General features: G+C 55.3%; 57 protein-coding genes and 2 tRNA genes (2 of these 59 only partly in view). 43 read left to right on the plus strand and 16 right to left on the minus strand.

All coding sequences use genetic code 11. From position 1 onward, the window contains the following. The 5 genes in view from HMPREF0201_RS06605 to HMPREF0201_RS06625 are tightly spaced (at most 32 nt apart) and all read left to right on the plus strand, a layout consistent with a single transcriptional unit that may run on beyond the window. Positions 1-736 carry the 3' portion of a sugar ABC transporter substrate-binding protein gene (locus tag HMPREF0201_RS06605; RefSeq protein ID WP_039898063.1) on the plus strand. The gene continues 245 nt to the left of window position 1, outside the view, so the window shows 736 of its 981 coding nt (coding positions 246-981); the start codon falls outside the window, past its left edge; it ends in the stop codon at positions 734-736. Between the two features lie 32 nt (positions 737-768). After that, positions 769-2274, plus strand: coding sequence for a sugar ABC transporter ATP-binding protein (locus HMPREF0201_RS06610; RefSeq protein ID WP_055696388.1), 1506 nt, complete (start codon positions 769-771; stop codon positions 2272-2274). Next, positions 2271-3257 (plus strand): ABC transporter permease, encoded by a 987-nt coding sequence (locus HMPREF0201_RS06615; RefSeq protein ID WP_016535748.1) that lies wholly within the window; start codon positions 2271-2273, stop codon positions 3255-3257. The genes HMPREF0201_RS06610 and HMPREF0201_RS06615 overlap by 4 nt, the downstream gene beginning before the upstream one ends. Next, positions 3257-4261: an ABC transporter permease gene (locus tag HMPREF0201_RS06620; RefSeq protein WP_016535749.1), complete on the plus strand. Its 1005-nt coding sequence runs from the start codon at positions 3257-3259 to the stop codon at positions 4259-4261. The genes HMPREF0201_RS06615 and HMPREF0201_RS06620 overlap by 1 nt, the downstream gene beginning before the upstream one ends. Before the next feature lie 7 nt (positions 4262-4268). Further along, positions 4269-5213 carry a carbohydrate kinase family protein gene (locus HMPREF0201_RS06625; protein ID WP_039898064.1) on the plus strand — a complete coding sequence of 315 codons (945 nt, stop codon included), beginning with the start codon at positions 4269-4271 and terminating at the stop codon, positions 5211-5213. 35 nt (positions 5214-5248) lie between these two features. Here the strand turns inward: HMPREF0201_RS06625 and HMPREF0201_RS06630 are convergent, their stop codons facing one another. From HMPREF0201_RS06630 to HMPREF0201_RS06640, 3 genes are read right to left on the minus strand one after another with little or no spacing between them, the layout of a single operon-like run. After that, a complete protein-coding gene (locus HMPREF0201_RS06630) occupies positions 5249-6277 on the minus strand; it encodes an NAD(P)-dependent oxidoreductase (protein WP_016535751.1) in 1029 nt (342 codons plus the stop codon). Beyond that, complete coding sequence (locus tag HMPREF0201_RS06635; RefSeq protein WP_016535752.1) at positions 6274-7770, minus strand: FGGY-family carbohydrate kinase; 1497 nt, start codon at positions 7768-7770, stop codon at positions 6274-6276. The genes HMPREF0201_RS06630 and HMPREF0201_RS06635 overlap by 4 nt, the downstream gene beginning before the upstream one ends. A gap of 46 nt (positions 7771-7816) precedes the next feature. Continuing rightward, on the minus strand, positions 7817-8428 hold the full coding sequence (locus HMPREF0201_RS06640; protein ID WP_016535753.1) for a methylthioribulose 1-phosphate dehydratase: 612 nt from the start codon (positions 8426-8428) through the stop codon (positions 7817-7819). A 190-nt stretch (positions 8429-8618) separates the two neighbouring features. Between HMPREF0201_RS06640 and folE2 the strand changes: the two genes are divergently transcribed. The 5 genes from folE2 to HMPREF0201_RS06665 are packed head-to-tail and all read left to right on the plus strand — an operon-like array spanning position 8619 to position 12870. Beyond that, a complete protein-coding gene (folE2, locus tag HMPREF0201_RS06645; protein ID WP_016535754.1) occupies positions 8619-9548 on the plus strand; it encodes a GTP cyclohydrolase FolE2 in 930 nt (309 codons plus the stop codon). Next, positions 9538-10098 (plus strand): LbetaH domain-containing protein, encoded by a 561-nt coding sequence (locus HMPREF0201_RS06650; RefSeq protein ID WP_016535755.1) that lies wholly within the window; start codon positions 9538-9540, stop codon positions 10096-10098. Before folE2 ends, HMPREF0201_RS06650 begins: the two co-directional genes overlap by 11 nt. A 3-nt stretch (positions 10099-10101) precedes the next feature. Beyond that, a complete protein-coding gene (locus tag HMPREF0201_RS06655) occupies positions 10102-10899 on the plus strand; it encodes an ABC transporter ATP-binding protein (protein ID WP_016535756.1) in 798 nt (265 codons plus the stop codon). Between the two features lie 19 nt (positions 10900-10918). Continuing rightward, the gene (locus HMPREF0201_RS06660) at positions 10919-11872 is read left to right on the plus strand and encodes an ABC transporter substrate-binding protein (RefSeq protein ID WP_016535757.1); all 954 of its coding nucleotides are present in this window, start codon (positions 10919-10921) and stop codon (positions 11870-11872) included. Next, the gene (locus HMPREF0201_RS06665) at positions 11872-12870 is read left to right on the plus strand and encodes a FecCD family ABC transporter permease (RefSeq protein ID WP_016535758.1); all 999 of its coding nucleotides are present in this window, start codon (positions 11872-11874) and stop codon (positions 12868-12870) included. The genes HMPREF0201_RS06660 and HMPREF0201_RS06665 overlap by 1 nt, the downstream gene beginning before the upstream one ends. A gap of 32 nt (positions 12871-12902) precedes the next feature. On the opposite strand, the gene HMPREF0201_RS06670 is transcribed toward HMPREF0201_RS06665, so the two are convergent. The 3 genes from HMPREF0201_RS06670 to HMPREF0201_RS06680 form a co-directional block, all read right to left on the minus strand. Then, positions 12903-13694 (minus strand): SDR family NAD(P)-dependent oxidoreductase, encoded by a 792-nt coding sequence (locus tag HMPREF0201_RS06670; RefSeq protein WP_016535759.1) that lies wholly within the window; start codon positions 13692-13694, stop codon positions 12903-12905. A 175-nt stretch (positions 13695-13869) separates the two neighbouring features. Then, positions 13870-14310, minus strand: a complete 441-nt coding sequence (locus tag HMPREF0201_RS06675) for a winged helix-turn-helix transcriptional regulator (RefSeq protein WP_016535760.1) — start codon at positions 14308-14310, stop codon at positions 13870-13872. 69 nt (positions 14311-14379) lie between these two features. Next, positions 14380-15282: a LysR family transcriptional regulator gene (locus HMPREF0201_RS06680; protein WP_039898065.1), complete on the minus strand. Its 903-nt coding sequence runs from the start codon at positions 15280-15282 to the stop codon at positions 14380-14382. 73 nt (positions 15283-15355) lie between these two features. On the opposite strand from HMPREF0201_RS06680, the gene HMPREF0201_RS06685 reads away from it, so the two are divergent. Together HMPREF0201_RS06685 and agp are read left to right on the plus strand one after the other, a co-directional pair. Further along, positions 15356-16240: an HARLDQ motif MBL-fold protein gene (locus HMPREF0201_RS06685; RefSeq protein ID WP_016535762.1), complete on the plus strand. Its 885-nt coding sequence runs from the start codon at positions 15356-15358 to the stop codon at positions 16238-16240. A gap of 92 nt (positions 16241-16332) precedes the next feature. Further along, positions 16333-17577: a bifunctional glucose-1-phosphatase/inositol phosphatase gene (gene agp / locus HMPREF0201_RS06690; RefSeq protein WP_016535763.1), complete on the plus strand. Its 1245-nt coding sequence runs from the start codon at positions 16333-16335 to the stop codon at positions 17575-17577. Positions 17578-17617: 40 nt separating this feature from the next. On the opposite strand, the gene HMPREF0201_RS06695 is transcribed toward agp, so the two are convergent. Continuing rightward, positions 17618-17845 carry a YccJ family protein gene (locus HMPREF0201_RS06695; protein ID WP_016535764.1) on the minus strand — a complete coding sequence of 76 codons (228 nt, stop codon included), beginning with the start codon at positions 17843-17845 and terminating at the stop codon, positions 17618-17620. 15 nt (positions 17846-17860) lie between these two features. Then, positions 17861-18457: an NAD(P)H:quinone oxidoreductase gene (wrbA, locus tag HMPREF0201_RS06700; RefSeq protein ID WP_016535765.1), complete on the minus strand. Its 597-nt coding sequence runs from the start codon at positions 18455-18457 to the stop codon at positions 17861-17863. A 248-nt stretch (positions 18458-18705) separates the two neighbouring features. On the opposite strand from wrbA, the gene HMPREF0201_RS23175 reads away from it, so the two are divergent. The 5 genes from HMPREF0201_RS23175 (at position 18706) to rutR (ending at position 21756) form a co-directional block, all read left to right on the plus strand. Next, the gene (locus HMPREF0201_RS23175) at positions 18706-18864 is read left to right on the plus strand and encodes a hypothetical protein (protein WP_016535766.1); all 159 of its coding nucleotides are present in this window, start codon (positions 18706-18708) and stop codon (positions 18862-18864) included. A 26-nt stretch (positions 18865-18890) separates the two neighbouring features. Beyond that, the gene (locus tag HMPREF0201_RS06705) at positions 18891-19463 is read left to right on the plus strand and encodes a GNAT family protein (RefSeq protein WP_016535767.1); all 573 of its coding nucleotides are present in this window, start codon (positions 18891-18893) and stop codon (positions 19461-19463) included. 341 nt (positions 19464-19804) lie between these two features. Then, positions 19805-19981 (plus strand): con-10 family general stress protein, encoded by a 177-nt coding sequence (locus HMPREF0201_RS06710; RefSeq protein WP_016535769.1) that lies wholly within the window; start codon positions 19805-19807, stop codon positions 19979-19981. A 156-nt stretch (positions 19982-20137) separates the two neighbouring features. After that, positions 20138-21073 (plus strand): DMT family transporter, encoded by a 936-nt coding sequence (locus HMPREF0201_RS06715; protein WP_039898066.1) that lies wholly within the window; start codon positions 20138-20140, stop codon positions 21071-21073. A 38-nt stretch (positions 21074-21111) separates the two neighbouring features. Next, entirely contained in the window at positions 21112-21756 is a 645-nt protein-coding gene (gene rutR, locus HMPREF0201_RS06720; protein ID WP_016535771.1) for an HTH-type transcriptional regulator RutR, read from the plus strand. A gap of 6 nt (positions 21757-21762) precedes the next feature. Here the strand turns inward: rutR and HMPREF0201_RS06725 are convergent, their stop codons facing one another. Together HMPREF0201_RS06725 and putA are read right to left on the minus strand one after the other, a co-directional pair. Beyond that, positions 21763-22155 carry a lysozyme inhibitor LprI family protein gene (locus HMPREF0201_RS06725; protein ID WP_016535772.1) on the minus strand — a complete coding sequence of 131 codons (393 nt, stop codon included), beginning with the start codon at positions 22153-22155 and terminating at the stop codon, positions 21763-21765. Between the two features lie 61 nt (positions 22156-22216). Then, positions 22217-26179, minus strand: coding sequence for a trifunctional transcriptional regulator/proline dehydrogenase/L-glutamate gamma-semialdehyde dehydrogenase (gene putA / locus HMPREF0201_RS06730; protein ID WP_016535773.1), 3963 nt, complete (start codon positions 26177-26179; stop codon positions 22217-22219). Between the two features lie 430 nt (positions 26180-26609). Between putA and putP the strand changes: the two genes are divergently transcribed. The 12 genes from putP (at position 26610) to HMPREF0201_RS06790 (ending at position 39087) form a co-directional block, all read left to right on the plus strand. Next, positions 26610-28118 carry a sodium/proline symporter PutP gene (gene putP / locus HMPREF0201_RS06735; RefSeq protein ID WP_039898067.1) on the plus strand — a complete coding sequence of 503 codons (1509 nt, stop codon included), beginning with the start codon at positions 26610-26612 and terminating at the stop codon, positions 28116-28118. A gap of 331 nt (positions 28119-28449) precedes the next feature. Further along, complete coding sequence (gene efeU, locus HMPREF0201_RS06740; RefSeq protein ID WP_016535776.1) at positions 28450-29283, plus strand: iron uptake transporter permease EfeU; 834 nt, start codon at positions 28450-28452, stop codon at positions 29281-29283. A gap of 60 nt (positions 29284-29343) precedes the next feature. After that, complete coding sequence (efeO, locus tag HMPREF0201_RS06745; protein ID WP_016535777.1) at positions 29344-30468, plus strand: iron uptake system protein EfeO; 1125 nt, start codon at positions 29344-29346, stop codon at positions 30466-30468. A 5-nt stretch (positions 30469-30473) separates the two neighbouring features. Further along, the gene (gene efeB, locus HMPREF0201_RS06750) at positions 30474-31757 is read left to right on the plus strand and encodes an iron uptake transporter deferrochelatase/peroxidase subunit (RefSeq protein WP_016535778.1); all 1284 of its coding nucleotides are present in this window, start codon (positions 30474-30476) and stop codon (positions 31755-31757) included. Positions 31758-32321: 564 nt separating this feature from the next. After that, entirely contained in the window at positions 32322-33110 is a 789-nt protein-coding gene (gene phoH / locus HMPREF0201_RS06755) for a phosphate starvation-inducible protein PhoH (protein ID WP_016535779.1), read from the plus strand. A gap of 265 nt (positions 33111-33375) precedes the next feature. Further along, the gene (locus tag HMPREF0201_RS06760) at positions 33376-33699 is read left to right on the plus strand and encodes a PTS sugar transporter subunit IIB (protein ID WP_039898068.1); all 324 of its coding nucleotides are present in this window, start codon (positions 33376-33378) and stop codon (positions 33697-33699) included. A 92-nt stretch (positions 33700-33791) separates the two neighbouring features. Beyond that, positions 33792-35150, plus strand: coding sequence for a PTS N,N'-diacetylchitobiose transporter subunit IIC (chbC, locus tag HMPREF0201_RS06765; RefSeq protein ID WP_016535781.1), 1359 nt, complete (start codon positions 33792-33794; stop codon positions 35148-35150). A gap of 59 nt (positions 35151-35209) precedes the next feature. Next, entirely contained in the window at positions 35210-35560 is a 351-nt protein-coding gene (gene chbA / locus HMPREF0201_RS06770) for a PTS N,N'-diacetylchitobiose transporter subunit IIA (protein WP_016535782.1), read from the plus strand. An 11-nt stretch (positions 35561-35571) separates the two neighbouring features. Then, complete coding sequence (gene chbR / locus HMPREF0201_RS06775) at positions 35572-36408, plus strand: transcriptional regulator ChbR (protein WP_016535783.1); 837 nt, start codon at positions 35572-35574, stop codon at positions 36406-36408. Positions 36409-36497: 89 nt separating this feature from the next. After that, positions 36498-37841 (plus strand): 6-phospho-beta-glucosidase, encoded by a 1344-nt coding sequence (locus tag HMPREF0201_RS06780; protein WP_016535784.1) that lies wholly within the window; start codon positions 36498-36500, stop codon positions 37839-37841. Between the two features lie 45 nt (positions 37842-37886). Continuing rightward, on the plus strand, positions 37887-38648 hold the full coding sequence (gene chbG / locus HMPREF0201_RS06785; RefSeq protein ID WP_016535785.1) for a chitin disaccharide deacetylase: 762 nt from the start codon (positions 37887-37889) through the stop codon (positions 38646-38648). A 94-nt stretch (positions 38649-38742) separates the two neighbouring features. After that, complete coding sequence (locus HMPREF0201_RS06790) at positions 38743-39087, plus strand: nitrous oxide-stimulated promoter family protein (protein ID WP_039898069.1); 345 nt, start codon at positions 38743-38745, stop codon at positions 39085-39087. A gap of 251 nt (positions 39088-39338) precedes the next feature. On the opposite strand, the gene HMPREF0201_RS06795 is transcribed toward HMPREF0201_RS06790, so the two are convergent. Continuing rightward, positions 39339-39426 (minus strand) — tRNA-Ser (locus tag HMPREF0201_RS06795). A 441-nt stretch (positions 39427-39867) separates the two neighbouring features. After that, positions 39868-39955: transfer RNA gene (locus HMPREF0201_RS06800), tRNA-Ser, on the minus strand. Positions 39956-40158: 203 nt separating this feature from the next. On the opposite strand from HMPREF0201_RS06800, the gene ghrA reads away from it, so the two are divergent. The 4 genes from ghrA (at position 40159) to HMPREF0201_RS06820 (ending at position 43108) form a co-directional block, all read left to right on the plus strand. Then, entirely contained in the window at positions 40159-41100 is a 942-nt protein-coding gene (gene ghrA, locus HMPREF0201_RS06805) for a glyoxylate/hydroxypyruvate reductase GhrA (protein ID WP_016535788.1), read from the plus strand. 101 nt (positions 41101-41201) lie between these two features. Beyond that, positions 41202-41939 carry a phosphatase gene (locus tag HMPREF0201_RS06810; protein WP_039898071.1) on the plus strand — a complete coding sequence of 246 codons (738 nt, stop codon included), beginning with the start codon at positions 41202-41204 and terminating at the stop codon, positions 41937-41939. Positions 41940-41967: 28 nt separating this feature from the next. Beyond that, positions 41968-42522 (plus strand): TorD/DmsD family molecular chaperone, encoded by a 555-nt coding sequence (locus tag HMPREF0201_RS06815; RefSeq protein ID WP_016535790.1) that lies wholly within the window; start codon positions 41968-41970, stop codon positions 42520-42522. A 103-nt stretch (positions 42523-42625) separates the two neighbouring features. Beyond that, positions 42626-43108 (plus strand): DUF1097 domain-containing protein, encoded by a 483-nt coding sequence (locus tag HMPREF0201_RS06820; RefSeq protein WP_039899218.1) that lies wholly within the window; start codon positions 42626-42628, stop codon positions 43106-43108. 52 nt (positions 43109-43160) lie between these two features. Here HMPREF0201_RS06820 and csgG read toward each other — a convergent pair whose 3' ends face one another. From csgG to csgD, 4 genes are read right to left on the minus strand one after another with little or no spacing between them, the layout of a single operon-like run. Then, positions 43161-43994 carry a curli production assembly/transport protein CsgG gene (gene csgG, locus HMPREF0201_RS06825; RefSeq protein ID WP_016535792.1) on the minus strand — a complete coding sequence of 278 codons (834 nt, stop codon included), beginning with the start codon at positions 43992-43994 and terminating at the stop codon, positions 43161-43163. A 37-nt stretch (positions 43995-44031) separates the two neighbouring features. Beyond that, a complete protein-coding gene (gene csgF, locus HMPREF0201_RS06830; protein ID WP_039898072.1) occupies positions 44032-44448 on the minus strand; it encodes a curli production assembly/transport protein CsgF in 417 nt (138 codons plus the stop codon). Between the two features lie 9 nt (positions 44449-44457). After that, positions 44458-44841, minus strand: a complete 384-nt coding sequence (gene csgE / locus HMPREF0201_RS06835) for a curli production assembly/transport protein CsgE (RefSeq protein ID WP_016535794.1) — start codon at positions 44839-44841, stop codon at positions 44458-44460. Between the two features lie 4 nt (positions 44842-44845). Further along, positions 44846-45496 carry a biofilm master transcriptional regulator CsgD gene (gene csgD, locus HMPREF0201_RS06840; RefSeq protein ID WP_016535795.1) on the minus strand — a complete coding sequence of 217 codons (651 nt, stop codon included), beginning with the start codon at positions 45494-45496 and terminating at the stop codon, positions 44846-44848. Between the two features lie 776 nt (positions 45497-46272). Here csgD and csgB point away from each other — a divergent pair. The 10 genes from csgB to ymdB all read left to right on the plus strand — a co-directional run. Beyond that, positions 46273-46728, plus strand: coding sequence for a curli minor subunit CsgB (gene csgB, locus HMPREF0201_RS06845; protein ID WP_016535796.1), 456 nt, complete (start codon positions 46273-46275; stop codon positions 46726-46728). A gap of 45 nt (positions 46729-46773) precedes the next feature. Then, positions 46774-47187, plus strand: a complete 414-nt coding sequence (gene csgA / locus HMPREF0201_RS06850; protein ID WP_016535797.1) for a curli major subunit CsgA — start codon at positions 46774-46776, stop codon at positions 47185-47187. Positions 47188-47252: 65 nt separating this feature from the next. Then, positions 47253-47582 (plus strand): curli assembly chaperone CsgC, encoded by a 330-nt coding sequence (gene csgC, locus HMPREF0201_RS06855; RefSeq protein WP_016535798.1) that lies wholly within the window; start codon positions 47253-47255, stop codon positions 47580-47582. A gap of 119 nt (positions 47583-47701) precedes the next feature. Continuing rightward, positions 47702-48010 carry a fimbrial protein gene (locus HMPREF0201_RS06860; protein WP_115586262.1) on the plus strand — a complete coding sequence of 103 codons (309 nt, stop codon included), beginning with the start codon at positions 47702-47704 and terminating at the stop codon, positions 48008-48010. 85 nt (positions 48011-48095) lie between these two features. Next, positions 48096-48719, plus strand: coding sequence for an outer membrane lipoprotein carrier protein LolA (locus HMPREF0201_RS06865; protein ID WP_016535801.1), 624 nt, complete (start codon positions 48096-48098; stop codon positions 48717-48719). Beyond that, positions 48691-49332 carry a 4'-phosphopantetheinyl transferase superfamily protein gene (locus HMPREF0201_RS06870; RefSeq protein WP_148374894.1) on the plus strand — a complete coding sequence of 214 codons (642 nt, stop codon included), beginning with the start codon at positions 48691-48693 and terminating at the stop codon, positions 49330-49332. The genes HMPREF0201_RS06865 and HMPREF0201_RS06870 overlap by 29 nt, the downstream gene beginning before the upstream one ends. A 75-nt stretch (positions 49333-49407) precedes the next feature. Next, positions 49408-50289, plus strand: coding sequence for a Fe(3+)-hydroxamate ABC transporter substrate-binding protein FhuD (fhuD, locus tag HMPREF0201_RS06875; protein ID WP_016535803.1), 882 nt, complete (start codon positions 49408-49410; stop codon positions 50287-50289). Then, on the plus strand, positions 50280-52217 hold the full coding sequence (fhuB, locus tag HMPREF0201_RS06880) for a Fe(3+)-hydroxamate ABC transporter permease FhuB (RefSeq protein ID WP_016535804.1): 1938 nt from the start codon (positions 50280-50282) through the stop codon (positions 52215-52217). The genes fhuD and fhuB overlap by 10 nt, the downstream gene beginning before the upstream one ends. A 111-nt stretch (positions 52218-52328) precedes the next feature. After that, positions 52329-54545 (plus strand): TonB-dependent receptor, encoded by a 2217-nt coding sequence (locus tag HMPREF0201_RS06885; RefSeq protein ID WP_016535805.1) that lies wholly within the window; start codon positions 52329-52331, stop codon positions 54543-54545. Positions 54546-54697: 152 nt separating this feature from the next. After that, a protein-coding gene (gene ymdB, locus HMPREF0201_RS06890; protein WP_016535806.1) for an O-acetyl-ADP-ribose deacetylase crosses the window boundary here: on the plus strand, positions 54698-54782 show its 5' end (the start). 446 nt of this gene lie beyond the right edge of the window; the window shows 85 of its 531 coding nt (coding positions 1-85); its start codon is at positions 54698-54700; its stop codon lies beyond the right edge, outside the window.

A 54782-nucleotide genomic window follows, 5' to 3' on the forward strand; every position in this document is an offset into this window, starting at 1 on the left:
TATTCTGCTGTCGCGCAAGGTTGATGCGGTCATTAGTATTTTAGGCGACAGCGCGGTTGAGCCTAAATTCAAAGCGCTGCGCGATGCCGGTATTCCGGTATTTACCGTTGACCATGTTTCGCAGTATTCCGTAAATAACACCACGTCCGATAACTACACTCTGGGTTCAACCATTGGCCGCTATATGGCAGATGCGCTGGGTGGGAAAGGCAACGTGGCGGTATTTAACGCATTTTCTAACTCATTGCGCATTTGCGGTATTCGTTATGACCAGTGGAAATATGTGTTGAAGGATTATCCTGGCATTAAAATTATTCAGCCGGAGCTGGCAGAGCAATTTGCTAACTCGCCGGAAGACGCCCGCAAGAAAACCCTCGAACTGCTGAGCCAGTACCCGAAAGGCAAGCTGGATGCTATCCACGTAGCCTGCTGGGACCAGCCCGCAATCGGTATTGTTCAGGCTCTGGAAGAGACCGGGCGTGATAAAGACGTGAAGGTAACCGCTATTGACGCTGGCCCGGAAACGCTGGAGATCATGGCAGAAAAAGACAGCCCGCTGGTGGCAAACGTCGCCCAGCAGCCGCACCTTATCGGCCAGACCTCCGCCGAGAACGTGGCACGCTACTTCGCAGGCCAGAAGCTGCCAATCCAGACCTTTATTCCGGTTATCCCGGTTAAAGGCCCGGATGAAGCCAAAGCCGTATATAAAAAACTGGGTTACGGTGAACTGAAGTAGTGAACGCAGCAACGACGCAGCGCGGTCTGGTGATGGACCGCATTAGTAAGCGCTTTGCCAATGTGGCCGCGTTAAACGCGGTCACGCTGACCATCGGGCCGGGTGAAATTCACGGCCTGATCGGTGAGAACGGGGCGGGCAAGTCCACATTAATCAAGATTCTTGCCGGGGTTTATCAGGCCGATGGCGGGACGGCAACGCTTGACGGCGTTCCGCTTCCGCTTGGTAAGCCTGCGACTATAGAGGCTCAGGGGATCCGGGTTATTCACCAGGAGCTGAACCTGATCCCACATTTTACCGTGGCGGAGTCGGTATTTCTCGGCCAGGAGTATCACCGCGCGGGCGGTATGTTGGACTCCCGGCGCATGCGCCAGGCCACGCGGGACTTTTTCCTTTCTACCTGGCAGTTGACTATCGACCCGGACAGGCTCATTCGCCAGCTCAGCCTTGCCGAGCGCAAACTGGTGCAAATTGCCAGAGCGCTGATAGATGGCGCGGCAAAACTGGTGGTGTTCGACGAGCCTACCGCGCCGCTTGAAGCCCACGAAGCAAGCCTGGTTTCCGATGCCATACTGCGGTTGCGGGATCAGGGCATCGCCATCCTTTATATCTCCCATTACCTGAACGAAATCGCCTCTTTGTGCGACCGGGGAACCGTGCTGCGTAATGGGGAAGTTGTGGGTTATCCCGACCGCGAAGTATTACAGAATACCGACGCGGTGATTCATATGATGGTGGGCCGCGAAATCGACCGGCTCTATACCCCTCGCCAGCACGAAGCCGATGCTTCAGCCGACGAGGTGCCGCTGCTCTGCGTACGTTCACTTTCCGACGGTCAGCAGCTCCAGGACATCAGCTTTGACATTCATAAAGGTGAAATCGTCGGCGTGGCGGGCCTGCTTGGCGCGGGGCGTGACGTACTGGTGGATACCCTTTACGGGCTTACCGTTGCTAAACGGGGCGAAATAGCGATAAACGGGCGTGTGCGCCGCATTCGCTCTCCACGACAGGCTATTCGGGTCGGTATGGCCCTGGTCCCCCGCGATCGCCGCCATCAGGGTCTGATCCTGCCGTTTTCAGCCGCCGACAATATCAACCTTGCCTCGCTGCACGAGACGGCCACTTTGGGCTGGGAGCACCGCTCGCGTGCGTTGCAAAAAGCCCGTGACTGGATAGAGCGGCTTAGCATTCGCCCCGCTAAACCGGAATTGCCGGTGCGCTATATGAGCGGCGGCAACCAGCAGAAAGTTATCCTTGCCCGCTGGCTGGGCACCGACGCACGCCTCTTTATCCTTGATGAGCCAACGCTCGGCGTGGATATCGGCGCCAGAAGCGACATCTACCAGCGCACGCGCCAGCTGGCCGACCAGGGGCGCTCTGTGCTGGTTTCTTCGAGCGATGCCACCGAGCTGCTTGGCCTGTGTGACCGCATTCTGGTGATGTGGCGCGGTTCGCTGGTGGCGAATTTGCCGACCCGGGGGCTAACGCTTGATGCGCTGCTGGCAACGATCAACGGTGGGCAGGAACAATCTTTATGAGCACTGAAATTCGCAGCTTCGTGGCTCGTCGCTCCGTTGCGCTGTTTGAAAAATTCCCTTTGCTGCTGTTTGTGGCGCTGCTGGTCTGGCTGAGTATTCAGTCCCCGTGGTTCCTGAGCTGGCAAAACATCAGCCTGATGCTGGTGCAAAGCGTGCCGCTGGCCATCCTGAGCTTTGGCCTGGTCTGCGTGATTGCCGCAGGCGGGGATGATGTTGTCTCCGGAGGCATCGATCTCTCCCTCCCGGCCATTGCGGTGTTTGGCGTAGCGTTGCTGAGCCTCGGAATGACCGACTGGCTGACGCCGTGGCCTCTGCTATTGCTGCTGGTTGCCGCCCTCAGCCTGCTTTGCGGCGGGATTAACGCTCTGCTGGTGCTGGTAGCCGGGCTGCCGCCGTTGCTTGCCACGCTCTCTACCTCTGTGGCTTTTACCGGCCTGACCGACCTGCTTACCGGCCAGCGCCGCATCAGCGTAAGCGATCCGCTTATGGTGGCATTCCGCGACGGCAGCCTGCTCGGCGTGCCTTACGCGCTGATTTATCTGCTGCTGGTTTTTGCTGGCTTCCAGTTTCTGCTGCATTACACCCGCTTCGGCCAGCACCTGCAGGCTACCGGCGGCAGCAAAGATATGGCTCAGATGTCCGGGCTTAATGTGCGCCTCCTGACGCTGGCCTCCTGGCTGATTGCCGCCGTTGCCGCCGGGCTTGCCGTATTCCCGCTGCTGGCTCAGGGCTCCGGCAGCTCCAGCGGAACGGCAACGCCGCTGCTGATGGAAACGGTGCTGGCAACCTTCCTCGGCGCGGCATTTTCCCGCCGCCGCGTGGTGACCATTTGGGGCGCTTTGCTGGGCGCCATTCTGGTTAACGCCTTGTCTAACGGCCTCGGGCTGCTGGGCGTGAATATTTTCTGGGTCGGCGCGATTAAAGGCGTGCTGATTCTGGTGGTGCTGGCGGCTTCCGCCTTGCAGCAGAAGGGGAGCAAATAATGAAAGTCATTTCTGCCGCGGCGGCCATACCGGCAGGCGAGTCCGGCAAGAAACCACTCGCCTGGCTCTCCCGCGCCGGGTTTGCGCTGGTCACGCTATTCTTTATCGTGCTGTTTAGCCTGTCTAACCCGGTATTTCTGACGCTGGATAACTGGAGCAATCTGCTACAGGGCAGCGCCATTCTGCTGATTGTGGCGCTGGCGATGACGCTTATCGTTAGCGCGGGTGCTATCGATCTTTCGGTCGGCGTCGCTATCGACTTCGGCGCGATGATGGCGCTGATTGCGCTGAAAACCTGGCAGCTTCCGTGGCAGGTGGCGGTGCTGTGCGCCCTGCTGGGCGGGGTGATGATTGGCCTGGTTAATGCTTTCCTGATTCTGGCCTGCCGTATCAAACCGTTCCTCGCCACGCTTGGCACCTGGTTTATCGCCAGCAGCGCGGAGCGTATTTACACCGACGGCGGCGGGGCGATTTCGATGCGCCGCATGGCGCCGGAATATCATGACCTTGCGGTCGGCAATCTGTGGGGCATTCCGATGCCGGTGCTGATTGTGCTGGTGGTCTGGCTTGCGGCCTGGCTTCTGACCGAGCGAACCCTGTTTGGCAAGCGCGTGCGCGCCGTAGGGCAAAACAGCGAAGCCGCGCGTATTGCCGGGATCGCCGATAAACGCACTCTCTTCTGGGTGCTGATTGCCGCCTCGGCGATGTGCGCCGTCGGCGGCATTATTCTGTCGGCTAACCTGCGGCAGTTTACTCCGCTTGCCGGGCAGTCCTACCTGATGGACGCGATTGCCGCGGTCTTTATCGGCACTGCGTTCCAGCGCCAGGGCCGGGTAAGCATGGGCGGCACGCTCGGCGGAGTGCTGTTCCTGGCGATTATTGATAACGGCCTGAATCTGATGGGGCTTAACTACCTGGTAAAAGATGCACTGGTCGGCGTGATTCTGGTGGTGGCGCTGGCCGTATCGTTCTGGCAGGCGCGCCTGCGTCAGCGGAATGAGTGAGGAAGCCATGAGCAAATTTGATGCAGTGTTCGTCGGCCTGACTATTCTCGATATCGCTGGCCGCCCGGTGGTCAGTATTCCGCAGGGTGGCGGGGTGCAGTTTATTGAACAAATCAGGCTTAATCCGGCGGGTACGGCGGCCGGTGCGCTGGTGAATGCGGCAAAACTGGGTATCCGCACCGCCACGGCGGCCTGTCTTGGTGAAGATGAAAAGGCGGAGTTTATTCTTGGCAGCTATCGCCGTCTCGGTATCGACTGCTCGCTAATAAGCCGTACTGCGCGCAAAGAAACCTCGGCGACAATCTTACCGATTCGCCCCAACGGTGAACGTCCGGCGCTGCATTGCCGCGGCGCGTCTGACGAGCTTTTTGTCGATGAGGCTCAGTTTGACGACGTGCTCGACTGCCGCTTTCTGCACCACGGCGGCACCGGTTTGCTGGCGGCGATGGACGGCGGGCAAAGCACGATGTTGCTGGCTGCGGCTAAAGCGCGCGGGGTCATTACCAGCTTTGATTTGATCGCGCCGAATGAAAATACGCTTGAGCTGTTACGCCCGCTGCTGCCGCATGTGGATTACTTTATGCCCGCGCTCGAAGAAGCGCAGTTCATCTCCGGGCTGTCCGAGCCTGCCGAAGTAGCGGATTTCTTCCTGAGTCTCGGCGTTGGCTGCTGTATTTTCAAAGACGGAGCCAGCGGCTCGTGGCTGTTCAGTCCTGAGGGCACGCTGCATTTTCCGGCCTATAAAGTGACGGTCAGCGACACTACCGGCTGCGGCGATAGCTACTGCGGCGGGTTTATTGCTGCTCTTGCGCGGGGGCTATCCGTGGAAGAGGCCTGCCGGATTGCGTCGGCAACGGCGGCGCTGGTGGCAACAGGATTAGGATCGGATGCAGGCGTGGTGGACTGGGAACACTTGCAGGATTTTATGGCGACAACGCCGCTGATTGCATAACCGTAAAAACAGGCCCGAAGGCCTGTTTTTTTGTCTTAGCGCCAGGCGTATAGCAGCGGTTCTCCCGCCACAAAACGCTGAAGATCGGCGGCAATCATCGCGGTATGTTTCTGAATGCTTTCGCGTGTGGCCCCGGCAATGTGCGGGGTAATAATGACGTTATTCAGCTCGCTGATGAATGGGTGGTCACGCCACAGCGGCTCCTGGTGATAAACGTCCAGCGCTGCGCCGCCGAGCGGGCCGTGCCGCAGGGCTGCTATCAGGTCGGCTTCTACCACGACCGAGGCGCGGGAAGTGTTAATCAGCTTCGCGCCGGGCTTCATTGTTTGCAGCAGTTTCGCGTTGACCAGCCCATCGCTGTGCGGCCCGCTGCTTAAATGCAGGCTGACAATATCGGCCTCACGGAATAGCGCGTCCAGTGTGGTTTTATGCAGTCCCGGCTCGTCGATATCTTCGGCGGCAACAAAGGGATCAACCACCAGGATGTTCATCCCAAATGCGCGGGCGATGCGTGCTACTCGGCGGCCAATATTGCCGTAGCCAATCAGCCCCAAAGTCTTGTTTCGCAGCTCGCCGCCTTTAAATATTTCGTACGGGCTTTCCGGGCTAACATCCCAGACCACATCTTTGCGCAGGCCTTCCTGAGTATGCTGTTCGGCCTGAGCCTCACGGGTAAACTCCCCGCGTTTCAGGGCGGCATGCGACTGCGGGATATGGCGCATTAAGCCCAGCATCAGGCCCAGGGTCAGCTCTGCGGCGGCGTCCGCGTTGCGGCCCGGCGTATAGAGCACTTTAATATTGCGCTCGCGAGCGGCCTGAATATCAACGTTGACCGGGTTAGCGCGGGTACAGGCGATAACCTGTAGCTTCGGGCAGCTGTTAATCACTTCGGCGGTGATGTCGTCATAGCTGGTGACAATCACTTCGGCATCGTGGGCAAGATCGATAATCTGCGGGGCCTGGAGTTTTGGCTTGCCGATGGCCCAGCCCTCGACGATCAGCTCTCCGAGCTGGCTGAAGGGGTCAAGACTTCCTGCGTATTCGGCGGTAAAGACGATTTTCATTGTTCGTTATCCTGAGAAACACTCTGTAAAGCCTGGTGTCTGGCCTGCCAGACCGGCTGGAGCTGCTCGCGCAGCAGGCGGAAGACCGGGAACAGCGCCCTGTAGGCGGCATGCGCCTGCGGGTGCGGCTGATAGCGGGTTTGCTCGATGGCCGGGTAATCATTCAGGGCGTGAACGCTACGTGCAGCCAGCAGCGCTGCGCCTCTGGCGCTAAGTTCATTAAAGTGGCTGGCGATTACGGTTCTGCCGGTGCAGTCGGCAATAATCTGAAGCCACGTTGCCGATGCCGCGCCGCCGCCGGTGAGATAGAGGTCGCCTTCGCTGGAGTAGCCCGCCAGTGAATCAACGATGGCGTAAGCCAGCCCTTCGAAAACCGCACGCTGTAAAGCCGCGCGAGAGGTGTGCTGGTCTACGCCAAAGAATCCTGCGCGGGCGGTCGGGCTGTAAAATGGCGCACGTTCGCCGTTCAGATAAGGCTGCCAGAACACGCCGCCGCTGCCGGGGGGGACGGTGGCAATTTGCCGCTCCAGCTCGACCAGGTCCGGCGTCAGGGAAATATGCTGCTGGAGCCAGTCAATGTTCGGCGTTCCGGCCTGCATCGGGAACAGATTGATAAAACTGCCCGGCTCGGTGTGGGTGACGAAGCGGGTGCCGCTGCTTACCGTCTCGCGGCCGTGGCAAACCACGCCGGTACAGCAGGTGGTGCCGAGAATTGTGTAAATATCGCCGTCATGGATCGCGCCGCAGCCCAGCGCCGCGCTGCATACATCCAGCGCACCGGCGGCGACCGGCGTGCCTGCGGCAAGCCCGCACAGCAATGCAGCCTCTTCGCTCAGGCTGCCCGCCACAGATTCGGGGCGCAGCAGGGGAGGGAATTTTGCCTTCAGCTCGCTAATGCCCAGCGCGTTGAGAGCAAAGTCTGAGAGTTCGCCGCTCGACTGGTTCAGTAATGACGCGCTGGTATCGGTAAGCTCGAGCGCGGCGGTTCCGGTCAGGCGAAAACGGATCCAGTCCTTAGCGAAGAAAATATAGTCGGCGGCGGCGAGGCGTTCCGGCTGGTTACGCTGGAGCCAGCAAAGCTGCAGGCTGGTGTTGCAGGGTTGTAGCTGGGAGCCTGTTTCATCGAACAACGCTTTGTCCAGGCCCGGGGCCAGCAGGAGTTCGTCCATCAGCGTGCGGCTGCGGGTATCGCTCCACAAAATCCCGGGGCTGACCGGGTTGCCGCTGCGGTCGCTAAGCCAGACGCCTTCGCCCTGGCCCGCGAGGCCAATTGCCTTCAGCTCGCCGTGGCGTAGCTCTGGCGAGTCGGCAACCTGGCGCAGCGTGCGCACCACCGATAGCCAGAGCTGCTCCATATCCTGTTCAGCATAGCCCTGAGGGGAGAGTGAAGGTGCGGTTGACTCCGCCGCGCTGGCAACCGCATGAAAATTGCCGTCAAACAGCACGGCTTTTACCCGCGACGTGCCGATATCAATACCCAGGAAATAATCCATACCGCTTGCCCTCGCGCTGGTGAGCCGGAGTCAGAAAGACTAAAAATTAATCGCGCTGGTAAAGGCGGCGCTGCATTTCGCACTCAAACAGGAACTCGAGGCCTTCCAGCTGGCGGCGGGCTTCATTCACGTCTTTGCCCCAGCAGGTGAGGCCGTGGCCGCGCAGCAGGAAGCCGTAGTTCAGCGGGTTGTCCTGAGCATATTGCTCGATGCGTTTGGCTAACGCATCGATATCCTGATCGTTGTCGAAGATGGCGATAGGCACGGTGTCGAGGTGCGATTGCTGCCCGGTAAGGGTCTTTTGCATTTCGTAGCCGCTGATGTTCAGGGTGGCGCTTTTTTCAATACGCGACAGCACGGTAGCGTTGACGGTGTGAACGTGGAGCACCACGTTAGCTTCCGGGAACAGGCGATAAACCAAAGTATGTAGCCCGGTTTCCGCCGAAGGTTTGCGGCCTGAAGGCGCCTGGTTTGTGGCAATATCAACCTGCAGGAAGTCTTCACCGGTCAGGCTGCCTTTATCGCGCCCGGACTCGCTTAACCAGCACCACTGCGCGTCCTGACGCACCGACATATTGCCGCCGGTAGCCGGTGCCCAGCCTTTGGCGCCGATCCAATGACAGGTGGTGACTAACTGCCCGAGCCTTTCTTGCCACATACAGGTGTTCCTTATTCTTGTAATTTGTCTGTCTAGCCGTCTAAATGGCCGTTTACATGATGCTATCATTGTGTGAACAGACGGGCAACACTTCCCGCATCGTGAAACGCCAGAAAAATCGCCATTTTGCATTGATGGTATTTGTTATGTTATAACGTAACAAATTAATCTGAAGGTGACTCTTTCTGCTATGACCGTAACGCCCGCGCTTTGCCCAAAAACACTCCCGGATATTCAGTCGCTGAAAGGCGAGCATAGCGACGCCACCCTTTCGTGGGTTGGCATGGAGCAAATAGATCTCCCGGTCGAAATTGCGGGGCGGCCGCTGACGGCGAAAGTGAGCGCGGGGATTAATCTTCTCAGCTCCCCGGAGGCGGAAAAAGGCATTCATATGTCGCGGCTTTACCTGCTGCTGGACGCGCTGACTCAGCAGGAGGTGACGCCTGCCTCGCTGCGTAATTTGCTCGGCGAATTTCTTGTCTCGCACCAGCGTTGCAGCAATATGGCCTCGATAACGCTATCCGGCGATCTGCTGCTGTCGCGTAAATCTCTCACCTCAAACCGCTTCGGCTGGAAGGCCTATCCCGTTCAGGTACAGGCCGGGCGCGGCTCTGATTTCACCGTCACCGTGCGGGTGGGCATTCCTTATTCATCTACCTGCCCGGCCTCGGCGGCGCTGAGCCGCAATCTGGCGCAACAGCAGTTCCAGCTCGACTTTGGCGAGCGTAGCGACCGCCTGTCCGTGGCGGAAGTTGAAGCCTGGCTTGGCGAGCGTGGCATGCCCGGTACGCCCCACAGCCAGAGAAGTTGGGCCTGGGTGAGTTGCCGCCTGAAGCCTGATGCCCGGATATTGCCGTTTATTGATGTGATTGATTGCTGCGAAACGGCCTTAGCGACCGCGGTGCAGACGGTAGTCAAACGCGCCGATGAGCAGGCGTTTGCCCTCGCTAACGGGCAGAACCTGATGTTTTGCGAAGACGCGGCCCGCCGCCTGAATCAGGCGCTGCTGGGGAGCGCCTTTTGCTCCGCTTTCGAAGTTCGCGTCGAGCACCAGGAAAGCCTTCATGCCCACAATGCCGTGGCCCGTATTAACTGGACAGGAAATCACTATGCTGCGTAAAAACCCCTCCGGCCACCTCCCGCAGGTTTCGACTAAAGCCTATATCGACCCGACGGCGGTTATCTGTGGCCGGGTGATTATTCATGATTATGTTTATGTCGGCCCGTATGCGGTTATCCGCGCCGACGAGCTGAATGCCGAAGGCGACATGGACCCGATTATCATCCACTCGCATTCCAATATTCAGGACGGCGTGGTTATCCACTCTAAAAGCGGCGCGCCGGTGACCATCGGCAGCGGGACTTCTATTGCTCACCGGGCGATTGTTCACGGCCCTTGCAGGGTTGATGAGCGCGTGTTTATCGGCTTTAACAGCGTGTTGTTCAACTGCCATATCAAAACAGGCTGCGTTATTCGCTATAACGCGGTGGTGGACGGCGTAACGCTGCCCGAGCAAACCTATATCCCTTCTACCGAGCGCGTGGGGCCTGACTCCGAACTTGAAAAATACGCCCGCGTTGACCCGGCTTCGCTGCAATTTTCGGAAGAGGTTGCCAGTACCAACGTCAGGCTGGTGGAAGGCTACCAACTGCTGCGCAACGAGTTTTGAATAATGACAGGGAATAAGCAGAGCGGCTTGCCGGAACTTGAGGTCACGCTGCGCTCAATTACGCGCCCGCACGGAGGCCGCTGGCCGGTAGCGATAGATTTTCAGCTGCTTAAAGGAGAGTGCCTCACGGTCATTGGCCCCAACGGCAGCGGGAAAACGTCGCTGCTGCGCGCGCTGAGCCACGAGCTTAAAGCCGAAGGGGAGATAACCTTAGCCGGGCAGCAGCTTGCTTCCCTGCATCCGCTGCTGCGGGCAAAACTTATTGCCGTGATGTCGCAAAACGATGTCCCGGACCTGCGCCTGTCGATTGAGGATTATGTGGCCCTGGGGCGGCTGCCATTCGTGCGCGACATGGCCGAGCCAGCTCACCGCTGCATTGTTTGCGGCGCTATGAAGGAGGCAGGCGTGCTGGGCATGCGCCATAAATCTCTTGCCTGCCTGTCCGGCGGTGAACGGCAGCGCGCGATTCTCGCCCGTACTTTAGCCCAGACCTCACGCTTGCTGCTGCTTGATGAGCCGACCAACCATCTCGATCTCGCCGGGCGGGAAGAGCTGCTGTCGCTGGTTAAAGCCCGTGGAACGACCGTTATTGCGGTGCTGCACGATCTTAATCTTATTGAAGGGTTTGCCGACAAGGTGCTGATTTTGTCGGCGGGCCAGCAGCTTGCTTTTAACGCCCCGGATTCTGCGCTGCGAACCGAGGCTATTCGCCCGGTCTTCGGGCTTGAGAGCTTTACGGTTGCCCATCCAGACAGGCATGGAAAGCGGGTGCGTTTTTTTGAAACTTCACGCCAACACTAACTTTTCAGGGATTATTCACATGCTAAAAACTACCGCAGGCCTGGTGTTCGCCTTTGCATCTGCCACGGCCTTCGCCTCTGGTTTTCCCGTCACTGTCTCCAGCTGCGGTAAGCCCGTGGTATTCACCCAGGCGCCCAAAAGGGCGGTGATTAACGATCTGAATATGTCGGAGATGGCTTTTGCCCTCCATCTACAGCCGCAGATTGTTGGCCTTACCGGCATCTCCGGCTGGTACAAAATGACCCCGGAATTCAGGCAGCAAATGGGGGCGATTCCCGAGCTGGCGCCCAAATACCCGGCGCTGGAAACGCTGCTTGCCGCCGAGCCGGACTTCTTCTTTGCGGGCTGGAATTACGGCATGAAAGTCGGCGGGGATGTTACGCCCGATAGCCTGGCAAAATATGGCATCAAAACGTTTGTGCTCAGCGAAAGCTGCGCCATCTCCGGCGAGAGCAAAAAGAAAGCCAGCATGGAGCTGCTTTATAACGATGAGCTAACGCTCGGCAAAATATTCGGCAAGCAGGAGGCCGCGCAGCAGCTGGTGGATGGCTGGAAACGGCGGCTGGCCGCGCTCCCTCATGCCCCGGGCGGCAGCCGGGCGAAAGTCTTTGTTTATGACTCCGGGGAAGATAAGCCGTTCACCAGCGGCAAATATGCCATGCCGCAGGCGATAATCGAGGCGGCGGGCGGCCAGAACGCGATGGCTGCCCTGGATACCAGCTGGGGCACGACATCATGGGAAAATGTGGCGGCGACGGAGCCGGATTTTATTATCCTGCTGGATTACCAGACCGGCGGCGGCGCGGATTCGCTGCGCCAGTTCCTTGAGCGCCATCCGCTGATGAAGCTGACTCCGGCGGTAAAAAATCATCGCTATTTGAAACTGCAATATTCAGAGCTAACGCCCGGCCCGGCGAATATCGGCGCGGTAGAAAAACTGGCTCACGCGCTGTATGCGCCAGGCGCTAACTGATGGCGGTAGCATCGCGCTACTGGACGATCGTTTGCCTGGCCGCGCTGCTGATTCTACTGTTTTCCGCGCTGAGCCTGACGGAGGGCACGGTTCGGCTTACGCCGCATCAGGTTGTTGCCGCGCTTCATCCCGGTTCGAGCGATATTGCGCCGATGATCCGCAGCATCGTCATGGATATCAGGCTGCCGAGAACGCTGCTTGCGCTGATCGCCGGGGCCGGGCTTGCGGTAGTGGGGGCGCTGCTGCAAACGGCGTCGCGCAACGAACTGGCTGACCCGTTCCTGTTCGGTCTCTCTTCGGGCGCGTCTGCCGGTGCGGTGCTGGTATTTACCCGTTTTGGCGACTTTTTTGGCGGATGGACGTTGCCGGTCGCCGCCTTCTGCGGCGGTCTGCTTTCTTCCATCGCGGTGCTTTCGCTATTTCAATTTAAGCGGGAGCGCGGGGCGGAAACGCTGATTATCTGCGGGCTGGCGATCTCATTTTTGTTCGGGGCGTTGACCAGTTATCTGGTGTTCGCCGGTGACCAGCGCACGGCAAGCTCGATACTGTTCTGGTCGCTGGGCGGGCTGGGTTTGGCGCGCTGGGATAATCTGGGCTTTGCCGCCGCGAGCCTGGGGCTGTTGCTGGCTTTTTGCTTACTGAGGTGGCGCGAGCTGGACGGGCTGCTGGCCGGAGACCGAACGGCGTTTTCTCTCGGCATCAATGTTAACCGCCTGCGTACCGAAATTTTTCTCTGCTGCGCTTTTTCAACTTCTCTTCTGGTGGCGCTCACCGGAGTTATCGGTTTTGTCGGGCTGATGGTGCCGCATCTTTGCCGCCATTTTTCCGCGATTAAACACGCAAAACTCTTGCCGCTTTGCGGGCTGGTGGGAGCGGGTTTACTGTGCGGCGGGGATATACTCAGCCGGGTGCTGGTTGCGCCCCAGGAGTTGCCGATCGGCATTATTACCGCGGGTATTGGCGGCTTTTTTATCGTGGCGATGGTCGCCCGGCGCTAAGGGCGGATGCCGGACAGCATCCGCCTTGAGTTTTAAGCCGTATAGCGTGGAGCCGGAACGCCGGTGCGAGAAGCATCGAATATCGCCAGGCGTGCTTTTTCGTATGCCTCCCAGAGCTTTTCATCGTGCAGCGGCGGCATGGTGATGTTCTCGCCGTTATCCAGCCCAACCAGCGAGGCGTCAACCATCTCTTCGGTGTTCATCACGGAGCCTTCTGGCAGAGCGGTCACCGGCACGCCGGAAAGCTCCCAGATTTCCGTGGCCGTCGCCGCAGGCAGCACGGCCTGAATGCGGATATTGGACCCCACAACCTCTTCCTGAAGCCCGCGAGTAAAGTTGAGAACATAGCCTTTGGTGCCGCTATAAACGGCGCTTCCGGCGCGAGCGTGCAGGGAAAGCACCGAGGCAATGTTAATCAGCGTGCCGCTGTTTTCGGCCTGGAATTTTGCCAGCGCCACCAGGCTGAGGCGGGTTAGCGAGGTAATATTCAGCGTAATATCCGCCTGATGCAGCTCAGCGCTCCCTTCGATAAAGGGGGCCAGATGGGCGGTTCCGGCGTTATTGATCAGCACGCCGATGCGCTGGTTATCACGCAGTGCCTGCTCAACGGCGACGATCCCTTCTTCGTTTGTCAGGTCTGCTTTTAGCGTGGTGACGTGAATGCCGTAGCGCGCCTCCAGCTTCTCAGCCAGTTCGAGCAGGCGATCTTCACGTCGGGCAACCAGCAGCAGGTCGTAACCCCTGGCGGCAAAGCGATCCGCATAAACAGCACCGATACCGGAAGACGCGCCGGTGATAACCGCGACAGAGTGGGCGTTAGCCATAAAGCACCTCGTAGAATGTTGTGTTGGGTTAATTGGTTTAATAATGAAACCATGTTCAGAATCTAGATATGTTGGTTCTATAATGCAACCAATTTGATGGGTATTTTTTGCTTATCTCGGGCGAATACGGCGGTAGAAAAACGAAGCGCCTGAATTATCAGGCGCATAGAGAAAATTAGCGGGTCTGAATGGTGATGTCTTCGGCGGCCAGTTCGCGGCCATCTTCGGCCTGCAAAGTGAGTTTGCGAATAGGGCGGCGATGCTGTTTATCGACCAGCATGGTGCAGATTTCGTTTCGATCAAACAGGTTTTTCCCGCCCCACTGGGAAAGCGCGGCAAGCACGGTTTGCAACTCGCGCCCTTTGTCCGTCAAAACATATTCATTCCATGCGCTGCCGTCGGAGGCGGGGCGCACTTCGAGAATGCCGCTCTCTACCAGCTGCTTAAGGCGCTGGGTCAGCATGTTTTTGGCGATCCCGAGGCTTTTTTGAAATTCGCCAAACCGCGCCATGCCGTTTAGCGCATCGCGCACTATCAGCAATGACCACCAGTCGCCGATGACGTCCAGCGTGCGGGCAACCGAGCAGGCGCTGTCTTCGAGGCTTTTGCGTTTCATCTCTTCTCCCGGTGAAGTCGTATGGTTCTATTATAAAACTTTTTCGCCGAAAAGATGAGCGCCAATTTGCTAGCGATAATGGGCCGTCAGCGCCTGCTTTAGCGCGGCTATCAGCCGACGCTTCCATTCCACCGTGGAGGTGCGATATTGCAAAAACAGGCTGCCTTCGGCCTTGTCGCCGGACAGCGGCAAAGTAGAGAGGTGCTGTTTGTCGCTCAGGGTTTCAAACCACGGCGCGGGAACAATCGCCATCAGCGGCGCGCTGCGCAGCGCCGGAGCCAACTGACCGTAATCGCTACAGGTAAAAGCCAGGTGTCGGGCAAGCCCGGCTCGCGCCTGCTGGCGATCCAGCTCGTTGCTGGCCTGCGGCCACGGGTGGCAGTAGAAATGACTGAACTGCCCCAACTCCTCAAACGTTAGCGCTGTGCGTCCTTTAAGCTTGCCGTGTAGCGGCGAGCCATAAACGGCAATCAGGCGCGTGCTGCCAACCCGTTCATAGTGCAGGGCGCTCACGCTTTTTTGGTGATCGCCAATCGCGACCAGTAAATCTATTTTTCCTTCCAGCAGTTCGTCACGCCAGGCGCGCCGTTCAAAGGGCAGGCATTCAATGATTGCCCCCGCCTGGTGTCCTTTGCGCGCCAGCTCCGGCGTGAGAAGCACGTTGAGCGCCGGGGGCAGCACTACGCGAAAGCGCCGCTCCTCGCCATTTTCTTCGCCAAACAGTTCTTCGTTGAGGGAGATAAAAAGCGGAATAAGGCGGTCTTTAATCGCCAGCGCAAAAGGCGTGGGAACCTGTGAATTGCCTTCCCGACGGAATAGAGGATCGCCGAGGGATTCGCGCAGGCGGGCGAGGGCATGGCTTACCGCCGACGGGCTAAGCGCCAGCTTCTGCGCAGTACGGCTGGTGGAGCCGGTGGTGAGCATCACGTACAGCACTTTGAGCAGATTCATATCTAATTGCAGGATGTTCACAAGGTCGCATCTCAATTGCACAGCATTAAATTACCGGAGATTATACTGCGGCTCCTGACAAAAAGGAGAAACCATGAAGCGTTCCACCCTGCTATTTACCTGCCTGATATCCGCAATTTCCCTCGACGGTTATGCTGCTCTTGATCCGGCTCAGCCGCTTTGTGCCGCGCCGCCGTACGCCTTATTTGAAACGTGGGCTAAACCAGTGAAGCCGTTTCGTATGGCAGAAAACGTCTGGTACGTTGGGACAGAAAACCTCTCTTCAATCCTTATCACTACGCCAAAGGGACATATTCTGGTGGATGGGGCTCTCGACGCCAGCGCGGCGGGGATTAAGCGTAATATCGCCGAACTTGGTTTTGATATCCGCGACGTTCGCTTCATTCTTAACAGTCATGCGCGTCTTGACCAGGCCGGAGGCATCGCCAGGCTGAAAGCGTGGAGCGGGGCGCAGGTCATTGCCAGCGTGGCGAATGCAAAACAGCTGGCGCTTGGCGGTAAAGAGGATTTTGCCCTTGGCGACGCGCTGCCTTTCCCTGCGGTAACAGTGGATAAAACGGTGGTTGATGGCGAAACGCTCTCGCTGGGCGGCGTCACGTTCAAAGCTCTGTTAACCCCCGGACATTTGCCGGGGAGCACTTCATGGCTGTTTACCCTGCCGGAGGGTAAAAAGCTGATTTACGCCGATAGCCTGGCAACGCCGGATTATTATCTGGTGAACAACAAAAACTACCCGACGCTGGTAAGCGATATCCGGGGGAGTTTTGCCACACTTGCCGCGCAGCAGGTGGATATTTTTGTCGCTAATAAAGGGGAGCGCTTTGCTCTCGCCGCTAAGCAGGCCAAACTTGCCGCCGGAGATAGCAATGCATTTATCGACCGGACTGGTTTACAACGCTATGTGGACCAATCTCGCCAGCGCTTTGAATTACAGCTGAAACAACAAACGGAACAATAGGACTTTTTGCGATCCGGCAGGCAGGAGGGGCGTCATTTTTCTGTCACAATATATTCTTTACAATTCGTTAATAACTCCCTGAGGAATAAGTAATGAAGAAGAAAATTGTCGCCTCATTGCTTGCCATCGCCTGTATTGCCCCGGGCGTGGCAAAAGCGGAAGCCGCGCCGGAAGGTTACCAATTGCAGCAGGTGCTGCTGATGAGCCGCCATAACCTGCGCGCTCCGCTGGCCAACAACGGCAGCGTGCTGGAGCAGTCTACCGCTCAGGCCTGGCCTGAGTGGGACGTGCCGGGCGGGCAGCTCACCACCAAAGGCGGCGTGCTGGAAGTCTATATGGGCCACTACGTGCGTGAATGGCTGGCGGACCAGAAGCTGGTGACCAGCGGCGAATGCCCGGCGCCGGAAAGCGTTTATGCCTATGCCAACAGTCTGCAACGTACCGTTGCGACAGCCCAATTCTTTATTACCGGCGCCTTCCCGGGCTGCGACGTACCGGTGCACCATCAGGAAAAGATGGGCACCATGGACCCGGTGTTTAACCCGGTTATCACCAATGCATCGCCTGAGTTTAAAGAGAAAGCGGTGCAGGCGATGGAGAAGCAGCGCACCGAATACAAGCTGACCGACAGTTATAAACTGCTGGAGCAGATTGTTAGCTTCAAAGACTCGCCGACCTGCAAAGAAAAACAGCAGTGCGATTTAACCGGGCCGAAAGATCAATTCAGCGCCAATGCGACTCAGGAGCCGGGCGTCAACGGCCCGCTGAAAACCGGGAATGCGCTGGTGGATGCTTTCACGCTGCAATACTACGAAGGTTTCCCGATGGACCAGGTGGCCTGGGGAAAAATCAAAACCGCCGAGCAGTGGCGCGTGCTTTCCCAATTGAAAAACGGCTACCAGGACACGTTGTTTACCTCGCCGGAAGTGGCACGTAACGTGGCTGCGCCGCTGGTGAAATACATTCAGAACGCGCTGACGAGTAAAGAAGCGGCCACCGGGCCGAAAGTGACGCTGATGGTCGGCCATGACTCGAATATTGCCTCTCTGTTAACCGCTTTGCAGTTTAAGCCTTATCAGCTGCCGGGGCAGTATGAGCGCACGCCAATCGGCGGCAACATTATGTTCCAGCGCTGGCACGACAAGAACAACAACCGCGACCTGCTGAAAGTGGAATACGTTTACCAGAGCGCAGAGCAGCTGCGTAACGGCGAGGTATTAACTCTCCAGCATCCGCCAAAACGCGTCACTTTGCAGCTGGAAGGCTGCCCGACCGATGCGAACGGTTACTGCTCGTGGGATAAATTTAGCGAAGTGCTTAGCCAGGCTGTGAAGTAAAACTCAAATCTGCCCCCGGAGCCGGGGGCAGAACGCGCGGTCAAACGTTTTTACGCTCTATGGTTTGCTCTCCCCAGAACAGGGAGTCCTTATCCGTTTTGGCAAAGGCAAGCGGCAGTACCTCGTCGCTTCCTTCTTCCCAGATTTTTTCAGCCAGCTTTTCATCATATTTCGCCAGCTCAAAAATGGCTTCTGCAATCTCCGGTGAAGTATTGCGTAAGCTTGCCCACTCGCCTACGTGATGCGCTTTCGCTTGTGTCGATGTCATGCGAACCTCCAGAACTTAACCTTTGAGTTTTACCGCCAGGCCTGCCACGTATTCACCCTGATAGCGGGCGATGGCCAGCTCTTCCTGGCTTGGCTGGCGTGAACCGTCGGCACCGGCAATGGTTGTCGCGCCGTAGGGCGTGCCGCCGTGAACCTGAGAGACATCAAACAGCTCCTGCGCGGCGTAGCCGATAGGCACAATCACCATCCCGTGATGAGCAAGGGTAGTCCAGGTTGACGAGATTGTGTGTTCCTGGCCGCCGCCGGTTCCCGTAGAACTGAAAACGCTGGCAAGTTTGCCGTAAAGCGCGCCGGAGGCCCAAAGCCCGCCGGTTTGATCGAGGAAGGTTCGCATTTGCCCGGCCATATTGCCAAAGCGGGTAGGGGTGCCGAAGATAATTGCATCGTAGTCGGCAAGCTCTTGCGGGGTAGCGACCGGCGCGGTGTGGGTTTTACCGCCTGCTTTAGCAAAGGCCTCGGGTGCCATGGTTTCGGGGACTCGCTTTACCGTTACTTCGGCGCGATCGATTTTTTGCGCACCTTCCGCCACGGCTTTGGCCATGGTTTCGATGTGTCCATACATTGAATAATAAAGCACCAGAACTTTAGCCATCTTGCTTCACTCCTCAGTTGAACTGCAGTTTTTGTCTGCGTTCCTTTAAAGATATGACCTGTGGCCGAGAGTGCAAACCTGACTGGCTTTTCCATGATATATCACAAGCGGCGGTGATTATTATTTTGACTCAGGAGGGGCTGCCTATCGTTTTAGCACTGAATCGGTTGACGTATTTGTCAGTGACCGCTTAAAATTGCACCAACTTTAAGCAACCGATTCCACACAGGCAAACCGGGGAGGTAGCGATGGCAATTACCAGCAGTATGTTTGGCCGTACTATCCTGACGGGTAAAGACGCCGAACAAATGCTCAGGCAAATGAGCAATTTTAAACCCAATGAAAATGCGAAGCGTTCGTTACAGGAGGCTCGCGCCTTACGTGAAAAAATGTCTAAACCTGGATAATTTCACCTAATTAGAGTGTTAGCGACATGGATGATGCGGCACGGACTGACCTTAAAATCTTACCTTTAAATCAATTTCATCATCACAAAAATTTCAAGAGCGGTGGTGAGCAGTTCCAGCCTCTAAAGACTTTCCTCCAACAAGATGCTCTCCTGTTTCAGGATGCATGTATCGCTCAGAGCTACGTGGTTATTGATGATAATGCACGCATTGATAAGACTAAAAATAAGTATTTTTTTCCTTATAGAGTATTGGGTTACATCACTCTGACCTGTAGCCAGGTTAACTTAAAGGATTATCACCTCGGGGATTGCGCGCGAGCTGAAAGATATGAGTTTCTACCTGCGGTAAAGATTGCCCGTTTGGCGGTAGATGCGAGAAGCCGGGGATTGGGCATTGGCGCTATGCTTTTTGGTTTTGCCTTATCAATGTCGTTAGATGATATCCGTCCGCTGGTTGGTTGCAGGTTTCTAATTACGGATTCCAAAAGGAATGCTATGGACTTCTATAACCGACAAGGAATGGAATTACTTGATACAGAGGAAAACCATTCGGCAAAGCATCCCATCATGTTTGTAGATCTGCACACGCTGCTGTAATTAACTTATAAAGTTCAAATCGTTATACCGCCCTGCAAACCTGACTGGCTTTTCCTTGATATATCACAAGCGGGAGCAGCATGGCTGCCCTGTAGCATCAGCTCACATTTTTTAGCCTGTTTTTTAATCAGGGATAAGAGGGCCTTATGGCCGCAAAGCGGAGAGCCGGTCGGTTTTCGCCGACGCGATGTTTCCAAATGTTGCTGATGGCCGGGCAGGAGGCTGAGCTGCACTAGACTTAGTTCCACGCGGTGACAATAACGGCCAGTCCGTTTTGCCGCGCGGTGAAAGAATCCTCTTTTATCGAATGCAAAATGATGTCCTATATCCGGAGGTTAGAAATGGCAAACCATCGTGGTGGTTCAGGTAATTTCGCTGAAAACCGTGAAAGAGCATCAGAAGCAGGTCGTAAAGGTGGTCAGCACAGCGGCGGTAATTTCAAAAACGATCCGCAGCGCGCCTCAGAAGCCGGCCAGAAAGGGGGCAAAAACAGCCACGGCAGTAGCAAAAGCAAGTAGCCGCAGCTTCTCCAGATGCATGATGGATCAATCCTCATGCTGAATTTGCCCTGACCGCCGGTTTTCCGGCGGTTTTTTTGTTTCCCCGTTGCAACAAAATGTGACTGGCCGCAGTATAGAGCCTCAACTCTTATTTTGATGTTCCCGGTCCCGTTCATGTCTGCGCCATTAAGCCGTTATAAATTTTCCGTTAAGCCGCAAGAAGCCCTGCTGATCCTGATAACCATGTTCTGGGGCGGGACGTTCCTTGCCGTTCAGTACGCCATGACGATGAGCGATCCGTTCTTCTTTGTCGGCCTGCGTTTCGCTACTGCCGCCGCTGCGGTGGGGCTGCTGTCGTTAAAATCGCTGCGCGGCTTAACTTGGCTGGAGATTAAAGCGGGGGTGATGATTGGCGTCGCCATCGCCATCGGTTATAGCATGCAGACCTGGGGGTTACAGACCATTCCCAGCAGTAAATCGGCCTTTATTACCGCGATGTATGTACCGGTGGTGCCGCTATTACAGTGGCTCTGCCTTGGCCGTATGCCGGGGCTGATGTCGTGGATTGGCGTGGGGCTGGCGTTTATCGGGCTTATTTTTCTTGCCGGGCCGGAAGGCACCAGCCTGGCGCTGGGGGCCGGGGAAATCATCACGCTTATCGGCGCGGTTGCGATTGCCGCAGAAATCATTCTGATTAGCGCCTGGGCGGGCAAGGTGGATATTAAACGGGTGACCGTGGTTCAGCTGGCTACCGCTTCGCTTGTCTCTTTTGCCGCAATGGTTCCGGCGGGGGAGAGCGTGCCGGTGTTCTCGCCGGGACTGGTGATTATTGCTCTGGGACTGGGTATTTTCAGCGCCATTATTCAGGTCACGATGAACTGGGCGCAGCGCAGCGTTTCGCCAACCCGGGCGACCGTAATTTATACCGGCGAGCCGGTTTGGGCCGGCATCTTCGGGCGTATTGCAGGCGAGCGCCTGCCGGTACTGGCGCTGGTGGGGGCGGCGCTTATCGTGCTTGGCGTACTGGTGAGCGAGCTGAAGCTAAAGCGTAAGAAAGCGGCAGTTAAGCCCCAGGGCTGGAAGGAAGATACCGGAGACGAGAGCGCCTGAGCTATAATTCATGCCAGCGACTAACAAGGAGAGCTTGCATGGCTGAAGCCGCCGTTGATATCAAATCCCCCGGCCGCCGTTCGAAAGCGGTGGCCGCCAAAAAACAGGCCATCCTTGCCGCCGGGCTGGAGTTCTTTTCCCAGTTTGGTATTCACGGCACCAGCCTCGAGCAGGTTGCCGAGCGGGCCGAAGTTTCAAAAACCAACCTGCTTTATTACTATCCTTCCAAAGAGGCGCTCTACATTGCGGTGCTGAAGCAGATTCTGGATATCTGGCTTGCGCCGCTGCGTGCTTTCCGCGAGGACTTGCAGCCGCTGGTGGCCATTGGGGAGTACATCCGCCTCAAGCTTGAGGTATCACGAGATTACCCTCAGGCGTCAAAGCTGTTTTGCCTGGAGATGTTGCAGGGCGCGCCGCTGCTCAAAGGCGAGCTAACCGGCGACCTGAAGGCGCTGGTGGATGAGAAGTCGGCGATTATTGCTGGCTGGGTGGCAAGCGGCAAACTTGCTGCTGTCGATCCTCATCATCTTATCTTTATGCTGTGGGCGACCACACAGCACTACGCGGATTTTGCCAGCCAGGTTGAGGCCGTTACCGGCAGCACGCTACAGGATGAGGCGTTCTTCCGCCGCACGGTGGAGAACGTGCAGCGGATGATTATTGAAGGCATTCGCGTGCGTTAATCGCGCTTATTTTGGCGCTAAAACGCAGCTGACATCGCCCTCTTCGCATTCCAGCGTGCCCTTGAGCAACTCGGTGCGTTCGAGGGTTTTATCCGCCAGGCAGTTGGCGCGAACCATCGGGTAAACCGACCCCTGTTCTGCCCCTGAGCTCATAAAATCGCAGTCCGCATCGCGGAAGGCAATCCACGCATTTTGCGCTTTTTTAAGCTGCACTTTCTGCTTGTCCGTCGCCCTGGACATCACTTCTTTGTAAGTCTTATTCAGCAGGTCGTCCTGCTTTTTATACTCGGCGGCATAACACTGGTTCATATCCGCCTGGGTGGTGGCTGAGTCACAGCCGTCCGCCAGCGCCGCGCCGCTGAGCAGCAGCCCGGCAACAAGTAAACACACGCGTTTCATTCTGGTGTCCTCATTAAAAAAAAGGCCCTCATGACGAGAGCCCTGGTATCCTGGCAGACTGTTAGCCGATTGTCATCAGGCTGGCGTTACCGCCCGCCGCGGCTGTGTTAACGCTCAGCGAGCGCTCTACGTACAGGCGTTCAAGCAGGATGTTGTTTTCGCCGCGGGCAAAGCCCTGAACGGAAACAATCGCGCCTTCTTTTGCCGCAACGGCTTCACACAGCTTGCGCAGCTGATCGGAGTCGCCGTGGTAAATCACCGCGTCGAATGGCTGTTTGAGCAACTCTTCCTGCTTAGCGAAGTCCACCCTCTGCTGAACCGCTTTCGGCAATTGTTTAGCCAATTCGCGGTGCAGGGCGTTATCAGGCCACAGGGCGCGGCTGCCCACGCTGGTTACCGCCGCCAGCTGAATTAAGGCATCGCGTTCATCATCCGCAATACACAGCACGCGTTCACGCGGCAGCAGGGCGTAGGTATTACGCTCGCCGGTTGGGCCAGGCAATACGCGCAGGGTGCCGCTTTGAGCCAGGTCGCCAAATCGCTGGCAAACAGACTTCAGCTCGTCACGATTTACCGCCCACTCGCTAAGCGCGTGATGGGTCGCCTGCAGCTCGTCTTTCAGCGAAGCGTCCACCGGCGTTTGGGCGTCGTGGCGGTTAAAGGTGGTTTGCAGCGCGTTTTCCGGGCGATTAGCCAGCAAACGGTAGAGGTACAGCGGGCCACCGGCTTTCGGCCCGGTGCCGGACAGGCCTTCGCCGCCAAACGGCTGAACGCCCACGACCGCGCCGACCATATTGCGGTTCACGTACATGTTGCCGACGTGGGCGGAGCCGGTCACCTGGGCGATAGTTTCATCGATACGGGTATGAACGCCGAGCGTCAGGCCATAACCGGCCGCATTGATTTGCTCAATTAGCGAGGCGAGATTATTGCGGTTGTAGCGCACAACGTGCAGCACCGGCCCGAACACTTCTTTTTTCATCTCGTCAAAGCTGTCCAGTTCGATAAGCGTTGGCGGGACGAAAGTGCCGGACTGCCATTCGCGGGCATCAACGCTGTTTTCGCGTACCGCCTGGAAGACGGTGCGGCCTTTAGTGCGCATAGCCTGGATGTGCTTCTCAATATTTTGCTGAGCTTCGGCATCGATAACCGGCCCGATATCGGTCGTCAGGCGGCCCGGGTTGCCCATGCGGCATTCAGCCATCGCGCCGCGCAGCATTTGCAGCGTGTGCTCGGCAACATCTTCCTGTACGCACAGCACACGCAGAGCTGAACAGCGCTGGCCCGCGCTGTCGAAGGCGGAGGAAACCACATCCACCACAACCTGCTCGGTCAGCGCCGAGGAGTCAACGATCATCGCGTTAAGCCCGCCTGTTTCGGCGATCAGCGGCGTTGGGCGTCCCTGCGGGTCGAGACGATCCGCAATGTTGCGCTGTAGCAGCGTGGCGACTTCGGTGGAGCCGGTGAACATTACGCCGCGTACTCGCGCGTCGCCGGTCAGCTGGGCACCAACGGTTTCACCGCGGCCAGGCAGAAGTTGCAGCACGCCGGCAGGCACGCCGGCTTCCAGCAAAATAGCCACGCCCTGAGCGGCAATCAGCGGAGTCTGTTCGGCAGGTTTTGCCAGCACGCTGTTGCCTGCGGCAAGGGCGGCTGCAATCTGGCCGGTGAAAATCGCCAGCGGGAAGTTCCACGGGCTGATACAGACTACCGGCCCGAGCGGGCGGTGGGTTTCGTTATCGAAGTCGTCGCGTACCTGGCCTGCGTAGTAATGCAGGAAGTCTACCGCCTCACGAACTTCGGCAATCGCGTTGCTGAAGGTTTTACCGGCTTCACGTACCAGAATGCCGATCAGCTGCTGCATGCGGCTTTCCATCATTACCGCCGCGCGCTCCAGAATGGCGGCACGCTCCTGAGGCGGAGTGGCAAACCAGATTGGCGCGTTGTTAACGGCATTATCCAGCGCCAGAGAAACCTCTTCGGCGGTGGCTTCGCGAGTGTAGCCGACAATGTCGGTTGGCTCTGCCGGGTTTTTCACCGGCGTTAGTTCGCCTTCGGCAACCGGCGCTTCCAGTACCGGCGCGGCCTGCCATTTCTGAGTCGCGCTGTTCAGCAGGGCGGAGGAGAGGGAGGCCAGGCGGTGTTCGTTAGCGAGATCCAGGCCGCTGGAGTTGGTGCGTTCCGTGCCGTAAAGGGTTTTTGGCAGCGTAATTTTCGGGTGCGGCAGGCCCGGCTGGCCCTCTTTGGCGGCCATAGCTTCAACGGCGCTAACCGGGTCAGCTATCAGCTCGTCCAGCGGCAGGGTTGCGTCCGCTATACGGTTAACAAACGAGGTATTAGCGCCGTTTTCCAGCAGGCGGCGAACCAGGTAAGCAAGCAGCGTTTCGTGGGTGCCTACCGGAGCATAAATGCGGCAAGGACGGTTGAGTTTGCCGTCGGCCACTTTGCCCACCACCTGCTCATACAGCGGTTCGCCCATGCCGTGCAGGCACTGGAACTCGTACTGGCCGGGGTAATAGTTTTGTCCGGCCAGGTTGTAAATGGCGGCCAGCGTATGGGCGTTGTGGGTGGCAAACTGAGGATAAATCAGGTTTGGCACCGCCAGCAGTTTTTTGGCGCAGGCGAGGTAGGAGATATCGGTGTAAACCTTGCGGGTGTAGACCGGGTAGCCTTCCAGACCGTCGACCTGGGCGCGTTTGATTTCGCTGTCCCAGTACGCGCCTTTCACCAGGCGGATCATCAGGCGGCGACGGCTGCGGCTGGCGAGGTCGACAAGGTAGTCGATAACGAACGGGCAGCGCTTCTGGTAAGCCTGAATAACAAAGCCGATGCCGTTCCAGCCCGCAAGTTCAGGTTCGAAGCAGAGCTTTTCCAGCAGATCGAGGGAGATCTCCAGGCGGTCGGCTTCTTCTGCGTCGATGTTGATACCCACGTCATACTGGCGTGCCAGCAGAGTCAGGGACTTCAGGCGCGGGTAGAGTTCTTCCATTACGCGGTCGTACTGCGCGCGGCTATAGCGCGGGTGCAGGGCGGAAAGCTTGATTGAGATGCCCGGGCCTTCGTAAATTCCGCGGCCGTTGGAAGCTTTGCCGATAGCGTGGATAGCCTGCTGGTAAGAAACCATATAAGCCTGCGCGTCGGCGGCGGTCAGCGCCGCTTCACCCAGCATATCGTAGGAGTAGCGGAAGCCTTTCTCTTCGAGCTTGCGGGCGTTGGCCAGCGCTTCGGCGATGGTTTCGCCTGTCACAAACTGCTCGCCCATCAGGCGCATCGCCATATCCACACCCTTACGCACCAGCGGCTCGCCGCTCTTGCTGATAATGCGATTCAGGGAGCGGGAGAGGCTGGCTTCGTTGTGGGTGGAGACCAGGCGGCCGGTAAACAGCAGCCCCCATGTGGCGGCGTTAACAAACAGCGACGGGCTGCGGCCAATGTGCGAATGCCAGTTGCCGTTGCTGATTTTGTCGCGGATCAACGCATCGCGGGTGGCCTTGTCGGGAATACGCAGCAGCGCTTCCGCCAGGCACATCAGCGCCACGCCTTCCTGAGATGAGAGCGAGAATTCCTGAAGTAGGCTCTGCACCATGCCCGCCCGGCCAGAGGCCGTTTTCTGGTTACGCAGCTTATCGGCAAGCTGCCAGGCCAGCTTCTGGGTCTGCTCGGCAACCGCCGGAGCGAGGCGAGCCTGCTCGAGGATCATCGGCACGGCATCGGTTTCCGGGCGGCGCCATGCGGCGGTGATAGCCGCGCGGCTAACGGACTGCGGCAGGATTTGCTCGGCGAAGTCGAGGAACGGCTGAGCAACTTCTTCCGGCTGGGTCGGAGACTCTTCCGCTTCGTTTGCCGCACCTGCCAGCAGGGCAGGCAGCTCCGGGAGCTCGTCGCTGCTTTCCAGGCGCTCGAGGTAATTAAATATCGCCTGCTTAATCAGCCAGTGCGGCGTGCGGTCAATGCGCGAAGCGGCTTCTTTAATACGCTCGCGCGTTGCTTCATCCAGTTTTACGCCCATGGTGGTGGTGCCCATGCCACAGTCTCCAGGTTAAAGGTTGTTCGGGTGTTACTTAGTTAACCGGCAATATCTATTAAGTTGCAACTTTGTGCAACCGTGTTAAATCGAAGCCGTTAAGCCATTCGCAAAAACGCTGAATTGTTACATTTAAGATAAGAAAATCATCTGACCGCAGGACAGGCGAAACGGCAAATTTACCGACGGGCTTAACACTTTTTGAAGGTGCAACCGATAAAAATGTGAGCAAGTGCAACCTGGCGAGAAATGCTCACCTAACGAGGATGCAATCGATGTAAATGCTGTGTTAAATCGTTTGTGAAAAATAAAGGGTTCCGGCAGGATGCATTCCCCATTTTAAATCACGATAACAATACAGCGCCCCGTTCCGGCGCGAAGTGGCCTGGTCAGAGAGAGCAGGCGTAAAAATAGCTATGGAGAAGTCTGAATGACAATAAGCACACCGATGCTGGTGACCTTTCTGGTTTATATCTTTGGCATGATACTGATTGGTTTTATCGCCTGGCGCTCAACCCGAAGTTTTGATGATTACATTCTCGGCGGCCGAAGCCTCGGCAGCGTGGTGACCGCGCTGTCTGCGGGAGCTTCCGATATGAGCGGCTGGCTGCTGATGGGGCTGCCGGGCGCGATTTTTATCTCCGGTATCTCCGAAAGCTGGATAGCCATCGGGCTGACGCTGGGAGCCTGGGTTAACTGGAAGCTGGTTGCCGGGCGCTTACGCGTTCACACCGAGATGAATAATAACGCGCTGACTCTCCCGGACTATTTTACCGGGCGTTTCGAGGATGGCAGCCGCCTGCTGCGTATTATCTCCGCCCTGGTTATCCTGCTGTTCTTCACCATCTACTGCGCTTCCGGCATCGTCGCGGGCGCTCGCCTGTTTGAAAGCACCTTTGGGATGAGCTACGAAACCGCGCTTTGGGCCGGGGCAGCGGCAACCATCATTTATACCTTCGTGGGCGGATTCCTGGCGGTAAGCTGGACCGATACCGTGCAGGCGAGTCTGATGATCTTTGCGCTGATCCTGACGCCTGTCATGGTGATAATGGCGGTTGGCGGCCTCGACGACTCTCTGATGGTTATCAAGCAAAAGAGCATCGAAAACGTCGATATGCTGAAAGGGCTGAACTTCGTCGCTATCGTGTCGTTGATGGGCTGGGGCCTGGGCTATTTTGGCCAGCCGCACATCCTGGCGCGCTTTATGGCCGCTGATTCGCATCACACCATCGTCAACGCTCGCCGCATCAGCATGACCTGGATGATCCTCTGCCTGGCGGGTGCGTGCGCGGTGGGCTTCTTCGGCATCGCCTACTTTACCAATAACCCTGAGCAGGCTGGCGCCGTGTCCCAGAACGGTGAGCGGGTGTTTATCGAGCTGGCGCAAATTCTGTTTAACCCGTGGATTGCCGGGATCCTGCTGTCTGCCATTCTGGCGGCGGTGATGTCGACCCTGAGCTGCCAGTTGCTGGTGTGCTCGAGCGCAATTACCGAAGACCTGTATAAGGCCTTCCTGCGCAAAGGCGCGAGCCAGAAAGAGCTGGTGTGGGTAGGGCGCATGATGGTGCTGGTGGTTGCCCTGGTGGCGATTGTGCTGGCGGCGAACCCGGAAAACCGCGTACTCGGTCTGGTGAGCTACGCGTGGGCGGGCTTCGGCGCGGCGTTCGGGCCGGTAGTGCTGTTCTCGGTAATGTGGTCGCGTATGACCCGCAACGGGGCGCTGGCCGGGATGATTATTGGCGCGGCCACGGTGCTTATCTGGAAACAGTTTGGCTGGCTGGGGCTTTACGAAATCATTCCTGGTTTCGTCTTCGCAAGCGTAGCAATTGTGGCGGTGAGCCTGCTGGGCAAAGCGCCTTCTACCTCAATGCAGAAGCGTTTTGCTGAAGCAGATGCGGTTTATCACACTCCGCCTCCGGGCAAATTACAGACCGACTAAAAACATGACTTTTTACAGGGGCCGGTTAATCCGGCCCTTTTTAGGTTGCTGACAAAGAGGAAAAAAGCGTGGTTTTTCCCTCTTTGTGGTAATCAGCCGAAAATCAATGAATTGATTTTCCTGTTTTTTTAACGAACCGTCTGATATTTCTTCTCTCGCCAGAGGTTTGTCATCAGTCTGAAGGGCCGGATCATCCGGCCCTTTTACATCTGGTCATAAATATGTAATCCCGGCCTCTTGTTTTTATTACTTCTGCTAATGATAATCACTATCGTTCTGGTTTACTTTTCTTTACGTCAATTGACTTGTATTCACATCTGAGGTGTCAGGCATGTTTGTTCCGTTTCTCATCATGTTACGTGAAGGGCTGGAGGCAGCGCTCATCGTCAGCCTGATTGCCAGCTACCTGAAGCGTACCCAGCGCGGCCAGTGGATCGCCGTTATGTGGATTGGCGTGTTTGCCGCCGCCGCGCTTTGCCTGGGCCTCGGTATCTTTATCAACGAAACCACCGGCGAGTTCCCGCAAAAAGAGCAGGAGCTGTTTGAGGGGATAGTCGCGGTCATTGCGGTGTTTATCCTCACCTGGATGGTGTTCTGGATGCGCAAAGTGTCGCGCAACGTGAAAGTGCAGCTTGAGCAGGCGGTTGATCACGCGCTGCAAAGCAAGGGAAACCACGGCTGGGCGCTGATTATGATGGTCTTTTTCGCCGTTGCGCGTGAAGGGCTGGAGTCGGTGTTCTTCCTGCTGGCCGCGTTCCAGCAGGACGTTGGCATTATGCCGCCGCTGGGCGCGATGCTTGGCCTGGCCACCGCGATTGTGCTCGGCTTCCTGATTTACTGGGGCGGTATTCGCCTTAACCTGGGCGCGTTCTTCAAATGGACCAGCTTGTTTATTCTGCTGGTTGCCGCCGGGCTTGCCGCCGGAGCGGTGCGGGCGTTCCACGAGGCGGGGCTGTGGAACCACTTCCAGGATATTGCCTTCGATATGAGCAACACCCTCTCGACCCATTCGCTTACCGGCACGCTGCTGGAGGGGATCTTCGGTTATCAGGAGACACCGACGGTCAGCGAAGTGGCGATGTACTTTATCTATCTGATTCCGGCGCTGGTGCTGTTCTTTATGCCGCCGCGCGTGAACAACCAGGCGACCAATACGGCTCGCTAATTTATTAACGGCGGCCCGGCCGCCTTGTGATTACGACTCATTGTTTAATAGGGATAGGTCATGACCCAACATTTTCGTCTGAAGGCACTGCACGTCGCGCTGCTGGCGCTGGTCTCTTCCGCATTTGCCGCCCAGGCGGCAGATATTCCGCAGGTTAAAGTCACCGTCACCGACAAGCAGTGCGAGCCGATGAATGTGACCGTGAACGCCGGGAAAACCCAGTTTATTATTCAGAACAACAGCCAGAAAGCGCTGGAGTGGGAAATTCTCAAAGGCGTAATGGTGGTTGAAGAGCGCGAAAACATCGCCCCGGGCTTCTCGCAGAAACTGACCGCTAACCTGCAGCCTGGCGAATACGACATGACCTGCGGCCTGCTGACCAACCCGAAAGGCAAGCTGGTAGTGAAAGCTACCGGTAAGCAGGAAGCACCGAAAACTGACCTGCTGGCGCTGACCGGCCCCATTACCGAATACAAAGCCTATGTCACCGCCGAAGTTGCCGAGCTGGTAAAAGGCACCAAAGCCTTTACCGACGCGGTGAAATCCGGTGATATCGAAAAAGCGAAATCGCTGTATGCCTCAACCCGTCAGCATTACGAGCGCATTGAACCGATTGCGGAACTGTTCTCCGACCTCGACAGCAGCATTGACGCCCGTGAAGATGATTTTGAGAAAAAGGCGGACGATCCCAAGTTCACCGGCTTCCACCGCCTGGAGAAAATCCTGTTCGGGGATAACACCACTAAAGACGCCGCGCCGTTTGCCGACAAGCTGAATGCCGACGTGCTGGATCTGCAAACCCGTATTTCCGAGCTGGCGTTCCCGCCGAGCAAAGTCGTTGGCGGCGCAGCAGGCCTGATTGAAGAAGTTGCCGCAACCAAGATCAGCGGAGAAGAAGATCGCTACAGCCATACCGACCTGTGGGACTTCCAGGCGAACGTAGACGGTGCCCAGAAGATTGTTAACCTGCTGCGTCCTCAACTGAGCAAAGAGAACCCGGCGCTGCTGGCTAAAATCGATGCCAACTTCAAAAAAGTTGACGCCATCCTGGCCAAATACCGAACCAAAGACGGCTTTGAAACTTATGACAAGCTGACCGACGCCGACCGCAAAGCGTTGAAAGGGCCAATCACTACTCTGGCGGAGGATCTCTCCCAGCTGCGCGGCGTGATGGGTCTGGACTAAGCATCATGAGCGATAAGAATAAAATCGGCGCGCATCAACCGGCGCGCCGCCAGCTTTTGAAAACGCTGGGCGCCCTTGGGGGAGCCTTTGCCGTTGGCGGCGGCTGCCCGATGGCCGCTGCCGCAAAACCGGTTTCTTCTCCGGGCACCTTGCCGCCGGACGGGCGCCAGGAAAGCCAGCCTTTTTACGCTGAGCACCAGGCCGGGATCCTTACGCCGCAGCAGGCATCAATGATGCTGGTCGCGTTTGACGTGCTTGCAAGCGATAAGGCCGACCTCGAACGCCTGTTCCGCCTGTTAACCGCGCGCTTTGATTTCCTCACCAGCGGCGGCCCGGCACCCGATACGCCAAACCCGCGTATGCCGCCAATGGACTCCGGCATTCTCGGTGCGGAAATCTATCCCGATAACCTTACGATTACGCTTTCCGTTGGCAGCTCGCTGTTTGATGAGCGGTTTGGCCTGCAAAAGCAGAAGCCGAACAAGCTCCAGCAGATGACAAGCTTCCCCAATGACTCGCTGGACGCCAGCCTGTGCCACGGTGATTTGCTGCTGCAAATTTGCGCCAATACCAACGATACGGTGATCCACGCGCTGCGCGACATCATCAAGCACACGCCGGACTTACTCAGCGTTCGCTGGAAGCGTGAAGGTTTTATCTCTAACCATGCGGCCCGCAGCCGCGGGAAAGAGACGCCAATTAACCTGCTTGGCTTCAGGGACGGTACCGCCAACCCTGACGGCCAGGATAAGCCGCTGATGGATGAGGTGGTGTGGGTCACGCAGCAGCAGCAGGAGCCTGCCTGGGCGGCCGGCGGCAGCTATCAGGCGATACGCATTATTCAGTTCCATGTCGAGTCCTGGGACAGAACGCCGCTTAAAGAGCAGCAAACTATCTTCGGGCGCGAGAAGCACAGCGGTGCGCCGCTGGGCATGAAGAATGAGCACGACGTTCCGGACTACGCCGCAGATCCCGACGGCAACGTGATTGCCCTTGACGCGCACATCCGGCTGGCGAACCCGCGTACCAGAGAGACCCAGTCGGGCCTGATGATGCGCCGGGGTTATAGCTATTCGTTGGGCGCGACAAAATCAGGGCAGCTGGACATGGGCCTGCTGTTTGTCTGCTACCAGCATGACCTGGAGAAAGGTTTCCTGACGGTGCAGGGCAGGCTCAACGGCGAGGCGCTGGAGGAGTACATCAAACCCATCGGCGGTGGGTATTTCTTCGCACTGCCTGGCGTGCCGGATAAGCGGCATTATCTGGGGCAGGCGCTGATTCAGGCGTAATTCCCCCTTACTCTGGCTCTCTCCCGTTGAGGGAGAGGGCGAAGTGAGGGTGCAAATTTTCATTTGCTAACAATTCATCCACCCCATTATTCATTATTTTTCCCTATGACTATCCCGCTGATATATTTCTGTAATATTACTGTGCGACAACTAATGTTAGCAGCGGATTGAGATAAAACGTTACTCAAAAGTGAAATTTATGTTGCGTTTTGGATAAGAGTTGTTGTACTTAGAACATGAGCGGTAGTTCCCTGCTGTGACGTTTAATCACTATGGAGATCGCGAATGGTTGGGTCCTGTACTGGACGGTTACTCAAACACTTTACCCGCACAAACCAGCGCGGAGGCTTCTCCTCCGGCTTCGCTATCTTCACCGCTAAATTTCCCCAATCAGAATCGAATCAACGTCATAACGGTGCGTTATGCGGCGCTTTGCGTTCGCCTTGCGCACCCTCTCAACCGGCAGTTAATGGCTTACAAGGAAGCCAAACCTCATCCGTTAGTTGCGATAATCGCGCCTGCCGAGACGGCGCGGGAAATGAAACCAACTGTAAGGTGCCATCCATGGGAAGACAGAAAGCTGTGATCAAAGCTCGTCGTGAAGCAAAACGTGTGCTGAGACGGGATTCACGTAGCCACCGGCAGCGTGAAGAGGAATCGGTCACCACGCTTGTGCAGATGAGCGGCGTAGAATCTATAGGCATGGCGAGGGACAGCCGCGATCATTCACCTATCGAAGCGCGAAATGAAGCTCAGGCGCACTATCTTAATGCCATCGAGAAAAAGCAGCTGATATTTGCTACCGGCGAAGCCGGCTGTGGCAAGACGTTTATCAGCGCGGCGAAAGCCGCTGAGGCCCTGATACATAAGGATGTCGACAGGATTATTGTGACCCGCCCGGTATTGCAGGCCGATGAAGATCTCGGCTTCCTGCCCGGCGATATTTCGGAGAAGTTCGCCCCTTATTTCCGCCCGGTGTATGACATTCTGGTGCGACGTTTAGGGTCGTCTTTTATGCAGTATTGCCTGCGGCCCGAAATAGGTAAGGTTGAGATTGCGCCGTTCGCGTATATGCGCGGGCGTACTTTTGAAAATGCCGTGGTTATTCTGGATGAGGCGCAGAATGTCACCGCAGCGCAAATGAAAATGTTCCTGACTCGCCTCGGGGAAAATGTCACGGTCATCGTCAATGGCGATATCACGCAGTGCGATTTACCCGCAGGCGTGCCGTCAGGCCTTAGCGATGCCCTGAACCGTTTTGAAGAGGATGAAATGGTCGGCGTGGTGCGCTTTGGCAAGCAGGATTGCGTGCGCTCCGCTCTGTGTCAGCGCACCCTCAACGCCTACGATTAACTTTCGTCTGCTTCGCTAAGAAAAGCCCAAACTTCGGTTTGGGCTTTTTTCTTTGCGCGAATTATTTGGCCAAAATGTGAAGGGTGTCATAACGCCAGGTCAAGGAGAGACAATTTATGAGAGTTAGGAATTATCTCCACGGCTAACCCATGCCGTATACTTTCTTCAAGCAGAGACAATAGTCTCTCCCCACAAACCCGCTTTGGAACAGCAACAATACGTCGCGGAAGTCCGTTACAGCGTATTGAGACTTGAGGAACAACTTATGCAAAAGAAAAAAATTTACCTGTTCTGCTCCGCTGGGATGTCAACCTCGCTGTTAGTGACCAAAATGCGAGCGCAGGCCGAAAAGTATGAAGTTCCGGTAGAAATTGAAGCTTTCTCTGAGGCGCTGGCCAATGAGAAAGGGAAGGATGCGGATCTGGTATTACTCGGGCCGCAAATTGCCTATATGCAGGCAGACATCAAGAAGTTGTTGCCCACTAAGCCTGTAGAAGTTATCGATTCGACTCTGTACGGTAAAGTCGATGGGCTGGGTGTGTTGAAAGCGGCTGTGGCAGCAATTAAGAAAGCAGCGGCCGGTAGTTAATTTTTTATTATTGATTTGCTTAATTTTCCGTCAAAGAGCGACTTACACCTACAGCCGTAATATTAATTACGGCTTTCAAGGATATTTATAATATGAGTAAAGTCATTGATTCACTTGAGAAGGTTCTCCTGCCTTTTGCTGTAAAAATAGGAAAGCAGCCTCACGTTAATGCCATTAAAAACGGTTTTATTAAATTAATGCCATTAACCCTCACCGGGGCAATGTTTGTACTGATTAACAACGTATTTTTAAGTTTTGGCGCAGGTTCATTTTTCTACTCGTTAGGCATCCGTTTAGACCCCGAGACCATTGAAACCCTGAATGGGTTCAAAGCTATCGGCGGCAACGTGTACAACGGTACGTTGGGCATTATGTCGCTGATGGCTCCTTTTTTCATCGGTATGGCTTTAGCTGAAGAAAGGAAGGTCGACCCATTAGCTGCCGGCTTATTATCCGTTGCAGCCTTTATGACCGTTACGCCATATAGCGTGGGTGAAGCCTATGCCGTTGGGGCTAACTGGTTAGGCGGCCAGAACATTATTTCCGGTATGATTATCGGTCTGGTAGTTGCCGAGCTGTTTACCTTTGTTATACGCAGAAACTGGGTTATTACCCTGCCGGATAGCGTGCCGACCTCGGTTGCTCGTTCATTCTCGGCGTTAATTCCAGGCTTCCTGATCCTCTCTATCTTCGGGATCATCTCCTGGGCGCTGTCCCACTACGGCAGCAACTTCCACCAGATTATCATGGACTCCATTTCGACTCCGCTGGCGTCAATGGGTAGCGTGGTGGGCTGGGCGTACGTTATTTTCAACTCCCTGCTGTGGTTCTTCGGTGTTCACGGTTCTCTGGCGCTGACCGCGCTGGACAACGGCATCATGACCCCATGGGCGCTGGAAAACGTGGCGCTGTACCAGCAGTACGGTTCTGTTGAAGCGGCTATCGAAGCCGGTAAACAGTTCCACTTCTGGGCGAAACCAATGCTCGACTCCTACATCCTGCTGGGTGGTTCTGGTGCGACGCTGGGTCTGATTATCGCCATCTTCATCGGTTCTCGCCGCGCGGATCACCGTCAAGTGGCTAAGCTGGCGCTGCCTTCAGGCATCTTCCAGATTAACGAACCGATTCTGTTTGGTCTGCCGATCATCATGAACCCGGTTATGTTCATCCCGTTTGTTGCGGTACAGCCGATTTTGGCTGCCATCACCCTGATTGCGTACTCAATGGGCATTATCCCGCCGGTCACTAACCTGGCTCCGTGGACCATGCCTACCGGCCTGGGCGCATTCTTCAACAGTAACGGTAGCGTCGCTGCATTGCTGGTCGCGCTGTTCAACCTTGGTGTTGCAACGCTGGTCTACATGCCGTTCGTTATCCTGTCCAACAAGGCACAGGCGGTTATTGAAGAAGAAGAAAGCGAAGAAGATATCGCAAACGCACTTAAGTTCTAATTTTCAACGCAGGGGAGGGCAACCTCCCCCCGTTTTCAGAATGACCCGGGAGAAGCAGTATGTTTGATTTAGATAATGTGGTGGAAACTGAAGTTGAAGTGGATGACCTCGAAGAAGTGGTAATGGGCTTAATCATCAACTCCGGGCAGGCTCGCAGCCTCGCTTACGGCGCGCTGAAAAAAGCCAAGCAGGGCGATTTTGAAGGCGCATGGGAAATGATGCGTGACTCCCGCACCGCGCTAAACGAAGCGCATCTGGTGCAGACTAAACTGATTGAAGGCGACCAGGGCGAAGGCAAAACCAAAGTAAGCCTGGTACTGGTTCACGCTCAGGATCACCTGATGACCTCGATGCTGGCCCGCGAGCTGGTGACCGAGCTGATTGAATTACACGAGAAAATGGATAAGTAGAAGGTCAGAGTATGCAGCCAGAGATAGACAATATGGAAATCAACATTGTTCGAGAAAGCCAGCTGTTTAACGGCAAGTGTTTCCATGCGTTTATCTACACCAAAGAAGAGAGCGTGAGCGGGCTGCATCAGCATGACTATTACGAATTCACCATCGTGCTCACCGGGCGCTATTACCAGGAAATTAACGGTAAGCGGGTGTTGATGGAGCGCGGAGACTTTGTTTTTATTCCCGTAGGCTCCCATCACCAGAGTTTTTATGAGTTTGGCGCTACCCGGTTATTTAACGTCGGCATTAGCCAGCAGTTTTTTGAGCAACATTATATGCCGCTGCTGCCGTCCCACCTGGTTGCCTCCCAGGTTTATCAGGTTAAGGATGAATTCCTTACGTTTATGGAGTCGGTGATTGCCTCGTTTAATTTCCGTGAAGGTGAATTCAACGAGTTTCTCGAAATGGTGAGCTTTTATGTCGTTAATCGACTGCGCCATTATAAAGAGTCGGATATTCAGGATGATATTCCGCTGTGGTTAAAAACCACCGTCGAAGGGATGCACGACAAAATGCGTTTTGGCGATAAAGCCTTATTAAACATGGTTGCGCTTTCGGGTAAGTCGCAGGAGTACTTAACGCGCGCCACGCAGCGCTATTATGGCAAAACACCGATGCAGATTATTAATGAAATCCGTATCAATTTTGCCAAAAAACAGCTGGAGATAACCAACGCATCGGTTACCGATATCGCCTTTGAGTCCGGTTACAGCAGCCCCAGCATGTTTATTAAGAATTTTAAGAAAGTGACATCTTTCACGCCAAATAATTATCGCAGGAAGCTATACAGCATTAATTAGAGTGCTGGTGAATTATCACTGTCATTATTGAGTTTTATTAACTTATTCAATTTTATCAATACGGCGCCAGACGCCGTACGGGAGCCCATATGACTAAGAAATTAAAAGTTGTTACTATCGGCGGCGGCAGCAGCTATACCCCGGAATTACTTGAAGGTTTCATTAAACGTTACCACGAATTGCCAATAACCGAATTGTGGCTGGTGGACGTAGAGGCCGGGAAAGAGAAGCAGGATATTATTTTTAATCTTTGCCAGCGCATGATTGAGCACGCGGGCGTGCCGATGACGGTCCACAAAAGCCTCGACCGCCGTGAAGCGCTGAAAGATGCAGACTTCGTGACTACCCAGCTGCGTGTTGGCCAACTGAAGGCCCGTGAGCTTGATGAGCGTATTCCGCTGAGCCACGGTTATCTGGGCCAGGAAACTAACGGCGCGGGCGGCCTGTTCAAAGGGCTGCGTACTATTCCAGTTATTTTTGACATTATCAAAGATGTGCAGGAAATCTGCCCGGATGCGTGGGTGATTAACTTCACTAACCCGGCCGGTATGGTGACCGAGGCGGTATTCCGCCATACCAACTTCAAGAAATTCATCGGCGTGTGCAACATTCCTGTGGGCATGAAGATGTTTATCACCGACGTGCTGAAGCTGACCCCGGAAGATGACCTGGGCATCGACCTGTTCGGCCTCAACCACATGGTCTTTATAAAAGACGTGCTGGTGAACGGCGAATCACGCTTTGCCGAGCTGCTGGACGGCGTGGCGAGCGGCAAGCTCAGCGCCAACTCGGTGAAAAACATCTTCGATATGCCGTTTAGCGAAGGGTTGATCCGCTCCCTTAACCTGCTGCCGTGCTCTTACCTGCTGTACTACTTCAAGCAGAAAGAGATGCTGGCAATTGAAATGGGCGAGTTCTATAAAGGCGGCGCGCGCGCTACCGTGGTCCAGAAGGTCGAAAAACAGCTGTTCGACCTGTATAAAGATCCAAACCTCGACGTGAAGCCAAAAGAGCTGGAGCTGCGCGGCGGGGCCTATTACTCCGACGCGGCGTGCGAAGTGATTAGCGCTATCTACAATGATAAGCAGACCGAGCACTATGTGAACATTCCGCACCACGGCCATGTGGACAATATTCCGGCCGACTGGGCGATTGAAATCACCAGCATCATCGGCCGCGACGGCGCAAAACCGCATCCGCGCGTAACGCATTTTGACGAGAAAGTGATGGGGCTTATCCACACCATCAAGGGCTTTGAAGTTGCGGCAAGCCACGCGGCGCTGAGCGGAGAGCTGAACGATGTGCTGCTGGCGCTGAACCTTAGCCCGCTTATCCACTCTGACAAGGATGCGGAAGTTATCGCCAAAGAGATGCTACTCGCGCACAAAGCGTATCTGCCGAACTTTGCGAAGACGATTGAAAAACTGGCTTAATGCCTCGCCCTCTCCGGACGGGGAGGGCCACTTAAGAGGGATGCTATGGACCGCTTACTGATTATCAACGCCGACGATTTTGGCCTGAGCAAGGCACAAAACTACGGCATCATCGAGGCGTTTCACCACGGCGTGGTGACCTCGACCACCGCGATGATGAATGCTGAAGCCATCAAACACGCCGCCGGACTCTGCGCTCGTTATCCGGGGCTTGGCGTGGGGATGCACTTTGTTTTAACCCTTGGCCGCCCGTTAACCGAAATGCCGGTGCTGACCCGCGGTGAAGGCGTGTTGGGCAAGTGGATTTGGGAAATGGCGGAGCAGGGGCAGCTGGATCTGGCGGAAATCAGGCAAGAACTTGAAAGCCAGTATCAACGCTTTATTGATGTCTTCGGCATTGAGCCAACCCATCTGGACAGCCACCACCACGTTCATATGATCCCGGAAATTTTCCCCGTTGTTGCCGCTTTTGCCAATGCCAAAGGCATTCCGCTGCGCGTTGACCGCGATGCTGCCGCACGGGATGATATCGTTCTTGCTGGCGTGCGCTCCACGGAAGGGTTCAGCAGCGAATTTTATGGCGATGCCATCTCTGAGGAACTGCTGCTGGATAGCGTAGACGCCTCCGCTCAACGCCGGGAGAAATCGCTGGAAGTGATGTGCCACCCGTCATTTGTCGATAATACGCTGTTGAAAAGCAACTACTGCTATCCGCGCCTTGCGGAGCTCGAAGTGCTGACTTCATCCGCGCTGAAATACGCGCTTGCCGAGCGCGGCTACCGGCTGGGCACGTTCCGCGACATCTAAGCAAAGTTGCTATTAGCTTTTGGCCGGTAAGGTGTATTATATATGCATCTTACCGGCGGCCTCGACCGCCTTACCGGTCAATCAGGTAGTCGCTATGTCAGGCAAACGTATTCAGCGCGAGAAGCAAACCATTCAAAAAATGCTCAACCTCTTTGAGCGCAAACACCCCTCAGCAAATACCTCTCCGGGGCATTATCAGCAGCTATTCGAGTATGCATCCAAAAGGCTGGATCGCTGCGCCTATGGCGAGGAAAAACCAGCCTGCAAGCATTGCCCCATCCATTGTTATCAGCCCGCAAAGCGGGAAGAGATGAAGCAGATAATGCGCTGGGGAGGGCCAAGGATGCTGGTCTGGCACCCGATCCTTACCGTTCGCCATCTTATTGATGACCGCCGCCCTGTGCCGCCTTTGCCTGAGAAATATCAGAGAAAAAAATAGTGTGGCGTGCGCCCACAAACGACAGGCGAAAAAAAAGCCCGCATTTGCATGCGAGCTCTTCTTTAAATGTGGCGGTGAGAGAGGGGCTTACTCGCGCCGTCCATGGCGCTCGCCCAGCGGGTCGCCGGAGGCGGTACAAAACGGCTGTCCTGCCGTTTTGTCGAACCCGGTCGAGGGTTCTCACCCACTCTCTGCGGGGAGTTATATGCGAAAAAAAAGCTCGCATTTGCATGCGAGCTCTTCTTTAAATGTGGCGGTGAGAGAGGGGTTCGAACCCTCGATACGTTGCCGTATACACACTTTCCAGGCGTGCTCCTTCAGCCACTCGGACACCTCACCGTATTTTTCCGCTGCTCACCTTAGGTGGGCAACGGGGCGCTACTATAGGGAGTCGGGGCACTTCGGTCAAGCCTATTTTCAGGATTATGGCGCGTTCGCTTAAGGTCTGAGCGATTGAGGTTGTTTTAAGACAAATTTGTGCTTTTCTCCTTCTCCCTTCCAGGGAGAAGGCCGGGATGAGGGTATTCTGGCACTAAGAAGAAGGACAAAGGATGGGCGAAAAAAAAGCCCGCATTTGCATGCGAGCTCTTCTTTGAAGATGGCGGTGAGGGAGGGATTTACTCGCGCCGTCCATGGCGCTCGCCCTGCGGGTCGCCGGAGGCGGTACAAAACGGCTGTCCTGCCGTTTTGTCGAACCCGGTCGAGGGTTCTCATCCACTCCCGCCAGGTGATATATGCGAAAAAAAAGCCCGCATTTACATGCGAGCTCTTCTTTGAAGATGGCGGTGAGGGAGGGATTCGAACCCTCGATACGTTGCCGTATACACACTTTCCAGGCGTGCTCCTTCAGCCACTCGGACACCTCACCATATTGTCGCTCCAGCGCTGCTGGAACGGGCGCTAATTTAGGGAAAATAGCCCGCTACGTCAATGCTAATTTCATGTTTTTGGTGCATTTAGCCAAACTTCATCCAACTTGATTCTTAAACCACCACAAGATGCTGCTTTTTATCGCATTAGCGCTTGCATAGCGCTTCATTTCGGGTAAGCCTAAGGAAAAAAGGAGGCAGTATGGACATTATTTTTCATCACCCCACTTTTGATACTGAGTATTGGCTGAATCGCCTTCAGCAGGCTCTGCCGGGGGCGCGCGTGCGCCAGTGGAAGCAGGGCGACCAGCAGCCTGCCGACTACGCGCTGGTCTGGCAGCCGCCGGTAGAAATGCTTAGCGGCCGTAAAGGGCTGAAGGGCGTGTTTGCTCTTGGCGCAGGCGTGGACGCCATTCTCAGTAAACTGCAGGCCCACCCGGATATGCTGCCGGACGGCGTGCCGCTGTTCCGACTGGAAGACACCGGCATGGGGCTGCAAATGCAGGAGTATGCCGTCAGCCAGGTGCTGCACTGGTTCCGCCGTTTTGATGATTATCAGGCGCAAAAACTGCAGGGCAAATGGCAGCCGCTGAACGATTATCGCCGCGAGGATTTCACCATCGGCATTCTTGGGGCTGGTGTACTCGGCGGAAAAGTTGCTGAAAGCCTGGTGGCCTGGGGCTTCCCGGTTCGCTGCTGGAGCCGCAGTAAAAAAGACTTCCCCGGCGTAGCCAGCTTTGCAGGTAGCGAAGAACTGGGCAGCTTCCTGAGCGGAACCCGGGTGCTGATTAACCTGCTGCCGAATACGCCGCAGACCGTCGGCATTATTAATCGTCAATTGCTTGGTCAACTGGCGGATGAGTCTTATGTGATCAACCTTGCGCGCGGAGTTCATCTGGTTGAAGCCGACCTGCTGTCCGCTCTGGACAGCGGCAAGCTGAAAGGGGCGATGCTTGACGTCTTCTCTAAAGAACCTCTGCCAGAAGAAAGCCCGCTCTGGGGGCATCCGCGTGTTGCAATGACGCCGCACATTGCGGCCGTAACCCGCCCGGATGAAGCCATCGCCTATATCGCGAAGACCATCACCCAACTGGAGAAAGGAGAAGCGGTATCGGGGATGGTTTCTCTCCAGCACGGTTATTGATACAAAGCCCGGCTTTGGCCGGGCTTATATCGCCCGCTCCACAAGCTAAAAATTGTCACGGAATACTGGTATCCTTAGCCAAAATAGAAAAGGAGAAAACCATGTATCCCGTTGACCTGCATATGCACACCGTTGCCAGCACCCACGCCTACAGTACCCTCCACGACTACATCGCTGTCGCTAAATCCAAAGGCATTCGGCTATTTGCCATCACCGACCATGGCCCGGATATGGCGGATGCGCCGCATTACTGGCACTTTGTGAATATGCGCATCTGGCCGCGTCTGGTAGACGGCGTCGGCATTCTGCGCGGCATCGAGTCCAATATTAAAAATACCGCCGGTGAAATCGACTGTACCGGGCCGATGCTGGATGCGTTGGATCTCATTATCGCGGGGTTCCACGAGCCGGTGTTCCCGCCTCAGGATAAAGCGACCCATACCGAAGCGATGATAGCGACGATGGCCAACGGAGATGTGCATATCATCAGCCACCCCGGTAACCCTAAGTTTGAGATTGATATTCCGGCCGTGGCTGCCGCGGCGGCAAAATATAACGTCGCGCTCGAACTCAATAACTCCTCCTTTACCCATTCACGTATCGGCAGCGGTCCGAACTGCCGCGCCATCGCCGAGGCCGTGCGCGATGCCGGAGGCTGGTTAGCGCTGGGTTCAGATTCCCATACCGCTTTTACCCTCGGGGATTTCAGCGAATGCCGCAAAATCCTCGACGAAATTGATTTCCCGGAAGATCGTATTCTCAACGTTTCTCCGGCGCGCCTGCTCGGGTTCCTTGAAGCCCGCGGAATGGCGCCGATTGCCGAATTTGCCACACTGTAATTAACACCCGTAATGGATAGAGCCAGTCATGAATGAGTTTTCAATTATTTGCCGCGTTTTAGGATCGCTATTTTATCGCCAGCCGCAGGATCCGCTGCTGGTTCCGCTGTTTACGCTGATCCGCGAAGGGAAGCTGGCGGCAAGCTGGCCACTGGAACAGGACGAACTGCTGGGGCGGTTGCAAACCAGCTGCGATCCTCAGCTGCTGGCGGCGGACTTTAATGCGCTGTTTATCGGTGAGAAATGCAGCGTGCCGCCTTTCCGCTCCGCATGGGTTGAAGGGAGCGATGAAGGTGAAGTACGCCAGTTCCTCAAGCAGCGCGGCATGCCGCTGGGCGAAACGCCGGCCGATCACTTCGGGACGCTGCTGCTGGCCGCTTCATGGCTGGAAGATCAGTCTCAGGAAGATGAGTTTGAAGCACAGGTTACGCTGTTCGATGAGTACCTGCTGCCGTGGTGCGGCACCTTCCTCGGCAAGGTAGAAGCCCACGCGACGACGCCGTTCTATCGTACGCTGGCGGCCATCAGCCGCGAAGCATTGCAGGCGATGCGCGATGAATTGCAGGAATCTGAGGAGGAGTAATTGTGATTTGAATCACAATTAGAATGTAACAGCAAAAGCAAACTTGCAAAAAACGTGCGCTGGATCGTAGTGGGTCATGCCGGCTCTGCTATCATACGGCGCCATGAAGACACTTATTCCTCTCGCTATTACCACCGGTATTCTCTCTGGCCTTTGGGGCTGGGTTGCGGTGAGCCTCGGCCTGTTGGGCTGGGCCGGTTTCCTCGGCTGTACCGCCTATTTTGCCTGTCCGCAGGGCGGAGTTAAGGGGCTGTTTATTTCGCTGTGCACGCTTTGTAGCGGCGTTCTTTGGGCGCTGGTGATTATTCACGGCAGCGCGCTGGCTCCCCATGCCGATATTCTTGGGTATGTGATGACCGGCATTGTCGCGTTTCTGATGTGTATCCAGGCGCGGCATATTTTGCTTTCGTTTGTTCCGGGGACTTTTATCGGTGCCTGCGCGACTTTTGCCAACAATGGTGAATGGCATATCGTGGTGCCTTCATTGCTGCTGGGGCTGGTATTTGGCTTCGCGATGAAAAACAGCGGGCTGTGGTTGGCCGCAAGGCGAGATAAACCGAAGCAAGGCTCATTACTCAGCGAATAAAAAAAACCGGCATCAGCCGGTTTTTTTTATGGATACATGCGGTTATCGGTTATCACGAGGCGGGTGGGACAGACAGCTCTTTATATTTCACCAGCACCGGGTTGTTAATGTCGGATGGTTTTTGCAGATCCCAAAGTCCCCTGTCTATTCCATCGTTAATCAGATAAATAACCCCGGTTTCAATCGCGGACATCAGGCATAGCATGACGGGTTCATTGCTGGTGTAGCCAATTTCCGCTTCCAGCAGCCGCTGGTAATCGATAAAGCGGAAGACCCCGGCCTGTACCTCGTAGGAAAGAATGGTTTTGCTGGTGTTGACCGAAGAGAGCACTTCGCCGGTACTGACATCCACCACCCTCAGGTTAACGGCAATCTGGTCGAGCTGGTACTGCGTATCGGCCCCGATGCCGAAGTAGCGGGCGCCCGCGCCGCCGGACTTCACGTTGCTTTCGTAGCCAATAATCGAGCCTTCAATCATTACGTTTGCCGCCATCAGCGATTGCAGCGGCTGGCGATTATTGTCGGCAACGGTGCCGTTTTCCTGCGCCGCGCGGATTATCTTGCGCTCGTTAAGCAGGTTTTGCAGGCCCTGGCGCTCGAGCGGAATAAACCAGCGTGAATCTTTCAGCGCCGTCACCAGCATTGAGGTTGCACTTTGCGGCACGGCCGTTGAGAAGTTACTCGCAGGATAAGGCTTGAACTGCCCGGTTTCGTCCTGAATGTTATAGACCGAAACATACAATTTGCCTTTGGCATCCGGTAAATGCGTCAGGTCGCGGTAGCTTTGTGCCCGGGGCATTAGCGTGGGTTTCGCTGCTTCTTTTGGCGGGGCCGTTAAACAGCCCGTCAATAAACACACCGCCACAATCAGGAGTAAGCGCTGCATGATGTTTACCCTTTAAATTTATTGTTGGTTTACGCCACTAGAAATTGGTGGAGTTTGATTGCAGGCCGGACACCTGAATGGTGGAGGTTTTGCCGGTTTTTCGGTCGGTAACGTTCAGCTGTAGCTGGCCGTCGGTATTGGCGATATCGACGATAAAATCATTGGTGACCATGCGCCCCGGCTTACCGGTGTTGATATTGGTCAGCAGCCCGCCCAGCACCTGCGATTGCAAAGCCTGGGTGAAATTGTCCAGCGCGCTCGGCATCTGGATACCCAGGTCACTGCTGTAGGCTGGATCTTTATAAGAGTTCTGCGCCTGAGCGGAATTAAGCAGATAGGCACCGTTATTAGGGTTACCGCCAAAGTTGGGATTAACAAACTGGAAAACCATATTCCCGGCCCAGGACAGCGGCGAAAACAGCAGCATGGAAAGCACGACTAAGTAGATACGCATCATCATCTCCTAGAATTCGTCATGGGTTAAATCGCCGGTGCTCAATAATTGCTTATCGATAAGCCTGCGTTTTAGCGCCTCGTCTGTATGGACCAGTGCAACCTCAACGTTTTTATCGAAGTCGCGTTTAGTGGGGAAAAGAAAGGCCTGGTAAACAACATCCTGCCCTGCAGTAATGGTTATCCAGCTTCCCCAGCGGGCGCTGGGGCGCTCATTAATGGTTAAGTTGCCGGTAAAGTCGCTTTCCCATTTATCGCTGAACGCGCGATAGAAGCTGTGCCCCACCGAAGTTACGGTGTGGTCCGTGAGCAGGCCTGGGATCTCAACTTCTTCACCGTGAGCGACGCTGGCGCACCAGCAGGTTGCCAGCAATAAAACGGCTGAGCGTTTCATCGCCTTATCGCCTGAGGTTATCGTTGGCCCAAGAAACGGCCTGGGTGCGGTTTTTTACCGCTATCTTCCTGAAAAGGTTATACAGATGGGTTTTTACCGTATTCTCGCTGATAAACAACGAGCGGGCTATTTCGATGTTTGACGAGCCAATGCGTAATTTATTCAGAATTTCTTTTTCGCGCTGGGTTAAGCGCGAAGATTCTGCGCTATTAAAGCGATAATTCCCTGAGTTGCTTATCAAATAGCTGGCCAGTTTTTGCGAGAAGTAACATTCACCTTCCATTACCCCGCGCAGTCCCTCGACTACCCTTGGCTCTTCTGCTGTCAAATAAAATACCCCGTTGATATACGGCCAGTTTTCAATATCCTTAAATTGATATTCTTCCGGCGTATTAAGTAACAGTAATTTTATATGATTGTTTCTACGGCTTAGTTTTTCCTGCCAACATTGGATAGTCTTTTTATCCGCTTCTGCCATATCGAATAAAATCAGAGAATTACTGGCAATCTCATCGAGTGAGCGTTGTATATTATGCACCCGGCCGTTTATTGCCAGCGAGGCGCGTAAATGTTGCAATAAGGCAGATGCCTGAAGAGAGGGTTTAGTAATTAGCAGTAGCGTAGGCCCCTGTAGGGCATGGACTTCATTATACATGATGAAACTCCACCTGGTTTTTGCCGCTACCGTATGAATTAATAGATATTAATTCTCCCAGTGGTACCGATAGCTGCAGCATTGCTGTGTATTAATATTTTTAATATTCGGGCGTGATGTTCCCGATGAATGAGAAAATTTAACTAAAGGGGTGCTTTCATATTCAATTTAACCAGTAGATATTTTAAAGCAAGTGTTAACTATGTAACAAAATGTAACTCAGAATATTAAAATATTTCTTTTGGTGCTTTTGCCTATTTAGATTTAACGCTAAAGTTGTACATTATATATTTGATGTATAGATAATATATCATATGTTAAAAACATATCTATTTGAGTTTTATGTGTTTATTTTTCTTGTTTTGATTTTGCATTTAAAAATATTATTTTAAGAAACGCTGTTCCTGGAATTCTCTCGCTTCGCTTAAGAAAACTTGGTGTGGTGACGGTGGTTTTTCATAATGTGACTAAGCATCGCATCGGATGTGCTAAGTGCGTGAGGTTTATGGTTTGTTTAAATAAGTGTGCTAATGATTAGCTCTCTCTTTCCTGATGATTGTATCTGTAGCGCCATAGCGCAAATGTATTGTGAATTCACACTTTGGTATTAACCCAATAAGTCAAAATAATTCCTGCGCATGAGATATTTTAAAAATTTATCGGGACATACTCAATTTCGTAACCGAACAATAACAGTTTACTGCCGTTTTTGTGAGGTGTTACCACTTGAACTGAGCATCATTAAGTTCCGGCTCAATTAGGTTCAGGGTGATGAGATGAAAATTAAATCGCTATTGTTAATGTTGTTCTTTGTTGGGCTTTCAAATAACGCCATGGCCAACGGTAACGATCTTGCCGGTGCAGAATATAATTTTGCCGTTAATGAGTTGAGTAATCCTCAATTTAATCAGGCAGCAATTATTGGTCAGTACGGCAGCGGTAATAATGCCGATGTTATTCAGAGAGGCCAGCGCCAATTTTCTGAAGTAGTTCAAAATGGTGCAGGAAATCGGGCTAATATAGAACAATCAGGTAGTTATAATCTGGCTTACATCTCGCAAGACGGTGTAGCCAACGATGCGAGTATTAAGCAGGATGCATTTGGTAATGCTGCGCTTATTATTCAACGAGGTTCAGGTAATAAAGCAAACATTACTCAGTATGGTACCCAGAAGTCAGCAGTTGTAGTGCAAAACCAGTCACAAATGGCGATTCGCATTATTCAGCGATAAGCAGAACGTTTGTGCTGAAATTATCAATCCGATGGGGGTTTTAGTATGAATCGTTTCAAAGTTGCAGCATTAGCAGCATTAGTAGTGTCCGCAGGTGCAATGGCTACTTACCCGCAGCAGGCTCAGCACTCAACCCTGAAAATTTATCAGCAGGGTAACGGAAATAACGCTACAGCTCTACAGTCAAATGCGCTGTATTCAAAAACGGAAATTAAACAGTTTGGTACCGTTAACGGCGCCAAAGTGGGCCAGGGTTCTGACCACAGCGATATTAAATTGCTGCAAGACGGCTATGGCAACAATGCAACCATCAGCCAGTGGAATGGTAAAAATGCGCAAACCGACGTTCAACAGTTTGGTACTAACAACGGAGCCGTCGTTAACCAGACTGCTTCGAGCTCTCTGGTCTCCGTAACCCAGTACGGCAACGGCAACCACGCTTCAGCTTCCCAGTACTAGCAGGCCCGGTTTATTCGCAAGCAACTTAACAGGGCCTGTGGCCCTGTTTTTTCGTTGGAGGCCGTATGCATACCTTAGTGCTGCTTGCCGCGCTCTCAAGCCAGCTAACGTTTAATACCCGACAGCAGGACAATATTTATACCATCACCCCCATTGCCACGCTGGCTGCGGACTGCCAGTGCACTATGACGCTCGCGGCCAGGCGAAGCGGAACCTCAGGGCAAAGTGAAAGTAAGCAAAGCAGCGATCTCTTTATTAAAGCGCACGAGGCGGTGCCGCTGTCCCAGCTCAGTATGAATATCGATCCAGGCGACAGCGTTGTGGTGACCGTTACGCTGAGTGATGGTAAATCCTTCCATCTTGAGCAGCACTGGGTCGGGGCAGGAAAGCCGTAACCGGCGTGAAATATAAATGATGAACGGATTGCAAGAATCGCGAGTGTGTATCACTGTTTAAGAATCTTTGATTTTCTGCCGATAACCTTCAGGGACGACAGCAATCGAGGAGTACCGAAGTGAAAACAGCTTGTGCGAAATATTTGCTTTGTCTGGCGCTGGGAATGGCTGTTTCATCGCTATCTCAGGCTGCATCATCCGGCGTTATTCATTTTCGAGGTGAAATAGTAGAAGGCGGGTGCCAGTGGGCGCCGGCGAGTGCTGATGTCGCCGTTACCTGCTCACAGCAAGGCAAGCCCGTCACCCAGACCCTTGCGCTCAATTCCCTTAATGGCATCACTCTTTATAACGACAGCACGGTGCAAACCAGGGTGCAATACCTTGATGCTCAGCATAAGCTCGCCGTTTTACAGGTGACCTATCAATAATGTCGCGGCCCGTTAAATCACGGGCCGACTCTCTTGGGTTCCTGCGGTATAGCAGAGTAAACTAGCCCCTGTCGGTTCAGGTTGAATGTATAGGGTCAGTGCTGTGAAAAAATGTCTGCTTCTCTCTCTTATGCTGGTTGCCAGGGCGACCGGAGCCGTTACGCTCGATGAGGTAGAAAAACGGTTCGCTGCGTCGCCGGTAGTGCGCGCTAATTTTGAGCAGGAGCGCCAGATTAAAGGGACAGCGCAGCCGCTGCATTCCAGCGGAAAGCTGCTGATTGCTAAAAACAAGGGGCTATGGTGGCAACAGCGCCAGCCTTTCCCGATGCGTTTGATTGTGAATGGCGGGCATATGGTGCAGGTTATGGGCAGCCAGCCACCCCAGACTATAACGGGCGAGAGTAACCCGCAGATGTTTCATTTTAACCAGCTGCTGCGCACGCTGTTTCATATCGATCGTAAAGTGCTGGAGAAAAGTTTTATCAGCGAATTTACCGATTTGGGGCAGGGAAGGTGGCGCCTGGTGTTGATACCCGCAGACGAGCCGCTGAATAAACTGTTCCGTTCGGTCACGCTCCGTGGGGAAAAGTATATCGAGCGCATTGAGCTCAATGATGTCGAGGAAGACTATACCGAAATCTCCTTTACCCATTATCAGCCGGAACCGCGAAAGCTGACTCGTGAAGAGCGTAAACGCTTTGCATACTGAAGCACCTTATCGCCTTGCGGTGGGGCAGGTAACAAGTCTCAGTTCACCGGCGTTTGTATCCCGCTGGCTCTCGGCTGAACTTATTGCCAGCGCGCCTCAGGGAATGCGCCGCCCGGTATGGTTAGCCGGGCGCGTGCTGCTGTCGCAGTTGCTGGACAACGGAATGTTGCCGCTGCTGCAAAGTGGCCCCCACGGTAAGCCCTGGCACGCAGAGCTTCCGGCTTTCAATATTACCAACAGTGCTCATGCGGTTGCGGTGCTGGTCGGCTGCCAGCCTGTGGGCTGTGATATGGAGCTGTTACGCCCCCGCAAACGCTGGCAGGCCGTGGCGCAACACAGTTTTGCTGCCCCGCTGTATGACCGGCTGCTGGCTTTGCCCCAGGAGGAACAGCTGACGGAGTTCTGGCGTCTCTGGACGGCCCATGAAGCGGTAGTGAAGCAGCGGGGAGGAACGGTCTGGCAATTACCCGAGCTAAATTTGCCGCCGCTGACCTTGTGCCCGCCGGGACTGCATCTGATGCATATCGTTTGCGGAGAAATGCTGATCGCCTGCTGCGGCCATCAGGTTTTTTCACCGGATTTTGCTCCCGGACAGGTTGTCGGCCGGGTCTAAGTTTTTGATTGCGTTGTCGGGCTTCGGCGGCATAATAAGTAAAACTTAATTAGAACGATAACTATTGCTATTTATATGGACGTTTCTTTTAGCCGTCGTCGGCTTCTTACGCTCTCGGCACTGCTGCCGCTGGCTACGATTCTTCCGGGTCGTGCTCACGCGCGGGGCATTGATTCTGAACGTATTATTGCGCTCGAGTGGCGGCCGGTGGAGATGCTTCTGGCGCTGGGTATTATGCCCCTGGCGATTGCCGATAAGCGTAATTATCATCGCTGGGTGAGGGAGCCAGCGCTGCCTGATTCGGTGGTAGATGTGGGGCTTCGCAATGAGCCTAACCGCGAGCTGATGCAGCGCCTGCGACCCTCCGCATTTATTATCTCCAAAGGTTTTGGCCCTTCAGAGTCCGATCTAACACCTATCGCTCCGTGCTGGTCTACCGCTTTTAACGACGCCAGCGGCCGCCCACTCGGGCTGCTTGAGCGGGATCTGCTGCGCCTGGGGCAGTTTCTCGGCCGCGAGCAAAAGGCTGTTGAACACCTCACTTATCTGCATCAGCAAATTGCCGCAACACGAGAAAAGATCCCCGCTAACCCTAAACCGCTGGTGATGTTCTCCTTCCTCGATAGCCGCCGGGTGATGATTTTCGGTGCAAACAGCCTGTTTAACGATCTGCTTGAACGCCTGGGTTTGCGCAATGTGTGGGAGGGTAAAACCAATCCCTGGGGTAGTGCGATTGTGGGTATCGAAACCCTGGTGAGGCTGGAAAATGTGACCGCACTTTGCTTTATGCACGGCGATGATGACCCGGTTAAAACGGTGGCTAAGTCCGCTTTGTGGCAGGTGATGCCTTTTGTGCGCGAAGGGCAGCTGCATTTATTGCCTGCCGTCTGGTTCTATGGCGGCAGCTTTTCGGCGCTGCGTTTTTGTCAGCTGCTGCCGGAGGCCCTGTGCGCTTAATTCTCGTTTTACTTTGTGCTTTTACGTTGTTTCTGACCGGCTATAACTTTCAGCAGACGTTGTCCGCCAGCCTCTGGTGGCAGGCAATCGTTGCCCCGCAGGTGACCGATGTTTCCCAGATGCTGTTTCACTACAGCATGCTGCCGCGCACAACTCTGGCTTTACTTACCGGGGCAGGTCTGGCGCTGGCAGGTTGCCTGTTTCAGCATATTCTGCGTAATCCCCTGGCGGAACCGGCAACGCTCGGAGTGGCGGCAGGTGCTCAGCTGGGATTGACCCTGGCGACGCTATTTTTAGCCGGAGCAGGGGAAACGGGCAAGCAGCTTGCGGCGCTGGCCGGAGCGATGGCGGTCGGCAGTATTGTCCTCGGCGCGGCCTGGGGCAAGCGCATGTCTCCGGTCACGCTGATCCTTGCCGGACTGGTGCTCGGCCTGTATTGCGGAGCGGTAAAAAGCTTCCTCGTGCTGTTTAACCATGAACGTCTGCAAAACTTGTTTATCTGGAGCAGCGGCATGCTGAACCAGTATGACTGGGCGGGCGTGGATTTTCTCTGGCCGCGACTGCTGGCCGTGCTGGTGCTGATAGTCCTGATGATTCGGCCGCTGGGCATGCTGGCGCTGGACGATGCGGTGCTGCGTGGCCTGGGAATGAAACTGGCCTTAGTGCGGGTTGCCGGGCTATTTCTTGCTTTGCTGCTCAGCTCCATGCTGGTCAGCATTGTTGGAGTTATCGGGTTTATTGGTCTGTTTGCGCCTATTCTGGCGGGAATGTTTGGCGTGCGCCGCCTGCTGCCGAAGCTGTTGGCTTCTATGGTCATGGGCGCTTTGTTGCTGGTGCTTAGCGATCAGCTGGTCATCTGGCTGGGCAGCTTCTGGCAGGAGTTGCCTACCGGCGCGGTAACGGCCCTGGTAGGCGCGCCGCTAATGCTCTGGCTACTGCCACGCCTGCGCCATCAACGCCTTGCGGCCACGCAGGATACCAGCGCCGTTGCCGAACGGCAGCTCTCGGCTAAAACCATAATACTGGCCTGTACCGTGCTGCTGCTGGTGTCGTTGCTTGCCCTGGGCGTCGGGCGGGAAAGTGCTGGCTGGTTCGTCGGCCTGGAGGAAATGTGGCAATGGCGCTGGCCGCGCGTGCTGTCGGCGCTTGCTGCCGGGGCAATGCTGGCCGCAGCCGGAACGCTGGTGCAGAAGATGACAGGTAATCCAATGGCCAGCCCGGAAGTGCTTGGCGTTAGCTCGGGGGCCGCCTGCGCCATCGTATTACTGACATTCCTCGTTCCCGGGGATATCAGCGCCTGGCAGCTTCCGGCCGGTTTTGCGGGCGCGGCGTTAACGTTGCTGGCAATGCTGGTGCTGGCGCGCACGGGGCTGGCTCCTGGGCGGCTATTACTAACGGGCGTGGCGCTAAGTACCGTGTTTGCCACGCTGTTGACGCTGTATCTTGCCAGCGGCGATCCGCGTAGCGGGGCGGTGCTGACGTGGCTCTCCGGGTCGACCTGGAAAGTGACCGGGCAGCAGGCGCTGGTGAGCGGCGCTATGGCACTGGCCTTTATTGGCCTGACGCCGCTGGTCCGGCGCTGGTTGGTTATTCTGCCGTTAGGCGGTGAGGCCGCTCAGGCGCTGGGCGTGGCGCTGAGCCGGTCGCGCATCACTATCCTGATGCTGGCCGCCGGGCTGGTTGCCGCCGCGACGCTGTGCGTTGGCCCCCTGAGCTTCATTGGGCTAATGGCTCCCCACATGGCGCGGATGCTCGGCTTCCGTCGTGCTATGCCGCAGCTCGTGATGGCGATAGCCATTGGCTCGGGGCTAATGCTGGTGGCCGACTGGCTCGGACGTAGCCTGATATTTCCGTTCCAGATCCCCGCAGGGCTACTGGCAACGCTGTGCGGCGCGCCTTACTTCATCTGGTTATTACGAAAAGCGTAACGAGTAACAGACCGTCATTTTTGCTTGCAATTATTAACCTGCAAATGATAATTGCGATCAAAATCAGAACCGTTCTCATTATTAATTTCGTTATCTTACCAGGGATTTACTATGCACTACCTCGCTTCTCAACAGGCCGGGCTACGCCCGCGCCTGCTTGCCGCAACGATAGCCGCTCTCTGCTTTCCCGTCGTCGCCGCTAATCAACAAAGCTTGCCGCAAAAAAACAGCGCCAACGAAGAAACCATCACGGTGACGGCCACGCCGGAAAATGATTTCCAGCCCGGTGGCAATGAGCTTGTTCCGGCATATCTTGACGGGCAGGTCGCTAACGGCGGCCGTCTTGGGATGCTGGGCGAGCAGGACGCCCGCAACGTGCCGTTTAACGTTATTGGCTATACCTCAAAAATGATTGAGGACAAGCAGGCTAACACCCTCAGCGATATTATTCGTAACGATGCGACCATTCAGCCCGTGCGCAGCTATGGTAACTTTGGCGAGTCCTACCGGGTACGCGGCTTCCTGCTGGACGGCGATGATATTTCCTACGGCGGTTTATACGGCGTCTTGCCACGGCAGATTACCAGCACCGCGATTGCCGAGCGCGTTGAGGTGATTAAAGGTTCGACCGCGTTCCTGAACGGCGTACCTCCGGGTGGAAGCGGCGTTGGCGGGGCGATTAATATCGAGCCTAAGCGTGCGGGGAGCGAGCCGCACACGCGGGTTGGTGTTGATTATACCGGGCGCTCTCAGGTAGGTGGTTCGCTGGATACTGGCCGTCGATTTGGCGATAACGACCAGTTTGGCGCGCGAGTTAACCTTCTTCATCGAGAAGGTGAGAGTGAAATCCACGACCAGAAAAACCGGACTTCTCTGGGCAGCGTCGGGCTTGATTACAAAGGCGATAAGTTGCGCAGCTCTTTTGACGCCGGTTACCAGAAAATGACGGTTCATAACGGGCGTATCGGGGTAGGCGTTGGCGCAATCACAGAAATGCCGGAAGTGCCCGACAACCGAACCAACTACAGCCAGTCGTGGGTCTATTCCGATATGAGTAGCCGTTTTGCCGCGTTACGCAGCGAATACGACATGCTGGATAGCTGGACGGTTTACGGCGCGCTGGGCACCAGCGAAACCGACGAGCGCGGTAACTACAGCGTGCCGAAGTTTGTTGATAACAACGGCAACACCAGCCAGACCCGGCTTTCCACGCGTTTTATAGCCGACTCCTTCTCAGGCATGGCGGGCGTGCGCGGCAAATTCGATACTGGTTTTATCGGCCACAGCGTTAACCTCGGTTATTCCGGCGTGTACCGCAAAACTCGTGCGGCTTATACCATGTCTTCCGGCAAGACGGCGGTTGGTAATAATATTTATCATCCTTCCGACGTTGGCCTTGACCGGTTCCCGACTGTAGCGTCCGGCAGCAATATGGATGACCCAACCCAGCGCAGCCGCACGATTACCGGAGGCATTTCTCTCTCCGATACGCTTTCAGCCCTGGATGATAAAGTGCTGCTCACCGTGGGGGCCCGTCGCCAGGATGTGCGGATCCGTAACTACAGTTATACCGGCGTGGAAGATCCGAAAACGCGCTTCGACGCCTTCAAAGTGACGCCGGTGTATGGCCTGGTGGTGAAGCCGTGGGAGCCGGTGTCCTTCTACGCTAACCATATTGAAGCTTTACAGCCGGGGCCGACGGCCACCTCAAAAGCCATCAATGCAGGTAATGTTGTCGGAGTTGTGCAGTCGAAGCAGAACGAAGTCGGCATGAAAATGGACTTTGGGCGGGTTGGCGGCAGCCTGGCGCTGTTTGAAATCAAAAAGCCGGTTGGCATGATTGATAATGACAACGTTTACGGGCTGTACGGCGAGCAGCGCAGCCGTGGGATGGAGCTGAACGTGTTTGGCGAGCCGCTCTACGGCGTGCGCCTGCTGGGCAGCGCGTTGTGGCTCGCGCCGGAGATGGTCAAAACGACCGGGGGCTCTAATGACGGGAAAGATGCGATTGGCGTGCCGCGTTACTCCTGGTCGCTGGGCGGCGAATGGGATCTGCCGTGGGTGCAGAACCTGACGGCAACCGGGACTTTGATTCGCACCGGCTCTCAGTATGCGAATGCGAACAATAGCGTGAAGCTGAACGGCTGGACCCGCCTCGATTTAGGCGTGCGTTACAGCACGAAGCTCAATAGCCAGACTCTAACCTGGCGTGCTAACGTGGAAAACGTGACTAATGAGAAGTACTGGGCTTCTGTGGATGATAGCGGGTCTTACATTACCCAAAGCGATCCACGAACCCTGAAGTTGTCGATGACGGTTGATTTCTGACCGAAAGACCTGAAATCCTCGCTGCGGCGGGGATTTTTGTTTCTGAAACCAAAAGGATTTCAAATATAGTAACGTTCCGAAACGATAATAGTCATGTACGCGGTGCGCTGCAGGAGACTAGACTACGGCAAAGTACAGCGGGAGAATGCTTAATGAGTGAACGAATACAGGTGGTGCAGGGCGATATCACAAAGGCGGATGTTGATGTGATTGTCAACGCAGCAAACCCTTCGCTGA

Source organism: Cedecea davisae DSM 4568 (assembly GCF_000412335.2).
Classification (GTDB): Bacteria; Pseudomonadota; Gammaproteobacteria; order Enterobacterales; family Enterobacteriaceae; genus Cedecea; species Cedecea davisae.

What these genes read in the sequence shown, in the direction of transcription:
- HMPREF0201_RS06685 (WP_016535762.1), top strand. Translation starts at nt 15,356, where the DNA reads ATGAAGCGTTCCACCCTGCTATTTACCTGCCTGATATCCGCAATTTCC.
- HMPREF0201_RS06695 (WP_016535764.1), bottom strand. Translation starts at nt 17,845, where the DNA reads ATGACATCGACACAAGCGAAAGCGCATCACGTAGGCGAGTGGGCAAGC.
- ghrA (WP_016535788.1), top strand. Translation starts at nt 40,159, where the DNA reads ATGGACATTATTTTTCATCACCCCACTTTTGATACTGAGTATTGGCTG.
- rutR (WP_016535771.1), top strand. Translation starts at nt 21,112, where the DNA reads ATGGCTGAAGCCGCCGTTGATATCAAATCCCCCGGCCGCCGTTCGAAA.
- putA (WP_016535773.1), bottom strand. Translation starts at nt 26,179, where the DNA reads ATGGGCACCACCACCATGGGCGTAAAACTGGATGAAGCAACGCGCGAG.
- chbR (WP_016535783.1), top strand. Translation starts at nt 35,572, where the DNA reads ATGCAGCCAGAGATAGACAATATGGAAATCAACATTGTTCGAGAAAGC.
- HMPREF0201_RS06815 (WP_016535790.1), top strand. Translation starts at nt 41,968, where the DNA reads ATGAATGAGTTTTCAATTATTTGCCGCGTTTTAGGATCGCTATTTTAT.
- HMPREF0201_RS06630 (WP_016535751.1), bottom strand. Translation starts at nt 6,277, where the DNA reads ATGAAAATCGTCTTTACCGCCGAATACGCAGGAAGTCTTGACCCCTTC.
- phoH (WP_016535779.1), top strand. Translation starts at nt 32,322, where the DNA reads ATGGGAAGACAGAAAGCTGTGATCAAAGCTCGTCGTGAAGCAAAACGT.
- HMPREF0201_RS06710 (WP_016535769.1), top strand. Translation starts at nt 19,805, where the DNA reads ATGGCAAACCATCGTGGTGGTTCAGGTAATTTCGCTGAAAACCGTGAA.
- HMPREF0201_RS06655 (WP_016535756.1), top strand. Translation starts at nt 10,102, where the DNA reads ATGACAGGGAATAAGCAGAGCGGCTTGCCGGAACTTGAGGTCACGCTG.
- HMPREF0201_RS06885 (WP_016535805.1), top strand. Translation starts at nt 52,329, where the DNA reads ATGCACTACCTCGCTTCTCAACAGGCCGGGCTACGCCCGCGCCTGCTT.
- HMPREF0201_RS06610 (WP_055696388.1), top strand. Translation starts at nt 769, where the DNA reads ATGGACCGCATTAGTAAGCGCTTTGCCAATGTGGCCGCGTTAAACGCG.
- HMPREF0201_RS06790 (WP_039898069.1), top strand. Translation starts at nt 38,743, where the DNA reads ATGTCAGGCAAACGTATTCAGCGCGAGAAGCAAACCATTCAAAAAATG.
- fhuD (WP_016535803.1), top strand. Translation starts at nt 49,408, where the DNA reads ATGGACGTTTCTTTTAGCCGTCGTCGGCTTCTTACGCTCTCGGCACTG.
- HMPREF0201_RS06820 (WP_039899218.1), top strand. Translation starts at nt 42,626, where the DNA reads ATGAAGACACTTATTCCTCTCGCTATTACCACCGGTATTCTCTCTGGC.
- HMPREF0201_RS06810 (WP_039898071.1), top strand. Translation starts at nt 41,202, where the DNA reads ATGTATCCCGTTGACCTGCATATGCACACCGTTGCCAGCACCCACGCC.
- putP (WP_039898067.1), top strand. Translation starts at nt 26,610, where the DNA reads ATGACAATAAGCACACCGATGCTGGTGACCTTTCTGGTTTATATCTTT.
- HMPREF0201_RS06665 (WP_016535758.1), top strand. Translation starts at nt 11,872, where the DNA reads ATGGCGGTAGCATCGCGCTACTGGACGATCGTTTGCCTGGCCGCGCTG.
- csgE (WP_016535794.1), bottom strand. Translation starts at nt 44,841, where the DNA reads ATGAAACGCTCAGCCGTTTTATTGCTGGCAACCTGCTGGTGCGCCAGC.
- folE2 (WP_016535754.1), top strand. Translation starts at nt 8,619, where the DNA reads ATGACCGTAACGCCCGCGCTTTGCCCAAAAACACTCCCGGATATTCAG.
- HMPREF0201_RS06635 (WP_016535752.1), bottom strand. Translation starts at nt 7,770, where the DNA reads ATGGATTATTTCCTGGGTATTGATATCGGCACGTCGCGGGTAAAAGCC.
- HMPREF0201_RS23175 (WP_016535766.1), top strand. Translation starts at nt 18,706, where the DNA reads ATGGCAATTACCAGCAGTATGTTTGGCCGTACTATCCTGACGGGTAAA.
- efeU (WP_016535776.1), top strand. Translation starts at nt 28,450, where the DNA reads ATGTTTGTTCCGTTTCTCATCATGTTACGTGAAGGGCTGGAGGCAGCG.
- chbA (WP_016535782.1), top strand. Translation starts at nt 35,210, where the DNA reads ATGTTTGATTTAGATAATGTGGTGGAAACTGAAGTTGAAGTGGATGAC.
- csgD (WP_016535795.1), bottom strand. Translation starts at nt 45,496, where the DNA reads ATGTATAATGAAGTCCATGCCCTACAGGGGCCTACGCTACTGCTAATT.
- HMPREF0201_RS06780 (WP_016535784.1), top strand. Translation starts at nt 36,498, where the DNA reads ATGACTAAGAAATTAAAAGTTGTTACTATCGGCGGCGGCAGCAGCTAT.
- csgB (WP_016535796.1), top strand. Translation starts at nt 46,273, where the DNA reads ATGAAAATTAAATCGCTATTGTTAATGTTGTTCTTTGTTGGGCTTTCA.
- HMPREF0201_RS06715 (WP_039898066.1), top strand. Translation starts at nt 20,138, where the DNA reads ATGTCTGCGCCATTAAGCCGTTATAAATTTTCCGTTAAGCCGCAAGAA.
- HMPREF0201_RS06760 (WP_039898068.1), top strand. Translation starts at nt 33,376, where the DNA reads ATGCAAAAGAAAAAAATTTACCTGTTCTGCTCCGCTGGGATGTCAACC.
- chbC (WP_016535781.1), top strand. Translation starts at nt 33,792, where the DNA reads ATGAGTAAAGTCATTGATTCACTTGAGAAGGTTCTCCTGCCTTTTGCT.
- HMPREF0201_RS06620 (WP_016535749.1), top strand. Translation starts at nt 3,257, where the DNA reads ATGAAAGTCATTTCTGCCGCGGCGGCCATACCGGCAGGCGAGTCCGGC.
- csgF (WP_039898072.1), bottom strand. Translation starts at nt 44,448, where the DNA reads ATGCGTATCTACTTAGTCGTGCTTTCCATGCTGCTGTTTTCGCCGCTG.
- HMPREF0201_RS06705 (WP_016535767.1), top strand. Translation starts at nt 18,891, where the DNA reads ATGGATGATGCGGCACGGACTGACCTTAAAATCTTACCTTTAAATCAA.
- efeB (WP_016535778.1), top strand. Translation starts at nt 30,474, where the DNA reads ATGAGCGATAAGAATAAAATCGGCGCGCATCAACCGGCGCGCCGCCAG.
- csgG (WP_016535792.1), bottom strand. Translation starts at nt 43,994, where the DNA reads ATGCAGCGCTTACTCCTGATTGTGGCGGTGTGTTTATTGACGGGCTGT.
- HMPREF0201_RS06670 (WP_016535759.1), bottom strand. Translation starts at nt 13,694, where the DNA reads ATGGCTAACGCCCACTCTGTCGCGGTTATCACCGGCGCGTCTTCCGGT.
- HMPREF0201_RS06615 (WP_016535748.1), top strand. Translation starts at nt 2,271, where the DNA reads ATGAGCACTGAAATTCGCAGCTTCGTGGCTCGTCGCTCCGTTGCGCTG.
- agp (WP_016535763.1), top strand. Translation starts at nt 16,333, where the DNA reads ATGAAGAAGAAAATTGTCGCCTCATTGCTTGCCATCGCCTGTATTGCC.
- csgC (WP_016535798.1), top strand. Translation starts at nt 47,253, where the DNA reads ATGCATACCTTAGTGCTGCTTGCCGCGCTCTCAAGCCAGCTAACGTTT.
- chbG (WP_016535785.1), top strand. Translation starts at nt 37,887, where the DNA reads ATGGACCGCTTACTGATTATCAACGCCGACGATTTTGGCCTGAGCAAG.
- HMPREF0201_RS06725 (WP_016535772.1), bottom strand. Translation starts at nt 22,155, where the DNA reads ATGAAACGCGTGTGTTTACTTGTTGCCGGGCTGCTGCTCAGCGGCGCG.
- HMPREF0201_RS06660 (WP_016535757.1), top strand. Translation starts at nt 10,919, where the DNA reads ATGCTAAAAACTACCGCAGGCCTGGTGTTCGCCTTTGCATCTGCCACG.
- HMPREF0201_RS06865 (WP_016535801.1), top strand. Translation starts at nt 48,096, where the DNA reads ATGTATAGGGTCAGTGCTGTGAAAAAATGTCTGCTTCTCTCTCTTATG.
- wrbA (WP_016535765.1), bottom strand. Translation starts at nt 18,457, where the DNA reads ATGGCTAAAGTTCTGGTGCTTTATTATTCAATGTATGGACACATCGAA.
- efeO (WP_016535777.1), top strand. Translation starts at nt 29,344, where the DNA reads ATGACCCAACATTTTCGTCTGAAGGCACTGCACGTCGCGCTGCTGGCG.
- HMPREF0201_RS06650 (WP_016535755.1), top strand. Translation starts at nt 9,538, where the DNA reads ATGCTGCGTAAAAACCCCTCCGGCCACCTCCCGCAGGTTTCGACTAAA.
- HMPREF0201_RS06640 (WP_016535753.1), bottom strand. Translation starts at nt 8,428, where the DNA reads ATGTGGCAAGAAAGGCTCGGGCAGTTAGTCACCACCTGTCATTGGATC.
- csgA (WP_016535797.1), top strand. Translation starts at nt 46,774, where the DNA reads ATGAATCGTTTCAAAGTTGCAGCATTAGCAGCATTAGTAGTGTCCGCA.
- HMPREF0201_RS06675 (WP_016535760.1), bottom strand. Translation starts at nt 14,310, where the DNA reads ATGAAACGCAAAAGCCTCGAAGACAGCGCCTGCTCGGTTGCCCGCACG.
- HMPREF0201_RS06625 (WP_039898064.1), top strand. Translation starts at nt 4,269, where the DNA reads ATGAGCAAATTTGATGCAGTGTTCGTCGGCCTGACTATTCTCGATATC.